Source organism: Pseudomonas sp. MPC6 (genome assembly GCF_006094435.1).
Lineage (GTDB): Bacteria > Pseudomonadota > Gammaproteobacteria > Pseudomonadales > Pseudomonadaceae > Aquipseudomonas.
The window spans coordinates 1,645,536-1,701,767 of record NZ_CP034783.1; the positions used below are offsets into that span (position 1 = coordinate 1,645,536).

Here is a 56,232-nt window from a genome sequence, read left to right on the forward strand (position 1 = left end):
CTGATGTGGCCGCTTTCAGTGAACTCCGGCAACGGGTCGAAGGCGACGAAATCGCCGACGCTGATTCCCAGGGAGTCGCAATCGGCACGGGTGGCGCAATAGGCGTCCAGACGCAATTCGATGTGATCCCAGCTGATCGGCATTTCATCCACGGCGGTATTGAAGGCGTGTCCGGAAGCCATCAGTGGCAACACGCTGCCGCGGATCACACCGTTATCGGTAAACAGGCTGACCCGGCTGCCCTCGGCAAAACGGCTGGACCAGCAACCGACCGGGGCCAGGGTCAGGCGGCCGTTGTCCTTGATCGCGCGCACCGCCGCGCCGATGGTGTCCAGGTGCGCGGACACTGCCCGGTCGGGGCTGTTCTTCTTGCCCTTGAGGGTGGCACGGATGGTCCCGCGACGGGTCATTTCAAAGGGAATGCCAAGTTCTTCCAGGCGTTCGGCGACGTAGCGCACGATAGTGTCGGTGAACCCGGTCGGGCTGGGGATGGCGAGCATTTCCAGCAGGACTTTTTGCAGGTAGTTGAGATCCGGTTCGGGAATTTTGCTGGTCATGGAAACTCCTGATGAGTAACGAACATCGATGGTTTCGATGAGGGGGAGGATTTGTGGTGCCTGTCAGGCCGCCTTCGCTGGCAAGCCAGCTCCTACAGGGGGAATGCGGTCAACTGTAGGAGCTGGCTTGCCAGCGAAGGGGCCCTGACAGGCGCTACATAACCAAGAACTAAGAGGCCGCCGGCTGACTATGCGGAAACAACAAATCCACAAACCGCTCCGCCGTGGGCTGCGGTTCATGGTTGGCCAGGCCGGCGCGCTCGTTGGCTTCGATAAACACGTACTCCGGCTGATCGGCGGCGGGCACCATCAGGTCGAGCCCGACCATCGGAATATCCAGTGCCCGCGCCGCCCGCACCGCCGCATCGACCAGGGTCGGATGCAGGATCGCCGTGACATCCTCAAGAATGCCGCCGGTATGCAGGTTCGCCGTGCGCCGTACGAATAGATGCTCGCCGGCCGGCAGAACGCTCTCGTAGTCGTAGCCTGCCGCCTGCAAGGTGCGCTCGGTTTCATGATCCAGCGGGATTTTGCTTTCGCCGCTGGTGGCTGCCTGGCGCCGTCGACTCTGGGCTTCGATCAGCGCACCGATGGAATGCTGACCATCACCCACGACCTCGGCCGGACGGCGGATAGCGGCGGCGACCACTTCGAAACCGATCACCACGATTCGCAGGTCGAGACCTTCGTGGAAACTTTCCAGCAGCACGCGGCTGTCGAACTGGCGGGCTGCCTCGATGGCTTGCTGGACGTCTTCGATGCTCTGCAAATCCACCGCGACGCCTTGGCCCTGCTCGCCGTCCAGGGGTTTGACCACCACCCGCTCATGCTCATCGAGAAACGCCAGATTGTCGTCCGCGTTACCCGCGAGCTGTTGCGCCGGCAGATTCAATCCGGCCTTTTTCAGCGTTTTGTGGGTCAGGCTTTTGTCCTGACACAAGGTCATGCTGATAGCACTGGTCAGATCGCTCAAGGATTCACGGCAACGTACCCGACGACTGCCATGGACCAAGGTGAACAGGCCGGCCTCGGCATCATCGACCTGCACGTCGATGCCGCGCCGATGCGCTTCCTCGACGATGATCCGCGCATACGGATTGAACTCGGCTTCGGGACCCGGACCGAGGAACAGCGGCTGATTGATGCTGTTCTTGCGCTTGATGGCGAAGGTCGACAGGTTGCGAAAACCCAGTTTGGCGTAAAGGCTTTTTGCCTGGCGGTTGTCGTGCAGCACTGACAGGTCCAGGTAACTCAAGCCGCGGCTCATGAAGTGTTCGATCAAGTGGCGCACCAGCACTTCACCGACGCCCGGTCGCGAACATTGCGGGTCGACGGCCAGGCACCAGAGGCTGCTGCCGTTTTCCGGGTCTTTGAACGCCTTGTGATGATCGAGGCCCATGACGCTGCCGATGAGCGCGCCACTGTCCTCATCCTCAGCCAGCCAGAATACCGGGCCGCCCTGGTGACGCGGGGTCAGCAGGCTCGGGTCGATCGGCAGCATGCCGCGCAGCTGATACAGCTGATTGATTGCCGACCAGTCCGCATCGCTCTGGGCCCGGCGAATGCGAAAACCGCGAAACACCCGGGTGGACTGCCGATAATCGCTGAACCACAGACGCAAGGTGTCGGACGGGTCGAGAAACAGTTGCGCCGGCTCCAGCCCCAACACTTGCTGAGGCGCGGCAACGTAGAGCGCGATGTCGCGTTCGCCCGGCTGCTCGTTGAGCAACTCCTTGGCGAGGCTCGCCGGGTCGGCAAAGGTGTGGCCGATCAACAATCGGCCCCAACCGCAATGCACGGCGATCGGCGCCGCGCCCAATTCGCTGCCGTCTTCGGCCAGGCGCGCCTGCAAGCGTTCGTAGGAGGGCGCCTGACCGCGCAACAAGCGTTGGCTATAAGCCGTGGCATGGGGTTTCATCGATCAGATTCCTTGTTCACTGAGCCACAGGTTCAGGGCCGCCAATTGCCACAGCTTGGAGCCGCGCAACGGGGTCAACTGGCCTTGCGGGTCGGTCAGCAGGCGATCGAGCATTTCTGGCTTGAACAGACCGCGATCCTGGCTGGGATCGAGCAGCAGTTCCCGCACCCAGTTCAGCGTGTCGCCCTGCAAGTGCTTCAGGCCGGGGACCGGGAAGTAACCTTTCTTGCGGTCGATCACTTCACTCGGAATCACCAGTCGCGCCGCTTCTTTCAAGACTTGCTTGCCGCCGTCCGGCAGTTTGAATTTGCCTGGCACCCGGGCCGACAACTCCACCAGGCGATAGTCGAGAAACGGCGTGCGCGCTTCCAGGCCCCAGGCCATGGTCATGTTGTCGACGCGTTTGACCGGGTCGTCCACCAACATGATCGTGCTGTCCAGACGCAAGGCTTTATCCACCGCTGCATCGGCACCGGGTTGGGCGAAATGTTCCTTGACGAAGTCACCCGCGGCGTCATTGGCGGTCAACCATTTCGGCTGCACGGTGGCGGCGTAGTCGTCGTAGCTGCGGTCAAAAAATGCATCGCGATAGGCGGCATAAGGATCGGCGGCGCCGTCGACTTGCGGATACCAATGGTATCCGGCAAACAACTCGTCCGCGCCCTGGCCGCTCTGCACCACCTTGCAGTGCTTGGCGACTTCCCGGGACAGAAGATAAAAGGCGATGCAGTCGTGGCTGACCATCGGCTCGCTCATGGCGCGGAACGCCGCAGGCAGTTGCTCGATGATCTCTTTTTCGTCGATGCGCAGTTGGTGGTGCTGGGTGTTGTAGTGCTTGGCGATCAGGTCCGAATACTGGAACTCGTCGCCGCGCTCGCCGCCGGCATCCTGGAAACCGATGGAAAAGGTCGACAGGTTTTCCACCCCGACTTCACGCAACAGCCCGACCAGCATGCTCGAATCGACACCGCCGGACAGCAGCACGCCGACATCGACTGCGGCACGTTGACGGATCGCCACCGCGTCGCGGGTGCTCTCGAGCACCCGGTCGCGCCAGTCTTCGAGGGTCAGGTCCATCTCGTCGGCGTGGGGGCCGTAGGGCAGGGTCCACCAGGTTTTCTGCTCGGTGGTACCGTCCGCTTCGATGCGCATCCAGGTCGCCGGTGGCAGTTTTTCGATGCCCGCCAGCAAGGTGCGCGGCGCCGGGACCACAGCGTGGAAATTCAGATAATGATTGAGCGCCACCGGATCGAGGATCGGGTTGATGTCGCCGCCCTTGAGCAACGCCGGCAGGGACGAGGCGAAGCGCAGGCGCTGGCCGGTGCGCGACAGGTACAGCGGCTTCACACCCAGACGGTCGCGGGCGATGAACAGACGTTTGGCATCGCGCTCCCAGATGGCGAAGGCGAACATGCCATTGAGCTTGGGCAGCAGCGCTTCGCCCCAGGCGTGATAACCCTTGAGCAGCACTTCGGTGTCACCGCCGGAATAGAAGGCGTAGCCCAGGCTTTCCAGCTCGGTACGCAGTTCCGGGAAATTGTAGATAGCGCCATTGAAGGCTAGGGACAAGCCCAGTTGGTTGTCGACCATCGGCTGCGCCGAGCCGTCCGACAGGTCCATGATTTTCAGGCGCCGATGGCCCAGGGCAATCGGCCCTTGGGCCTGGAAGCCCCATGCGTCAGGGCCGCGAGGGGCCAGGTGATGGGTGATTCGTTCAACGGCTGCAAGGTCCGCAGGTTGATGATCAAAGCGTAACTCGCCAGCTAATCCGCACATAAAGTCCTTACCGGTTTTTCCGTTGGGGAGGGTCAAGCGATACCGCACCAAAAACGGAGGGTACTCAGAAACTGACCCGGGTAAATCCCCGTAGTTTTAGACCGATAAGTTATAAGCGTAGGGTTCAGACTTTTCCGCGGACCAATTGGCGCACAGCAAAACGGTTCGGATGACAGGCCTCGGCGACTGACCTGGGCAGGGGCAGCGGTTCGTTGTCGATCCATGCCGCGAGCAATTCGCCCGACAGTGGCGCGGTGATCAAGCCGCGAGAACCGTGGCCGCTGTTGAGGTAAAAACCCTCCAGCCAGGGGCAGGGAATGTCCGGTACTTGCCGGGCGTCCTTGCTCAGTACGGCGTAGGCGTCGGCGAACGCTGCCTGCTCGGCCAACGGGCCGACGATCGGCAGATAGTCCGGGCTGGTGCAACGGAACGCGGCGCGTCCTTCAAGCTGTAGCGGGTCCAGTTCCCGAGCCTGCAGGCGCGTGGCCAGGTCGAGGGAGATGTCCTCGAGCAACGCCAGGTTGCCCAGGTGCTCATTGAGGGTCGGGGTCAGGTCATCGCTCTTGAAATCGAAGCTGGCGCCGAGTGTGTGTTCACCCAGTCGAGCCGGCGCGACATAACCGTCGGCGCAGACGACGGTGGTCAGGCCCTGGCTTTGCGGGGTTTGCGCCAGCCGGGTGATCTGGCCACGAATGCGTTTGAGCGGCAGTTCGGCACTCTGTGGAAAACGCTTGATCTCGGCGGCACCGGCCAGGATCACCACGGGGGCACTGGCCAGCAAATCATCGCCGCCCCAGGCCTGCCACTGCTGATCAACCTTGCGCAGTTCCAGGACGTCGCGATGGGGCAGCCACTGGATGTTCGCCGAGGACGCCTGCCAATGGCACAACGCTGGCGGATGCACCCAGCCACCTTCCGGGAAGAATAAACCGCCGTGCTCCAGGGCGATGCCGGCCTGTGCCTGCGCCCGCGGTTGATCGAGCAAGTGCGCCAGGTCTGGCGAAAAGGCGGCGGCCAACTGCGCCTGACGCTCGGCTTCCTTGGCATTGAAGGCCAATTGCAGGACGCCACAATCGTCCCAGTCGAGGCCCCGCTGCAAATGCTCGAGCAGGCGTCGGGTGTAGCCGAAGCCGCTGACAATCAATTGCGACAACGCCGTGCCATGGGCCGAAAGCTTGAGATACAGCACGCCCTGGGGATTGCCCGACGCTTCCTGTGCCAGCGCATCGTGGCGCTCCAGCAGGCTGACGTGCCAACCCCGCGCAGCCAGGCTGGCAGCCGTCGCGCAACCGGCCAGGCCGGCGCCGATCACCAGCGCCCGACGTTCGCCGGTCAGCGGTGCGGGGCGGGCAAACCAGGGTTTGGCAACGGCGGGTGCCAGGGCGTGTTCAGGCCAGCCGAGGAAGGTGCCGCGCAGGATCTCCCATTTGTGGCCGATGCCTGGCGTGCGCTTCATCTTGAAGCCTGCGGCATTCAGCAGCCGGCGCACCCATCCGGTGCTGGTGAAGGTGCTCAGGGTAGAGCCTGGCGCGGCCAGGCGCGCCAGCTCGGCGAACAGTTCGGCGGTCCACATGTCGGGGTTTTTCGCCGGAGCGAAGCCGTCGAGAAACCAGGCGTCGACCTGTGCATCCAACTGCGGCAATTGCTCCAGGGCATCACCGATCAACAAGGTCAGGACCACTCGGCCGTTGTCCAGGATAAGCCGCTGGAAGCCTTGATGGATCGCCACGTACTGCGCCAGCAGTTGCTCGGCAAAGGGTTTGAGTTCAGGCCACAGGGCCAGCGCCCGCTGCAGGTCCGGCAGGCTCAGCGGATACTTTTCGACACTCACGAAATGCAACCGCGCACCCGCCACCGCCTGCTGTTCGAACAACTGCCAGGCGCAGAGAAAATTCAATCCGGTGCCGAAACCGGTCTCACCGATCACCAGTCTTGAGCCCACCGCTAACGCGGCAAAGCGTTCACGCAGATTGTTTTGCTCAAGGAAGACGTAACGGGTTTCATCAAGGCCCGACTTATCCGAAAAATAGACATCGTCGAACACCCGCGAACGCGGGAGCCCTTGGTCGTCCCAGTCGAGCTGGGCGTGGGGCAATACAGGTTTCATGGCAGGCTCGGCAACGGCAAGGCGGCCATTCTAGCCCTGTAGGAGCGAGCTTGCTCGCGATGGTCGCCAACGATAACGCGTATCTGCCGGATAATACGCGGTGTTCTGGAATCCATCGTCGGAACGCCGCCCGGAGCAAGCTCGCTCCTACAACAGCATTACAAAACCACAGGGAATTTTCTCTGCGGACTAATGGCCCAATCCGCTAGTCTTGCTCAATCCTGAAAGGAGCCGTCCATGTTCGAATCTGCTGAAATCGGTCACGTCATCGACAAAGACACTTATGACAGTGAAGTGCCAGCGCTGCGCCAGGCGTTGCTGGAGGCGCAGTTCGAACTGCAACAGCAGAAGCGCTTCCCGGTGATTATCCTGATCAACGGCATCGAAGGCGCGGGCAAGGGCGAGACGGTCAAGCTGCTCAACGAATGGATGGACCCGCGCCTGATCGAGGTTCGCACCTTCGATCAACAGACTGACGAAGAACTGGCTCGGCCACCGGCCTGGCGTTATTGGCGGATGCTCACGGCCAAGGGCCGCATGGGGATTTTCTTCGGCAATTGGTACAGCCAGATGTTGCAGGACCGGGTCCATGGCGTAATCAAGGATCCGCGGCTCGATCAAGCCATCAACGCCGCCGAGCGACTGGAGAAGATGCTGTGCGACGAAGGCGCGCTGATCTTCAAGTTCTGGTTCCACCTCTCCAGGAAACAAATGCGCGCGCGGCTCAAGGCCCTGGCTGACGATCCCTTGCACAGTTGGCGCATCAGCCCGCTGGACTGGCAGCAGTCGCAGACCTACGACAAATTCGTCAAATACGGCGAACGCATCCTGCGTCGCACCAGCCGCGACTACGCGCCATGGCATGTGATCGCCGGGATGGACCCGCGCTATCGCAGCCTGGCGGTGGGCATGATTCTGCTCGAGGGCCTGCAAGCCGCCCTGCAGCGCCCCAAAATTCACCCGGACAAAGTCAACGCCGCGCCATTGGTCAGCAGTGTCGACCAGATGAACCTGCTCGACAGCCTGGACTTGAGCCTGAATCTGGACAAGGCCGATTACGAAGAACAGCTGATCACCGAGCAGGCGCGGTTCTCCGGACTGATGCGTGATAAACGCATGCGCCGACACGCCCTGATCGCCGTGTTCGAAGGCAATGACGCGGCGGGCAAGGGCGGGGCCATTCGCCGGGTCGCCGCGGCGCTGGACCCACGCCAGTACAGCATCGTGCCGATCGCCGCGCCCACTGAAGAAGAGCGGGCGCATCCCTATATGTGGCGGTTCTGGCGCCATATTCCGGCACGGGGCAAGTTCACCGTGTTCGACCGCTCCTGGTATGGCCGGGTGCTGGTGGAGCGCATCGAAGGTTTTTGCAGCGCGGCGGACTGGTTGCGCGCCTACGGTGAAATCAACGACTTCGAAGAGCAGATCGCCGATGCCGGGGTGATCGTGGTCAAGTTCTGGCTGGCCATCGACAAACAGACGCAGATGGAGCGATTCGAAGAGCGTGAACAGACGCCTTTCAAGCGCTTCAAAATCACTGAAGATGATTGGCGCAATCGGGAAAAGTGGGACGACTATCGGGCCGCGGTCGGCGACATGGTCGATCGCACCAGCACCGAGATCTCGCCCTGGACCCTGGTGGAGGCCAATGACAAGCGCTGGGCCCGGGTCAAGGTGTTGCGCACGATCAATGTGGCGCTGGAAGAAGCGTTCAGGAAGTCCGACAAGCAGGCGAAAAAGCACAAGGGGTGAGTCAATGGTTGCGCATACGCAAGGTGAATGATTGTCGCGGTTGGTCATTCTGTGGACTTATGCTCGGTCCACTCCAACCGACAACAACAATGAGGTATGCCATGCGTGAAGTGGTGATCGTCGACAGCGTGCGGACCGGCCTGGCCAAATCCTTTCGCGGCAAGTTCAACATGACCCGTCCGGATGACATGGCGGCGCATTGTGTCGACGCCTTGTTGACGCGCACGGGGATCGACCCGGCCAGCGTCGAGGATTGCATCGTCGGCGCCGGCTCCAACGAAGGCGCCCAGGGCTACAACATCGGGCGCAATGTCGCCGTGCTCTCGCGTTTGGGCGTCGGCTGTGCCGGCATGACCCTCAACCGATTCTGCTCCTCTGGCTTGCAGGCGATTGCCATCGCCGCCAACCAGATCGCCTCGGGTTGCAGCGACATCATCGTCGCCGGCGGCGTCGAGTCCATCAGCCTGACCATGAAAAGCGTCAACACCGACAACCTGATCAACCCGCTGCTCCAGGAGCAGGTGCCAGGCCTCTACTTCCCCATGGGCCAGACCGCCGAAATCGTCGCCCGTCGTTACCACGTCAGCCGCGAACAACAGGACCTGTACGCCCTGCAAAGCCAGCACCGCACCGCCCAGGCCCAGGCTGCCGGCTTGTTCGACGATGAAATCGTGCCCATGGCGGTGAAGTATCGGGTTGAAGACAAGGCCTCCGGGCAAGTGCAGATCCTCGATGGCATCGTCGATCGGGACGACTGCAACCGCCCGGACACCACGCTGCAAAGCCTGGCCGGGCTGAAGCCGGTGTTTGCCGAAGACGGCTCGGTGACCGCCGGCAATTCTTCGCAACTGTCCGATGGCGCCTCCATGACCCTGGTGATGAGCCTGGAAAAAGCCTTGGCCCTGGGACTGAAGCCCAAAGCCTTCTTTCGCGGCTTTGCAGTGGCCGGGTGCGAACCGGATGAAATGGGCATCGGCCCGGTATTTTCGGTGCCCAGGCTGCTCAAGGCGAAGGGCTTGCAGATGGCCGACATCGATCTGTGGGAGCTCAACGAGGCGTTCGCGTCCCAGTGCCTGTACAGCCGCAATCGGCTGGGGATCGATAACGAGAAGTACAACGTCAATGGCGGCTCGATCTCCATCGGCCATCCGTTCGGCATGACCGGTTCGCGGCAGGTCGGGCATCTGGTGCGTGAGATGCAGCGCCGTCATCTGCGTTACGGCATCGTCACCATGTGCGTGGGCGGGGGGATGGGGGCAACCGGGTTGTTTGAGGCGGTGCGTTAGATTCGAAAGATTTGTTTTCCGATCGATCGCTTTCGCGAGCAAGCCCGCTCCCACAGGGATTTGGTGTGACAGAGATCCAATGTGGGAGCGGGCTTGCTCGCGAAGCAGGCGCCGCGGTTTATCGGTTCATCCGCGCCAGCAGCATCCGCTCTATATAAGCCTGAATCTGCACCTCGGCCTTCTCCAGGTTTTCAAACGGCCCCTCCAGGGTGTTTTCCCGGGTGCTGAAGTACAACTCCCCGTTCACACGGCACATCCGGTCACTGCGAAAGTGGGTGGCGGGGGCGTTGTCCTGGGCGCGCATGCCGTACATGGCGATCTCCTGTAGGGGGCGTTGGTGGATCCAATGAGCTTATGCACGAACCCCTTGCCCTGCATCGCCAACCGATCGACGGCCTATCGCCCCTTGAAAGGGTGCGACCTGTACAGTTTCATTTGCGGCCAGTGGCCAACTGTCCCTGTGTGCCGGGCGACTCTGTGCCTAGAATGACGGTTCTCGCCAAAGGGCTTCGGGGTACGCATGCACATTTCATCGGGTCGCTGGGTTTATGGTCTGTTCCTGGCCTTGTTGACCGCGTTGCTGTGGGGAATCCTGCCGATCAAGCTCAAGCAAGTGCTAATGGTGATGGATCCGGTGACGGTGACCTGGTTTCGTCTGATGGTGTCGGGCGGGTGCCTGTTCATTTTCCTGGCGGCGACCAGGCGCCTGCCCAGTCGCAAAGTCCTCGGCCCGCGCGGTGGGTGGCTGGTATTGATGGCGGTGCTCGGTCTGGTGGGCAACTACGTGCTGTACCTGATGGGGCTGAACCTGCTCAGCCCCGGCACCGCGCAACTGGTGGTGCAGACGGGGCCGATCATGCTGCTGATTGCCAGCCTGTTTGTGTTCAAGGAGCGGTTCAGCCTGGGGCAGGGGATTGGCCTGCTGGTGCTGCTGGTCGGCTTCGGCTTGTTTTTCAACCAGCGGCTGGTCGAGTTGTTCACGTCCCTGACCGACTATACGGCCGGCGTTCTGTTGGTGCTGTCGGCCTCCACCGTCTGGACCTTTTATGCCCTGGGGCAGAAGCAATTGCTGACGGTGTGGAATTCGTTCCAGGTGATGATGGTGATCTACCTGTTTTGCGGGTTGTTGCTGACACCCTGGGTGCATCCGCTGGAGGCGCTGCAACTCAGTCCGTTGCAAGGCTGGCTGCTGCTGGCGTGTTGCATGAACACCCTGATCGCCTATGGCGCGTTTGCCGAGGCATTGGCGCATTGGGAAGCTTCGCGGGTGAGTGCCACCCTGGCGATCACGCCGTTGGTGACCTTTGCGGCGGTGGCGGTGGCGGCGTGGTTGTGGCCGGAGTATGTGCATGCCGAGACGATCAATGGCCTGGGGTACGGCGGGGCGGTGCTGGTGGTGCTGGGGTCGGCGCTGGTGGCGTTGGGGCCTTCGTTGATGGCGGGGCTAAGGGCTCGGCGGGTGCGGATGGCGGCCAGTTAGACCGCGTTATCGTTCATCGCGGGCAAGCCACGCTCCCACAGGTTTTGTGTCGTCCACCGAATTTGTGATCGACGCAACACCTGTGGGAGCGGGCTTGCCCGCGATGACTGACTGTAAGGCGCTATAAGGCTCAGCCCTTGGCCCCGGCCTCCAGCATATTCTCCGGCCTCACCCAGGTATCGAACTCTTCATCGGTCAAATACCCCAACTGCAACGCCGCTTCCCGCAAGGTCAGCCCTTCGCCATAAGCCGTCTTGGCTATTTCCGCCGATTTGTCATAACCGATATGCGGGTTCAACGCCGTCACCAGCATCAGTCCGCGCTCCAGATGTTCGGCCATTTTCGCCGCATCCGGCTCCAGGCCGGCGATGCAATGCTGCTGGAAGTTGCTGCAGCCATCGCCCAGCAGCCTGATCGATTGCAGCAGGTTGTGAATGATCACCGGTTTGAACACGTTCAGTTGCAGGTGACCCTGACTCGCCGCAAAACCGATGGCGACGTCGTTGCCCATGACCTGGCAAGCCAGCATCGACAGCGCTTCGCACTGGGTCGGATTGACCTTGCCGGGCATGATCGAACTGCCCGGTTCGTTGGCCGGCAGTTTGACCTCGGCAAAGCCGGCACGCGGTCCGGAACCCAGCAGGCGCAGGTCGTTGGCGATTTTCATCAGGGTGACGGCAAGGGTTTTCAGCGCGCCGGACAGGGTGGTCAGTGGTTCATGGCCGGCCAGTGCGGCGAATTTGTTCGGAGCGGTGACGAACGGCAGGCCGGAGAGGGCGGCCAGTTCGGCGGCGATCGCTTCGCCAAAGCCGTGGGGTGAGTTCAGCCCGGTGCCGACCGCAGTGCCGCCCTGGGCCAGTTCGCAGACCGCCGGCAGCGCGCTGCGGATCGCCCGCTCCGCATAATCCAGTTGCGCGATGAACGCCGACAACTCCTGGCCGAAGGTAATGGGGGTGGCGTCCATCATGTGGGTGCGGCCGGTCTTGACCAGCTTCATGTGCCGCGCGGATAACTCGGCCAACCCACCGGACAGTTCACTGATCGCCGGCAGCAAATGCTGCTGCACGGCCTGGGCCGCGGCGATATGCATCGCGGTGGGGAAGCAGTCGTTGGAGCTCTGGGAGCGATTGACGTGATCGTTGGGGTGCACCGGGGTCTTGCCGCCGCGCGGGTTGCCGGCCAGTTCATTGGCGCGACCGGCGATCACTTCATTGACGTTCATGTTGCTCTGGGTGCCGCTGCCGGTTTGCCAGACCACCAGCGGGAACTGGTCGTCGTGGCTGCCGTCGAGCACTTCGTCGGCGGCCTGTTCGATCAGCCGGGCGATGTCGGCGGGCAGGTCACCGTTGCGGTCATTGACCCGCGCCGCGGCTTTCTTGATCAGCGCCAGCGCATGCAGCACCGCCAGGGGCATGCGTTCGTCGCCGATGGCGAAATTGATCAGCGAGCGTTGCGTCTGAGCGCCCCAGTAGGCTTCATCCGGGACTTCAACCTGGCCAAGGCTGTCGGTTTCGATACGGCTCATCATGCACACTCCTGTTGGTCTGATAGCGAGTTTAGGCCCTGATCGCCGGCCGTGGTTCCATCAGTCTGGAATTTGACCGTTCACCCCCTCTAAATCAGGCCCGACAAGGCTTGGGGTTGAGCCACACGGTTTTTTAGGCGCAGAATGGTCGCCCTTGGGGTTTTGCCTCGCCTGCTAGAAAAGGAAACTCGATGACTCGTCTTCGTGCCATCTGTACCGCGGTTGCACTGGTTTGCGCCAGCGGCCCTGTTTTTGCCGATACCGCCAGCCACAACGCCAGTGCCGAGGCTTTCCTGACGCTGGCGCACGCTGACAAATTGGGCACTCCGGTGTACATGCAAGTGCAGCAAATGTTCGCCCAGCGCTTTGAACAGACCAAAGCCCCCGAGTCGAAAAAAGCCCTGCTGGAAACCTACCAGGCCAAAGCCAACGCCGCTCTGGACCAAGCCATTGGCTGGAACAAGCTGAAGCCGGACATGGTCAAGCTCTACACCACCAACTTCAGCGAATCCGAGCTCAAGGACCTGGTTGCGTTCTACAAGTCGCCACTGGGCAAGAAAGTCCTGGAAAAAATGCCGCAGCTGACCCAGCAATCGGCCCAGATGACCCAGGCCAAACTGGAAAGCGCAGTGCCTGTCGTCAACAAGCTGCTGGCTGACATGACAGCCGAGCTGGAGCCTAAAGGCGCCGCTCCAGCCAAGAAAAAGCCGTAAGCGGAGTTCGGTATGACCATGCAACAACGCATCGAATCGACGCTGGGCCTGTTACAGCCCGAGCACCTGCAAGTGCTGGATGAAAGCCACATGCACAGCCGTGGGTTACAGACCCACTTCAAGGCGGTGGTGGTCAGCGCGCAGTTCGACGGGCTCAATCGCGTCAAGCGCCACCAGAAGGTCTACGGCACGCTCGGCGAGCTGATGGGCGAGTTCCATGCGTTGGCGCTGCATACCTACACGCCCGAGGAATGGGCACAGATCGACGCGGCTCCGGCTTCGCCAACCTGTGCTGGCGGCAGCAAATCCTGATACACCCTCCCTGTAGGAGCCAGGCTTGCCGGCGAAGAACGATTATGCGGTACAGCAGTTGCACCGCAGCGCCTGGTTCGCCGGCAAGCCTGGCTCCTACAGCGATGGCGTTATTTTTGCTAGAATCCGCAACGCGCCGCTCACCCGGCGCGTTTTTTTTCGCATCCGGTTCACCCCTTACGAGGGTAGCCACCTGGAGAATCACCCATGACACCACAGATTGTCGTGGCGGCACTGTATAAGTTCGTCACCCTGGAAGATTACGTCGCCCTGCGCGAGCCACTGCTGCAAGCGATGGTCGACAACGGCATCAAAGGCACGCTGCTGATCGCCGAAGAAGGCATCAATGGCACTGTGTCCGGCAGCCGCGAAGGCATCGATGGCCTGATGGCCTGGCTCAAGAACGACCCGCGCATGGACGACATCGACCACAAAGAGTCGTACTGCGACGACCAGCCGTTCTATCGCACCAAAGTCAAACTGAAGAAAGAAATCGTCACCCTCGGCGTCGAAGGCGTGGACCCGAACAAAAAGGTCGGCACCTACGTCGATCCAGAGAACTGGAACGCACTGATCAGCGATCCCGAAGTGCTGTTGATCGACACCCGCAACGACTACGAAGTGGCGATTGGTACCTTTGAAGGTGCCATCGACCCGAAGACCACCAGTTTTCGCGAATTCCCCGACTACATCAAAGCCCATTTCGACCCGGCCGTGCACAAGAAAGTCGCGATGTTCTGCACCGGCGGCATTCGCTGCGAGAAGGCGTCGAGCTTTATGCTCAGCCAGGGTTTTGATGAGGTCTATCACCTCAAGGGCGGCATCCTGAAGTACCTCGAAGAGGTACCGCAGGAAGAAACCAAATGGCAGGGCGACTGCTTCGTGTTCGACAACCGCGTGACCGTGCGCCACGACCTCAGCGAAGGCGACTACGATCAATGTCATGCCTGTCGCACACCGATCAGCGTCGACGACCGTGCATCCGAGCATTACGTGGCCGGCATCAGCTGCCCGCATTGCTGGGATAAGCTGAGCGAGAAGACCCGTCGCAGTGCCATCGACCGGCAAAAGCAGATCGAACTGGCCAAGGCGCGCAACCTGCCTCACCCGATCGGCTACAACTACAAGCAAACCCCTTCCGAGGCCTGAACCATGTCTGCGCAACGCCTGCTCTATGTGATGGACCCGATGTGTTCCTGGTGCTGGGGTTTTGCCCCGGTGGCCAACGCGCTGGTCGAGCAGGCCCACGCAGCGGGGGTCGAGGTGCATCTGGTGGTCGGCGGTTTGCGCACCGGCAGTGGCTCGGCGCTGGAGCCGACGACCCGACGCTATATCCTGGAACACTGGCAGGCGGTGACCGAAGCCACCGGCCAGCCATTCAAGCAGGAGGGCGCGTTGCCCGAGGGCTTTGTGTACGACACCGAGCCTGCGTGTCGGGCACTGGTGACGGCACGTAGCCTGGCGCCGGATTGCGCGTGGAAACTGCTCGGGCTGATACAGCACGCGTTTTATGCGCAAGGGCGCGATGTCACCCATGCCAGCGTGCTGGTGGAACTGGCGGAGCAGGCCGGTCTGCCGCGCATCGAGTTCGCCGCCGCGTTCGACCGTGCGGATCAGCATGCCGCAACCGCAGCCGACTTCACCTGGGTCCAGGACCTGGGCATCGCCGGTTTCCCGACCTTGCTGGCCGAGCGTGATGGTCAGTTGGCGCTGTTGACCAATGGCTATCAGCCGCTGAGTGTGTTGTCCCCGTTGCTCGGCCGCTGGCTGGAGCGCGCGGCCTGTGCATGACCTGCCCGATGACGCGCCGGTACCCAAGCGCGTCGATCGTCTGAGCTGGGCGGAAATCCGGCGGCTGGCCCTTCAGCATAAAAAAGCCCTGTGGATCGCCAACGGCGTGGCCGTCCTGGCGACCCTGTGCAGCGTGCCGATCCCCTTGCTGCTGCCGTTGCTGGTGGACGAAGTGTTGTTGGGCCACGGCGACACCGCGCTGAAAGTCATGAACCACGCGCTGCCTGACGTCTGGCAGAAAGCCGCGGGCTACATCGGCCTGATGCTATTGGTGACCTTGGGCCTGCGGTGCGCTGCGCTGCTGTTCAACGTGGTGCAGGCGAAGTTGTTCGCGGCGCTGGCCAAGGACATCGTGTACCGCATTCGTGTACGCCTGATCGAGCGACTCAAGCGCATCTCGCTGGGTGAATACGAAAGTCTGGGCAGCGGCACGGTGACCACGCACCTGGTTACCGACCTCGATACCCTCGATAAATTCGTCGGCGAAACCCTCAGCCGTTTCCTCGTGGCCATGCTGACCCTGGTCGGCACCGCGGGCATCCTGATGTGGATGCACTGGAAACTGGCGCTGCTGATCCTGCTGTTCAACCCGCTGGTGATCTACGCCACGGTGCAGTTGGGCAAGCGGGTCAAGCACCTGAAGAAACTCGAGAACGACAGCACTTCGCGTTTCACCCAGGCCCTGACCGAAACCCTCGATTCGATCCAGGAAGTGCGCGCCGGTAACCGTCAGGGTTTTTTCCTCGGGCGCCTCGGCCAACGGGCTCGTGAAGTGCGCGACTACGCGGTGAGCTCGCAGTGGAAGACCGATGCGTCGAACCGTGCCAGCGGCTTGCTGTTCCAGTTCGGCATCGATATTTTTCGTGCCGCCGCCATGCTCACCGTGCTGTTTTCCGACCTGTCCATCGGGCAGATGCTGGCGGTGTTCAGCTACCTGTGGTTCATGATCGGTCCGGTGGAACAACTGCTGAACCTGCAATACGCCTACTACGCTGCCGGTGGTGCGCTGTCGCGGATCAACGAGTTGCTGGCCCGGGCCGACGAGCCTGAATACCCGGGCGGCGTCGACCCGTTCAACGGCCGCGAAACCGTCGGCATCGAAGTCCAGGGCTTGAGTTTCGGCTACGGCGACGAGCTGGTGCTGGATCAGATGAATCTGTCGATCGCCCCCGGCGAAAAGGTCGCGATTGTCGGTGCCAGCGGCGGCGGCAAAAGCACCCTGGTCCAGCTGCTGCTGGGCCTGTACACGCCGCTTGCCGGGACCATCCGCTTCGGCGGTTCGACCCAGCAGGAGATCGGCCTGGAAACCGTGCGGGAAAACGTCGCCGTGGTCCTGCAGCACCCGGCGCTGTTCAACGACACCGTGCGCGCCAACCTGACCATGGGCCGCGAACGCAGTGATGAGGCATGCTGGCAGGCGCTGGACATTGCGCAGTTGCACGCCACGGTGCGTGACTTGCCCAATGGCCTGGACAGTATCGTCGGCCGTTCCGGCGTGCGCTTGTCCGGCGGACAGCGCCAACGCCTGGCGATTGCGCGGATGGTGCTGGCCGAGCCCAAGGTGGTGATCCTCGACGAGGCCACCTCGGCCCTGGACGCGGCCACCGAATACAACCTGCACCAGGCCATGGCGCGGTTCCTGAGCAATCGCACCACCTTGATCATTGCCCACCGGTTGTCGGCCGTGAAACAGGCCGACCGGGTGCTGGTGTTCGATGGCGGGCAAATTGCCGAGGATGGCGACCATCAGCAATTGATTGCCGATGGTGGTTTGTACGCCAAGCTGTATGGACATTTGCAGCAACATTAGATCAGTGCCGGGCAACCGGGGATCTTCCCGCCGTCGGCATAGCGCTCTGCAACTCGTCCCTGGCGTGCTCGTACTATGCTGCCCTTGCGCTGCCGCTTGCCTAGAATGAGAACCCATCCTAGTCTGGCTGTAGCGATTTCGTCCGGACGACGAACGGGCAGTGCTAATGCAAGGGACCCCATGAATCAGACACGGACTCTCGGAACGCCCCGGTTGTTGGGCATCGTCTGGCCTTTTATTGCCGTCGTGCTGTTTCAGGCGCTGCTGGGGGGCGTCAGCCTGTACACGCTTTCCGCGGTTCGCGGCTACGTGGCCGGTGAAAGCCTGTGGTCCAAGGGCCAGAAAGACGCCATCTATTACCTCAATCTCTACGCCGACAGCCGTGACCAGGCGATTTTTCGCAAATACGAGGGCGCCATTGCCGTGCCTGAGGGAGGGCACGAGTTGCGTCTGGCGCTGGATCATCAGCCACCGGACATCGAAGCGGCGCGAGTGGCGATTCTCAAGGGTGGCAACCACCCGGATGACGTGTCCAGCGTGATCTGGCTGTACCTCAACTTCCGGCACTTCAGCTACCTGGAAAAAGCCATAGAACTCTGGCGAGTGGGGGACGCCTACCTGGTGCGACTCGATGATGTTGCGCAGCAGATGCACCGGAGCATCACCGCCAATCAGGCCACGGAGGCCGACATCAAGCGCTGGAAGGAGCAGATATTCGCCATCAACGATGGCGTGACACCGGCGGCGAAGGCCTTCAGTGATGCCTTGGGCGAAGGCTCGCGGATGATTCTGCGGCTGTTGTTGGTGATCAATCTCGCCACTGCCCTGGGCTTGATCGTCCTGGCGCTGATGCGCACCCACAAGCTGCTCAAGCAGCGCCATGCGTTCGCCGACGCTCTGCAGCTGGAGAAAGACCGCGCGCAGATCACCCTGCAATCGATTGGCGATGGCGTGATCACCACGGACGTCGAAGGCGCGATCGCCTACATGAACCCGGCCGCCGAGGCGATGACGCACTGGAAGGCCGAGCAGGCGACCGGTTTGCCGTTGGCAGCGCTGTTCAATCTGCTCGATGAGAACGCCCAGGCTGACGGTTTTACCTTGATCGAGCACATTTTGAGCGGACAGCTCAGCGGTGGCAGCGAACATTCCAAATTGATTCAACGCCTGGACGGCAGCACGGTCTCGGTCACGCTGGTCGGTGCGCCGATCCGCAATGCCGGCAAGGTCAGTGGCACCGTGCTGGTCCTGCACGACATGACCCAGGAGCGGCAATACATTGCCAACCTGTCCTGGCAGGCGACTCACGATGCCCTGACCGGGCTGGCCAACCGCCGCGAGTTCGAGTATCGCCTGGAGCAGGCGCTGCACAACCTGACGCGGCAGTCGGGGCGCCATGCGCTGATGTTCCTTGACCTGGACCAGTTCAAACTGGTCAACGATACCTGCGGTCACGCGGCCGGGGACGAGTTGCTGCGGCATATCTGTGCGTTGTTGCAATCGGGCCTGCGCGAGGGCGATACCCTGGCCCGGCTGGGTGGCGACGAGTTTGGCATCCTGCTGGAAAACTGTGCCCCGCAAGCCGCGGAGAAAATTGCCGAGGTGTTGCGCCAGACCGTACAGAACCTGCATTTTGTCTGGAAAGGCCGACCCTTCGTGACCACGGTGAGTATCGGCCTGGTGCATGTCACGCAGAGCCCGACCACCCTCGAAGCCTCGCTACGTGCAGCGGACATGGCCTGCTACATGGCCAAGGAAAAGGGGCGCAATCGGGTTCAGGTCTATCATGCCGACGATTCGGAATTGTCCCTGCGCTTTGGCGAGATGGCCTGGGTGCAACGTTTGCACATGGCGCTGGAAGATAACCGCTTCTGTTTATACGCCCAGGAAATCGCGCCCCTTGGTCCTACAGATCCGGGCGGCGGGCATATCGAAATCCTGTTGCGCCTGCATGACGAAGCCGGGCGGATGATATTGCCCGACAGTTTTATTCCGGCCGCCGAACGCTACGGCCTGATGACGTCTCTTGACCGCTGGGTCGTGGAGAACGTGTTCAAGATCATTGCCCAATGCATGGCCGAAAAGCGCAGTTGTCCGTTGGCGATGTGTGCGATCAATCTGTCAGGCACCACCATCGGCGATGACGCGTTCCTCAACTTTCTGCGCGAACAATTTGTTACGTACGCGATCCCGCCTGAAATGATTTGTTTTGAAATCACGGAAACGAGCGCCATTTCAAATCTGTCGAGTGCAATAAAATTTATCAATGAACTCAAAGGGTTAGGTTGCCACTTTTCGCTGGATGATTTTTGTGCCGGAATGTCTTCATTCGCATACTTGAAACATTTGCCTGTAGACTTCCTGAAGATCGACGGGAGTTTCGTAAAGGATATGCTGGACGACCCGATTAACCGCGCCATGGTCGAAGTGATCAATCACATCGGTCATGTCATGGGTAAGCGCACGATTGCCGAGTTTGTAGAGACACCCCAGATCGAGCAGGCATTGCTGGAAATCGGGGTGGATTACGCTCAAGGGTATGTGATTGAACGCCCGCATCCGTTTACCTGCGACAGTCTGCAAAGTCGTCCTGCCCGGCCTCGGCCCTTGTTATTCAAGGCGCCTGGCACGTTCCGCTGAAATCTCTCGATGGTCCTTACAATCACAATCAAAAGGAGCTCGACAGTGATCGACACATTCATCAGAACCGGACCACTCATGGAAGCTGCAAGTTATCCCGTCTGGGCTCAGCGCCTGATCCAGGATTGCAGCGAGAGCAAGCGCCGGGTTGTCGAACACGAACTGTACCAGCGTCTGCGTGATAACAAACTCAGTGCAAAGACCATGCGCCACTACCTGATTGGTGGCTGGCCGGTGGTCGAACAGTTCGCTTTATACATGGCACAGAACCTGACCAAGACTCGCTTTGCCCGCCATCCAGGCGAAGACATGGCGCGTCGCTGGCTGATGCGCAATATTCGTGTGGAACTCAATCACGCTGATTACTGGGTGCACTGGAGCCGTGCCCACGGTGTCAGCCTGGAAGATCTGCAAGCGCAAACGGTTGCCCCGGAACTGCATGCGTTGAGCCACTGGTGTTGGCACACCAGTTCCTCGGATTCGCTGATCGTTGCCATTGCGGCCACCAACTATGCCATTGAAGGCGCGACAGGGGAGTGGTCGGCGCTGGTGTGTTCCAGTGGCGTCTACGCGGCATCGTTCCCCGAGGAAGAGCGCAAGCGGGCCATGAAGTGGCTGAAGATGCATGCCCAGTATGACGATGCCCATCCGTGGGAAGCGCTGGAAATCATTTGCACGCTGGCGGGCATGAACCCGGGCAAGTCCCTGCAAGCGGAACTGCGTCAGGCTGTCTGCAAGAGCTATGACTACATGTTCCTGTTCCTGGAGCGCTGCATGCAGCTCGAGCATGCAGAGCGGGCTCCGGTGATGCGTGAGCGGATGGCGCTGGCGGAAAGCTGATCCGTTATTCGCTGCATTGAAAAAGCCCGCTCTCCTGTCCGTATCGACAGGGGAGCGGGCTTTTTAGTGACAGCTGCACATGACTAGGCGCTGACTTTCAGTCCCACCAGCCCGGCAATGATCAGCGCCACACTGGCCAGCCGGAACAGCGCCATGGATTCGCCGAACAGAATGATCCCGGCGATCACTGTCCCGACTGCACCCACTCCCGTCCAGATCGCATAGGCCGTGCCCAGCGGCAGTTCCTTCATGGCAAGACCCAGCAAGCCGAGGCTGATGGCCATGGCGGCAACGGTCAACGCGGTGGGGAGAGGGCGGCTGAATCCATCGGTGTACTTCAGGCCGACGGCCCAGCCGACTTCGAACAGACCGGCGAAAAACAGAATGATCCAGGACATGAGAGACCTCCATCGATTGACGGGGTCGTCCCCAGATTAATGACTCGATCGAGCCGCGAGGTCGTCCTCGCGTTGCGCAGGATAGTGCCCATTATTAACCCGGGGATCAAGTTCATGGATCAGTCAATTACTTGCCGAGCCGCCGTTTCCCGATCTTCTTTCTCGCTCATCCGGCGGAACCAGGTCGAGAGCAGCGCCCCGGAAATGTTGTGCCAGACGCTGAACAGCGCGCTGGGTACCGCCGCCAGTGGCGAGAAGTGCGCGCTGGCCAGGGCGGCACCCAGCCCGGAGTTTTGCATGCCGACCTCCAGCGCCAGGGATTTACGCTGGGCCAGGGGCAACTTGAACAGGCGCCCGGTGAAGTAGCCCAGCAGGTAGCCGAAGCTGTTGTGCAGCATCACCACGGCCATGATCAACAGACCGGACTCGGCGATTTTCGCCTGGCTGGCGGCGACCACCGCGGTGACGATGATCACGATGCTGACCACCGACACCAGCGGCAACACCTCCACCGCGTGGCGCACCCGATCACCGAGTACACGCTGGGCGACCACGCCGAGTACGATCGGCAGCAGCACCACTTGCAGGATCGACCAGAACAGCTCCATGAACGACACCGGCAACCACGCCGAGGCCAGCAGCCAGATCAGTGCCGGCGTCAGCAGTGGCGCGAGGAGGGTGGTGACGGCGGCGATGGCCACCGACAGCGCCAGATCCCCGCGGGCCAGCCAGGTCATCACGTTCGACGAGGTACCGCTCGGGCAGCAACCGACCAGAATCACCCCGACCGCGATTTCCGGCGGCAAGTGGAACACCTGGCAGAGCAACCACGCCACGCCGGGCATGATCACGAAATGGGCAACCACGCCCAAGGCCACGCGCCACGGATGGCGAGCGACTTCGGCGAAGTCTTCGAGTTTGAGGGTCAGGCCCATGCCGAACATCACCAGCCCCAGCAGCGGGACGATTGCGCCTTTGAGGCCGATGAACCACGTCGGTTGCAGGAAGGCCACGACGGCGAATATCAGTACCCAGTAAGCGAAGGTGTTGCCGACAAAACGACTCAATGCAGCCAGTGCGCGCATGGCCTGATCCTTAGTATGTGATGTACACGGTTCTGTAGGAGCTGGCTTGCCAGCGAAAGCGTCGGCATGCCTTGCGCATGACTTGAGGGCCTCTTCGCTGGCAAGCCAGCTCCTACATGGGGTGCCGCGTTGCCTTTAGATCCCCTGCGGAGTCTCTTCCCCGCCCAGCGCTTCAACCAGCGCCGGCAGGAAGTCGCCGAAGGTCAGCATCATCAGGGTGAAGCTGGCATCCAGTTGGCCCAGGGCTTCTTCGCCACCGTCCTGTTCCGCCTGGTCTTGCAGCAGGTCTTCGAACTTCAGGCGCTTGACCACCATCTTGTCGTCGAGGACGAACGACAGCTTGTCTTGCCAGGCCAGGGACAACTGAGTGACCACTTTGCCAGTGCTCAGGTGCAGCTGGATTTCGTCGCTGGTCAGGTCCTGGCGCTTGCAACGGACGATGCCACCGTCTTCATGGGTGTCACGCAGTTCACACTCGTCCAGCACGAAGAAGTCGTCCGCGGCTTTCTGGGTGGTGACCCACTCCGTCATGGTCGCCGTCGGGGACATCTTCACGGTCAGTGGGCGCACCGGCAGCGTACCGATCACTTCACGCAGGGTGGACAGCAGGTCTTCGGCACGTTTCGGGCTGGCCGAGTTGACCAGGATCAGGCCCTGTTTCGGCGCGATGGCGGCAAAGGTCGACGAACGACGAATAAAGGCGCGCGGCAGGAAGGCCTGGATGATTTCATCCTTGATCTGGTCGCGTTCCTTCTTGTAGACCTTGCGCATTTGCTCGGCTTCGATCTCTTCGACCTTTTCCTTCACCGCGTCGCGCACGACGCTGCCCGGCAGAATGCGTTCTTCCTTGCGGGCGCTGATCAGCAGGAAATCACCGCTGACGTGCACCAGCGGTGCATCTTCGCCCTTGCCGAACGGCGCGACGAAACCGTAGGTGGTCAACTCCTGGCTTGCACACGGACGCGCCAGTTTGGTGGCCAGTGCAGCTTCCAACGCCTCGGCATCAACAGGCAGATCTTGGGTCAGGCGATAGAGAAGCAGGTTTTTGAACCACATGGGGTGAGTCTCTCCTTATATACAAAGGGAAGCATTATTCTCTTCGCGGCGCCATAGGCCAACCCTTAGCTAAGCCTTTGGAAGGCCTGCAAAAATTATTTAAAAAAGTGCTTGCCAGAGGTGGGGGTGCTCCGTAGAATGCGCGCCACACCGAACGTGAAGGGTGATTAGCTCAGCTGGGAGAGCGTCTGCCTTACAAGCAGAATGTCGGCGGTTCGATCCCGTCATCACCCACCACTTTCAACGCTACGCGCAGCGGTAGTTCAGTCGGTTAGAATACCGGCCTGTCACGCCGGGGGTCGCGGGTTCGAGTCCCGTCCGCTGCGCCATATTCGGTAACCTGGAACGCTGAACGCCAGGTCACCACGGAAAAGCCCGCTCACGCGGGTTTTTTTCTGTCTGAAGTTCCTGCAGGATGCATCGTTTCACGGTTTTTCAGATTTTTTTGAATTATTTATCAATTAAATCAACACTTTATGAAAAACCGTGGCATAATGTGCCCCGCAACGAAGGTAAAGGGTGATTAGCTCAGCTGGGAGAGCGTCTGCCTTACAAGCAGAATGTCGGCGGTTCGATCCCGTCATCACCCACCACTTTCAACGCTACGCGCAGCGGTAGTTCAGTCGGTTAGAATACCGGCCTGTCACGCCGGGGGTCGCGGGTTCGAGTCCCGTCCGCTGCGCCATATTCGATGATCTGGAATGCTGAACGCCAGGTCATCACACGGAAAGCCCGCCTAGTGCGGGCTTTTTGCTGTCTGGAGATTGGCTTTTGCGCTTTCCCCCCTGTAGGGGCGAGCTTGCTCGCGATGGTCTCAAGGGCGGCGCGTTGATTCAGGAAAAACGCGTTATCGTTAACGTTCTTCGCGAGCAAGCTCGCTCCTACGGGCGAAGATGACAGACTCTTCATCCTCCGATTCCAGAAATGCATTGAAACACCTGAACTTATCAGTCATTTCCTGCTCTCATGCCGGTAGCCATTGGTCGTGGCCGCCTGATAAGCTCGCGGCTTTATTCGATTGCCCTTTAGGCGCATGAACAAGGAAATAGCATGAAACAGCATCGGTTGGCGGCGGCGGTGGCCCTGGTTGGCCTGGTACTAGCGGGTTGTGATTCGCAGACCAGCGTAGAGCTCAAAACCCCGGCGCAAAAAGCTTCCTACGGGATTGGCCTGAACATGGGCAAGAGCCTGGCTCAGGAAGGCATGGATGATCTGGACTCCAAAGCCGTTGCCCAGGGCATCGAAGATGCCGTTGGCAAGAAAGAACAGAAGCTGAAAGACGAAGAGCTGGTCGAAGCCTTCGCAGCACTGCAAAAGCGTGCTGAAGAACGTATGGCCAAGATGAGCGAAGAGTCGGCAACCGCCGGCAAGAAATTCCTCGAAGACAACGCCAAGAAAGCGGGTGTCACCACCACGGCTTCGGGCCTGCAGTACGAAGTGGTCAAGAAAGCCGATGGCGCACAGCCGAAGGCGACTGATGTCGTGACTGTCCACTACACCGGCACCCTGACCAATGGCACCGTTTTCGACAGCTCCGTCGAGCGCGGCAGCCCGATCGATCTGCCGGTCAGCGGTGTGATCCCGGGTTGGGTCGAAGGCTTGCAACTGATGCACGTTGGCGAGAAGTACAAACTGTACATTCCTAGCGAGCTGGCCTACGGCGCCCAAAGCCCGAGCCCGGCGATTCCAGCCAACTCGGTGCTGGTATTCGACCTGGAACTGCTGGCGATCAAGGATCCGGCAAAACAGGACGACGCTGCCAAGTAATCGGCGTCTGCTTTTACAACAACGCCTCGCTTATGCGGGGCGTTGTTGCATCTGGCGCTCAGCAAGGGTAAACAAAGCGAACGGATGCTGAACGCTGGAGTCATAGCCATTGAGGACGCCCGTGCTATCCGCGCAAGAGCGCCAAGTCAATGAAATATTGGGTTTTTTTATGTGAGTAAAAAACGCCCGATCTGAGCTCAGCCCTTATGAAACGGGGCCTTCAGCCGCGAAATTCAGCTCTGTTCACAAGGTTATCCACAATTTGTGTGGATAACATTTCAGTGGGAGGAATCATGAAAGCACCCTGGAGTTTCGCTCGTTTTCTGCCACTTGCCGGACGACTGCTCGCGCGTGGACGTTTGCCGACCTTGCTGTTCGCGGTTGCCAGCAAAGGTGCCAGCCAGGGCAACCGGCTGGGCAAGCTCAAAGATGACCTGCGCCTGTTGCAGGCGCTGTGCCTGGCCTATTGGCGAGGTGAGTACCGTGCCATCAGCCCGAAAGCGCTGATATCGGTGGTCGCAGGCTTGATGTACTTCCTCAGCCCGGTGGATGCGATCCCGGATTTCATCCCGATGTTCGGCATGCTCGATGACATTGCCGTGCTGGCCTGGCTGATGAAAGTCCTCGACGACGAACTCAACGCCTTCCGCGCCTGGCGCAAACGCCAGTTGCCGGAGAAGCTCGCCATTGTCGAGCGCCTGCCCGATACCCCGGAGCAACTCAGGCTGCAGCACCCGAAAAAACACTGAACCCCTTCAGGACGTCCTTATATTCAAACCCCTCGCGACCTTGGCCGCTGTTAGGATTACACTTCTAGGGAAAAGTGCCGACTCGCTAAGTGTCGTTGTCCTACGGGGAAGTCATGGATATTCAGATAATCACACGCGAAGGCGAGCCCGAGTATGCGGTTCTGCCGTGGGCTCAGTATCAGGCTCTACTGAAAGCAGCAGGCATCAACCAGCAACCGCCGCGAGTCGCCCCGGAGCGACAGGCGGCATCACCCGACCCGGTTCTTCCGGGTCTGGATCAACTACGCAGTTTGCGCGAAGGGAAGGGCATCGCCATCGAGGCGCTGGCCCGCACGGTAGGCATCAGCCCGTCTTATCTGGCCTTGATCGAAAGTGGCGAGCGTCAACCCGACGCTGCGATTCGCCGCAGCCTGGCCTGGGAATTGACGGTGCCAGGGTGGAGGGATGAATCGTGAGCGTACGCATCAGTCGTCAACATTGGGATGGATTACTCGGCGAGCTGGATCAGGCCCGTCGTCAGCGACACCTTCTGACTTATCGCGCATTGCTGGAGCGTCTGCAGCTGCCGACGCCGGCCATGCAAACCCTGACCGCTGCCCTTGAGCATCTGGCCGCGCTGGACGCCAAGGCCGAACAGCCCTTGCGCAGTTCGCTGGTGATCAGCCAGGGCGCCAGTCGCCTGCCGCGCACCGGCTTCTTCGAATGTGTCGAACGCCTGGGGCGTTTTTCCGGGCCCTCCGATGGTGTCGCTGCGGCCTCCTGGCATGCCTCGGAAGTGGTGCGAGTGTTCGAATACGAATACCCCGAGTCGGCGGAAGCCTGAGTGTTCCTTCGACTCAAGGCGCGGGCCGGCTATTGGCTGGCGCGCCGCTTGTTTCACTGGCCATGGTTCGTCCGCCAACCCCGTGGCTGGAGCTGGCTCGAGGGCCAGTTCGCACGCATGGCGAATCTGGGTGACGTTGGCGCCCAGAGCTTCTATGGGCATATCCTGACCTTTCGCGGCGTTGGCCTTGGGGCACGTGAGGAAGGCGTGCGCTTGTTGCGCCTGGCGGCGCTGGCGGGCGATGGCAAGGCGGCGTACCAGGTGGGCGTGATCAGCCTGGCGGGGACAGCGAGCAAGGCGCCGGATCCGGTTGAGGCGGCGCGGTTCTGGGAGATGGCTGCCAAGGCGGGGCATCCGTTGGCCGAGATCAAGCTTAAAGCGTTGGCGTCTCGCGGTTGTGCCGATTAACCACCTGCGTATCTGGCAAACATACGTTGCGTAAGGGATGCCTTCCGCAACGATTGCGTTTATGGCCGCTCATTTTTATGGTGGCGAATTAAAGAATTGCCCTACATCAATATCATCTTTTTCTGACTTCTTTTCTGATTGATTCCCCTCAATGTCTTGCGCACCAATTCCGGACAGGCTCATCGGAGATTTCCTTCAAGTTGTAGCGATTTGCATGAACTGGTGCGGAGCTAAATCCATCGATAGTCTTTGGTGGTCACTGCAAATTCAGTGACAGGGCGTGGAAGCCCTTCTATCGTTAGGCGCACAGCGCCACCAGTTCGGCGTTTTTTATCGTCTGTGTTTTATGGTGGCTGTGCGCGGGGCGCTTTCGAGTGCGCCGGGTGCCTAACGTCCCGGTCTTCCACACCTGCGTACAGCCGCCACCTATCGCGTGGAAGTGATTTCTGGCGGCTCCATTCCATACGTTAGGAATCATACGATGACAGCAATTACACCGGATCCACCCTACGAAAAATCAACTCCCCACCCCGAAAACCGCTTCATGGCGCTCACCAGTAACTGCGACGACATGCCCACGTTGTTCGTCGATACCCACGCGCCACTTGATGTTTTGTATGACGCGGCCAACTACCGAATCCGTGCGGTAACCCAAGTGCTGGAGAACCTGTCAATGCGCGGTTCTATCGAGTGTGAATCCTTCATCCTCAGCGACTTTGCCTTGCTCTGTGCCATTCCATTACGCGATGGCTGCGATGTGCTGGATGTGATTGGGCGGCGGTTGCGGGTTCGGTCAGCGGCGAATTAGTTCAGAGATTTGTAGTGTCTGAGCTGGCCTCTTCGCGGGCAAGCCCGCTCCCACATGAATTGCGCTTAACTGACTGGCATTGGGGCTTGCCCGCGATGACTTCCGCCCAATCAGCGCTGCCCATCAGCAATTAACCTCTCGCTAAGGTACCGCCTGGCAATAAAAAAAGGACTGAGTGCAAAATTGCACTCAGTCCTTTCTTCACGACTTGATGAAGACACTCCTGAGAGCGTCTATATTAAATCGCCGTCAGTGCTTGGCCACCGCGGTATTGAGCTTCAAGTAATCCAGCAGAATCCGCCCAGTCTCGCTCAGGTAGGCATCGTCTTCCGGCTTGGTCTTGTCCGGCTCGGCTGCGATCAGGTCTTCATCTTCTTTCTTCAGCTCTTTGAGCGGCTCTTCGCCCTTGGCCTTGCGACGCAGATTCTCCATGGTCAGTTGCTTGGCTTCGATATCGGCGTGCTGGGCACGACGGTCGGCTTCATTGAGGCTGACGGTTTTTTCCGCCATCAGTTTCTGTGCCAGGGCCAGCTTGTCGCGGATGAACACAAACTCCGCGTCCTTGGCCGTGCGCACGTCATGCTCGGACTGGAGCTGGCTGATGTACGGTTTGAACGGGTCGAGCGCAGGCTTGATCGCCGCTCGGATCGTGTCCCACGGCATGGCTTCCGGCAGGGCGCTTTCGCCGATCTCCTTGGTGTCGATGATCGACGGGTAGTCGATGTCCGGCAGTACGCCCTGATGCTGGGTGCTCTGGCCGGATACCCGGTAGAACTTGGCCAGGGTCAGTTTCAGTTCGCCATGGTTCAGCGGCTGAATGGTCTGCACGGTGCCTTTGCCGAAGGTCTGGCCGCCGATGATCAACGCGCGGTGGTAGTCCTGCATGGCACCGGCAAAAATCTCCGAAGCCGAGGCCGACAGCCGGTTGACCAGCAGCGCCATCGGGCCTTTGTAGAACGCGCCCGGATTTTCATCTTCAAGTACGTCGACCCGGCCATCGGCATTACGCACGAGCACGGTCGGCCCTTTGTCGATGAACAGGCTGGTCAGCTCGGTGGCTTCCTGCAGGGAACCGCCGCCATTGTTGCGCAGGTCGATGACCACGCCGTCGACTTTGTCTTTCTGCAACTCGGTCAGCAGTTTCTTGACGTCGCGAGTGGTGCTCTTGTAGTCCGGATCACCGGCACGGAAAGCCTTGAAGTCGAGGTAGAAGGCCGGGATCTCGATGACGCCGAGCTTGTAGTCCTTGCCATCCTGCTTGAGATTGAGGACCGACTTCTTCACTGCCTGGTCTTCAAGCTTCACCGCTTCGCGGGTGATCGGGACAATCTTGGTGGTCTGGTCGTTCGGCGCATTGCTGGCCGGGATCACTTCCAGGCGCACCACGGTGCCTTTCGGACCACGGATCAGCTTGACCACTTCGTCCAGGCGCCAGCCGACCACGTCGACCATTTCCTTGTTGCCCTGGGCAACACCAATGATCTTGTCCGCCGGAGCAACCATTTTGGTCTTGTCGGCCGGGCCTGCCGGCACCAGGCGCACGACTTTCACCTGGTCGTTATCGCTCTGCAACACGGCGCCGATGCCCTCGAGGGACAGGCTCATGTTGATGTCGAAGTTCTCCGCGTTATCCGGCGACAGATAGTTGGTGTGCGGGTCGTAGGACATGGCGAAGGTATTGATGTACGCCTGGAAGATGTCTTCGGCACGGGTCTGGTCCAGGCGCGCCAACTGGTTCTTGTAGCGCTTGGTCAGGGTTTCCTGGATCTGCTTGGAGTCCTTGCCGGCGATCTTCATCCGCAGGACTTCATCCTTGACGCGTTTGCGCCACAGTTCGTCGAGGTCCGCGGTGGATTTGAGCCAAGGGGCATCCTTGCGATCGATCAGCAAGGTTTCCTTGGTGGTGAAATTGATCTTGTCGACGCCTTTGTTCAACTCGACCAGGGCAAAGTCCAGACGCGCCTTGACGCGGTCCAGGTAGCGCTTGTAGATGGTGAACCCGGCGTTCAGGTCGCCGCTTTTCAGGAAGTCGTCGAACTGGGTTTTCCACTTGTCGAACTCGGCAATGTCGCTGGCGATGAAATAGCTGCGCGACGGATCCAGCAGCTTGAGGTAGCTGTCATAGATGATGACCGAGCGCGCATCATCGAGCGGCGGCTTGCTGTAGTGGTGGCGCTTGAGCAATTCGACGACGTTCAGACTGGCGATCACTTCGTCACGGTCAGGCTGAAGCTTGTCCCAGCTATTGGCTGCGAATGTATTGCTCGACGTCGGCATCAGGCCGATACCGATAAACAGGGCTAGGGCGGTGCTGGGGAACAAATGCTTCATGCTGATTCGACGCGGGGACAATTGATAACGCATATTAGGCCGTCTTTGAAGTCGCCGGTTCCGTAAAGGCCGGTCGCATAATGCAAAAAGCCCGGCGCTACAGCTACGGGCTCAGTCCAGACTCACTATGGAGGCACTGTGAAAGCATTGCAAGGCGTGGAAGGTCGAGTGGAGTGGGTGGAAGAGCCCAGTCCTACGTGTGATGTAGGACAAGTCCGTATTCGAGTGGCGGCAGCGGGTCTCAATCGCGCCGATTTGTTGCAGAAAGCGGGTCTTTACCCACCACCGCCGGGAGCCAGTCAGGTGCTGGGTCTTGAGTGTTCGGGGGTCATCAGCGAGGTCGGTCCGGGCTCCTCCTGGCAGGTCGGTGATCGGGTCTGCGCCTTGCTGGCCGGGGGCGGGATGGCCGAAGAGGTGGTTGTCGACGGACGGCATGTATTGCCGGTTCCCGACGGAATGTCACTGGCCGAGGCGGCAGCGCTACCCGAAGTGTACGCGACCGTTTGGCTGAATTTGTTTCAATTGGCTGCGCTCAAACCCGGTGAGAAAGTTCTTCTGCACGCCGGGGCGAGTGGGATCGGTTCAGCGGCCATCCAGCTGTGCAAGGCGTTTGGCAACCCGTGCTGGGTCAGCGTCGGTTCCGCCGAGCGCCTGGCTTACTGCGAAGCGCTGGGCGCGCAGGGCGGCGTGGTGCGTAACGGCGATCTGGACAGCTTGAGGGATCTGGGGCCGTTCGACGTGATCCTGGATCCGGTCGGGGGCAACTACGCCGAGCTGAATCTGAAGGTATCGGCCCTGGATGGCCGTTGGGTATTGATTGGGCTGATGGGGGGGCGGGAGGCCAAGCTGGATCTGGCGCAGGTATTGGGCAAGCGCGTGCAATTATTGGGCTCGACCCTGCGCAGTCGCGACGATCAGTTCAAAGCGGACTTGTTCAGTGATCTGAGCCAGCAGGTCTGGCCGTTGTTTGCCGAAGGGCGTTTGAGTGCGCAGTTGGCCAGGACATTCGCGATCAAGGATGCCGAAGCGGCGTTCGCGGAGCTGGCTACCAATAAGGTGGCGGGGAAGTTGGTGTTGGTGATCGACGAAAGCCTCACCTGAGGCGCTGCATTTGAACCTGTGGGAGCGGGCTTGCTCGCGAAGGCGGCGTCTCAGTCAACATATTCGTTGAATGTTAGTCCGTTTTCGCGAGCAAGCCCGCTCCCACAGGGGGGCGCGGTCACTTCCATGTATGGATCGGCCAGCCGGCTTTTTCGGCGTGTTCGAGCAACACCGGATCCGGATTCACCACGTGTGGGAAGTCCACCTTTAACAGCAGCGGCAGATCGTTGCGTGAGTCCGAGTAGAAACTCGCGCCTTCCAGGTTTTCCTCCTCGGCATCCAGCCATTCCAGCAAACGCGTGATCTTGCCTTCGCGGTAGGTCAGGGTGCCGAGGGTCTTGCCGCTATATACCCCGTGCGTCACTTCCAGCTCGATGGCGAGTATTTCGTCGATACCCAGTCGTTCGGCAATGGGCCCGACCAGGTGCGTACCTGAAGCGGAGATCACCAGAATCCGGTCGCCGGCCTTGCGGTGGGCGGCAATGGCCTTGGTGGCGTCGCTGAAGATGATCGGCTCGATGAAGTCTTCCACCCAGGGCCCCACCAGGTGTTCGACCTCTTGCGGCGTGCGCCCGATCATCGGCTCCAGGCTGAAGGTCATGTACTCCTCCATGTGCAGCTTGCCGTGGCTGTAGGCGTCCATCAGTTCATTATTGCGACGCATGAACGATTCGGGATCGACCCAGCCCAGGCGGCCCATTTGCTCGCTCCAGAGGGTGGCGCAGTCGCCATGGATCAGGGTTTCGTCCAGATCAAAAATTGCCAGGGCCATTAGTGCGGTTCTCTCCGGGAACAGCTTCAAGCGATAAGCTTGAAGCTGCAAGAAGTGGATTTAGGGTCAGCAGTCTACAACTTGAAGCTTGAAGCTTGAAGCTTGAAGCTTGAAGCTTGCAGCTGCTTTCAAGCCACCTCACACAGCGCCGTCGGATCGATGGATAGCGCCAGGCGCTGACCATCGGGATGCAGGTCGGCCGCCGAGCGATTCAGCACATCCACCACCAACTCCACGCCCCGGGCTTCGATACGGTAGCGAATCACATTGCCCAACAGGCTGTGGCTGCGGACCTGCGCGTCGAGTTCGCCATTGAGGCTCAGCTCGATGGCTTCCGGTCGAATCGCGATGCGGTGGGTAATGGGTCGCTGCAACAATTTTGTGGCGCTGTCGGCGTCCAGCAGGTTGTAGTTGCCGATGAAGCCGGCGGCAAAGACATCGACGGGCGCCGTGTAAAGCGTCTCGGCATCGCCGCTCTGTACGATCTTTCCCTGATTCATCAGGAAAATGCGGTCGGACATGGTCAGCGCTTCCTCCTGATCGTGTGTGACGAAGATGGTGGTCAGGCCGAGTTCGCGCTGGATCTGACGGATCTGTTCGCGCAGGTGCTTGCGAATTCGCGCATCGAGGGCCGACAGCGGTTCGTCGAGCAGCAACAGGCGTGGACGGGTCACCAGAGAGCGGGCCAGGGCGACTCGCTGGCATTGGCCACCGGACAGCTGATGCGGATAGCGGGCGGCAAATTCGTTCAGCTCCACCAGTTTCAGCACTTCGGCGACGCGCTTCTGGCTGTCGTCGGCGTTGACCTTCTGCATGCGCAGACCGAAGGCGACGTTCTGTTGCACCGTCATGTTGGGGAACAGTGCGTAGCTCTGGAACACCATGCCTATCCCGCGTTTCTGCGGGCTCAGCGGAACGAGGTCGTGATCATCGAGCAGGATCTTGCCGCCGTCCACCGGGGTCAGCCCGGCGATGCAGCGCAGCAGCGTGGACTTGCCGCAACCGGACGGACCGAGGAGGGTGACGAATTCACCCTTGCTGATTTCACAATTGATGTCGCTGAATACCGTGGTACCCAAATAACTCTTTTGAAGGTGTTGGACGCTGACATAGCTCATTCGCTTTTGTCCTTGTTCAAGATATTGGCCGCCCAGGTCAGAACCAGCACAAAGAAAAAATAGGAAATCACCAGCGCGCTGGTGAAGTGGCCGCTGCTGTTGCGCATGTTGTTGAGGTAGACCTGCAGGGTTTCGTAGCGGGTGCCGACGAGGATGTTGGCAAACACGAACTCGCCGAACAGGAACGAGAACGACAGCAGCAACGCCACCATCAAGCCCTTGCGCAGGTTTGGCAGCACCACCAGGAACGCCGCTTGAAAGGTACTGGCCCCGAGCAGTTGGGCGGCGTCCATCAGGTCACGCAGGTTGATCGCCTGCAGGTTGTTGGTGATTGCCCGGTACATGAACGGCAGCGCCACGGTGAAATAGCAACCGATCAGGATCCACGGCGTCCCGACCATCGCGAACGGTCCCGAACCGTAGAGCTGCAACAGGCCCACCGATGACACCACCGGCGGCACCGCAAAAGGCAACAGGATCAGGATGTTCATCAGCGCATCGAGTTTCGGGAAGTGGTAATGCACCACAAACAGCAAGGGCAGAATCAGCACCACCGACAGAATCAATGCACCCACACACACCAGCAACGATTGTCCGAAGGCATGAAGAAAGCGTGGGTCGCTCCACAGTTGCACGTACCACTTGAAGGTAAAGCCGCTGGGCAAAATGGTGGCCGACCAGCTGCTGGAGATCGAGTAGATCAGCGTCCCGAGCAGTGGCAGCAATAGAATGGCGAACAGCAGGTACACCACCACCCGGTGGTAGATACCGGCAGCGCCCGGTTCAGCGCGAGACATGGTAGCTCCTCTTCAACAGCAGCTGATGCACGATGGTCACCAGGGTCATCAACGCCACCAGCACTACGGCCAGGGCGCTGGCCAGGTTCGGATCCAGGGAAATATCACCGGAGACCATGGCCGCGATGCGGATCGTCAGCACGTTGAAGTTGCCGGTGGTCAGCGCGTAGACCGTGGCGTAGGCGCCAAGGGCGTTGGCCAGCAGGATCACGAAAGTGCCCAGCAGCGCCGGTGTCAGCACGGGCAAGCCGATGTGCCGCCAGTACTGCCAGCCGTTGGCGCCGAGCAATTCGGCGGACTCACGCCAGTCTTCGCGCAAGGCGTCGAAAGCTGGGTAGAGCAGCAAGACGCCGAGAGGAATCTGGAAGTAGGTGTAGAGAATGATCAGCCCGGTTTTCGAGTACAGGTTGAAATCCTGAATGATCCCGGCCTGCTTGAGCATGATGGTGAAGCTGCCGTTGAAGCCCAACAGAATGATGAACGCGAAGGCCAGGGGCACGCCGGAAAAGTTGCTGGTCATGTTGGCGAAGGCGTTGACGAAATTACGCAGTTTCGAGTCGACGCGGCGCAGGGAGTAGGCACCGAGTATGGCGATGATGATCCCGAACACGCTGGACCAGAAACTGATCTCCAGGCTGTACTGGATCGCCTGCAGATAGAACTTCGAGTTGAAGATTTTGCTGAAGTTGGCCAGGCCCCAGCCGAACTCTTCCGATTCCAGGCTATTGATCATGACCCACGCCAGCGGGGCGATCTGGAACACGATGAAGAACAGCATGAAAGGTACCACGCACAGGACCGCCAGCCATTTGCCACGCGTCATTGCGTTCACTTGAGCAGCTCCCGGCAGACAGGTTTGTCGTGAGCCACGCCGAGCAGTTCGCAGACGGTGCCGCAGATTTCAGTCTGTTGCGGGGCGGCGTTGGCATCGCAACTGAAGGCATCGCCGAGCACGAACAGCGGTACTTCGCGTTCCTCGGGCAGCAGGCCGTTGTGGGAACGGTCATTGTTCATGCCGTGGTCGGCGGTCACCATGACCTGATACCCGGCATCGAGCCAGCCTTGCAGGTAGTCGGCGAGGATGATGTCCGCCGAGCGGGCGCTGTTGCGGTATTGCGGGGTGTCGAGGCCGTGCTTGTGCCCGGCGTCGTCGATGTTCATGGGGTGAACCAGGAGAAAATTCGGCGCATGGCGCAGGCGCAGGTTTTCTGCGTCGGCGAACAGGTGCGAGTCCGGGTAATGATCGCTCCAGTAGAAATGGCCGTGCTGGATCGGCAGGTCCGGATCGTCGGTATGGCGATCCCGGGCCGCGACGAATGGCGAGCGGTTATACAGCTCGCTGAGCCAGTGATAGGCCGCAGCGGCAGTGACAAGGCCGGCGTCGGTGGCGTAGTGATAGATGCTGCGTTGATTGGACAGGCGCGAGATGTTGTTATGGACGATGCCGCTGTCGATCGGCGTCACGCCGGTCAGGATGCATTCATAAAGCGGTCGGGACAGGGCCGGCAGTTCGCACTCCAGTTTGTAGAGCGCCGCGCGTCCTGCGCCAACGTAAGCCTGCAGGTGCCCCATGGCGTGACGGGCGACCTCGTAGTTGAGGCCGTCGAGCACGACAAGGATGACGTTGTGCTTCATAGGGGTGGAACTCCGTGGGTTCTCTCAAACCTGTAGGAGCCGGCTTGCTGGCGATTGGATCACCACGGTGCCCAGAGAGAAACCGAGGTGTCTGGATCGCCAGCAAGCCGGCTCCTACAGATCCAGTATCACTTCATCTCGACGATGACTTCTTCGTTCCACTTCTGCGGCAGGGCCTTGGAGGTCTTCTCCCACGCGTCCGCATCCTTGATCGGCGTCACGCCCTTGTACTGCTCGTTCGGCAACAGCTTGGCCTTGACCTCATCCGGCAGTGTTATATGTTCGGCGCGGATCGGACGGGCATTGCCGCGCGCCAGGTTGATCTGGCCGGCATCGCTGAAGATGTATTCGCGCGCCAGCTTGGCGGCGTTCGGGTGCTTGGCGTACTTGTTGATGATGGTGGTGTAACCGGAAATCACCGAGCCGTCGGATGGAATCAGCACCGTGTAGTCATCAGGGTTGGCCATCTTGGCCTTGTAGCTCAGGCCATTGAAGTCCCAGACCACGCCGACTTCGATTTCACCCTTCTCCATGGTCGCGATAACCGGGTCGGTCATCGACAAGCGACCTTGCTTGGCGATCTCGGCAAACATCAACAGGGCCGGCTGCAGGTTTTTCTCGTCGCCACCGTTGGCAATGGCCGCCGCCAGTACGCCGTTGGCCGCTTGGGCGGAAGTGCTCACGTCACCAATGGATACCTTGTATTTGCCAGTCTTGAGGTCGGCCCATTTGGTTGGCGCGTCGGAACCGTGCAGCAGCTTGTTGTTGATGACGAAGGCAATGGTGCCGGTGTAGGCCAGGGCCCAGTGCCCATCCTTATCCTTCGCCCAGGCCGGGATCTGCTCCCAGGTGCTCGGCTTGTAGGGTTGCGACACTTCCTGCTTGACCGCGATCGGACCGAATGCGGCACCGACGTCGCCGATGTCGGCAGTGGCATTGTCTTTTTCGGCTTTGAACTTGGCGAGTTCCTGGGCCGAACTCATGTCGGTGTCGATATGTTTGAGGCCATAGTTCTTGGCCAGGTCGTCCCAGGTGCCTTTCCAGTTCGCCCAGTTATCGGGCATGCCGACACTGTTGACTTCACCTTCCGCTTTCGCCGCGGCTTCCAGGGTTTTCAGGTCGGTATCAGCGGCCATGGCGGCAGTGCACATAGCAATGGTCGAGCCTAACAGTGATGCCAGGAAAAGCTTGTTCATCCGAAGCTCCTTTGGGCGTTTTCAACGCTGCGATTGCGGTTGTGTTGGTCTAGGTCAGCAATACCTGAGCCAATCTAGGCGGCCAGGATGACATTTTGATGTCGAGCGCCGGCCTGCCCAGGTTTCCTGCTTTGGATATCCCAGGGTTGGAGATAAGCGTAGACCATGGCTAAGGACCTGAAATGAAAGGACTTGGCCATGTAATTGCAGGGGCAGGAGCACATGCCTGGAGCAACCGTTCGGTAACTTTGTCATCTGCCAGTCATGTGCAGTGCCTAGGCTTGCAGAGAGTTGATGGCACCGATTTCAAGCGCGGTTCAGCCTCGAAACAGTGCTGGTCTAGTCCAGATAGGTAACGTTGATGCGCATCGATACAACCAAGGCGGTGACAGCGATCGGGCAGGTCCTGCAGGAACAGTTGGACCATGGCCTGTTGGCGGCCGGGAGCAAGTTGCCGGCCGAGCGCAAGCTCAGTGAGTTGTTCGGTACCACACGGATCACCGTGCGTGAGGCGTTGTTACAGCTGGAGGCCCAGGGCCAGATTTATCGGGAAGAGCGCCGTGGCTGGTTCGTATCGCCACCGCGCCTGGCGTACAACCTGATGCAGCGCAGTCATTTTCACGCGATGGTCAGCGCTCAGGGGCGAGTACCGTCCACCGAGGTGATTTCGGCGCGGTTGCAGCCGGCATCGGCGGCGGTCTGTGCCTGGTTGCAATTGCCGGCGTTGTCGAGTGTGATCCAGATTTGCCGGGCGCGGCGCATCGATGAACGGCTGGTTTTGTATGTCGAGCACTATCTGAATCCGCAGTTTTTCCCGGGGATTCTGCAATTTGATTTGAATCAGTCGATGACCGAGCTGTATGCCCGGCATTACGATTTGCATTATGGGCGGGTGCGTTTCGAGATTGTGCCGACGGCGCTGTCGGTGGATGCAGCGGCGGCTCTACGGGTGTCGGTGGGCAGTCCGGGGCTGCGGATTGCCCGGGTCAACTACGATCAGCATCAACGGCTGATCGATTGTGACCTGGAGTTCTGGCGGCATGATGCAATTCATGTCGGGGTTGATGTGGTCTGAGCCTGGCCGCCGCAAGCTGCACGTGCCTGGCGTCATCCAAAGCGATAAATGTCCATGCCCAGGGCACCCAGGGTGAATCCCTCGTGGCTCACGCTGAATGTGCCGCCGGCGCCGCGGGCAAAGAACAACGGCAACAAATGTTCATCACTTGGATGGTTGCGCGCGGCGTTCGGCGCTTGCCGACGATAATCATGCAACGCGACTTCATCCTGCGCCTCAAGCTTCTCTACCATCCAGTCGCGAAATTCCCTGGCCCAGGGTTCGACGCTTTCCGGGCCAGCGTGCCAGTCCAGTTCGCGCAGGTTGTGGGTGATGCTGCCGGACCCGATCAGCAGCACGCCGTGTTCGCGCAGGCTGGCCAGGGCATGGCCGACGCGGGTCTGCAGGGCCGGGCCGCCGCGGGTCGGTAGCGAGACTTGCACCACAGGGATATCGGCTTGTGGATACATCAATGACAGCGGCACCCAAACCCCGTGGTCGAACGGCCGCTTGGGGTCGATGCGTGCAGGCAGGCCATCGCTCTTCAGCAATTCGACCACCTCTGTCGCCAGCTGTGGGTCACCGGGTGCCGGGTACTGCACCTCGAACAAGGCCTGTGGAAATCCGCCGAAGTCATGCCAGGTGTCGGGTTGTGCGTTGCCGCTGACCAGCAGCTCATTACTTTCCCAATGCGCGGATACAATGATGATGGCCCCGGGTTTCGGCAATTCGGCGGCCAGGCGTGCCAGGGCGGGCCCGCTGGCACCCGGTTCGAGTGCCAACATGGGCGAGCCGTGGGATATGTACAGGCTGGGGAACATGAATGAGCTCCTGAGGGGTAAGATGGCATCATCTTCAGTCAGATCATTGATCTAAATCTAATATAAGTTTTAGCGTCTATTGATCGAATTTTCGGGATTAATTATGCAGCCGGAGTTTTGGCACAAGCGGTGGACGTCGAATCAGATCGGCTTTCATCTGCCGGAAGTGAATCCATATCTGCAACGGTACTGGCCGCAATTGGGCCTGGAAGAGGGCTCGCGCGTACTGGTGCCGTTATGCGGGAAAAGCCTGGATCTGCTGTGGCTGGCAAAATGCGGTCACGAGGTGTTGGGCGTCGAATTGTCGGAAAAAGCGGTGGAAGACTTTTTCCACGAGCATCAATTTGATCCGGACGTCAGCGACCAAGGCCCTTTCACTGTCTATCGGGCGGGCTCGATCGAGATCTGGTGTGGTGATTTCTTCGCGTTGACGGCCGGCGATGTCGCTGATTGCAGTGCGTTGTACGACCGCGCTGCATTGATTGCCTTGCCGCCGACAATGCGCGAGCAATACGCCGAGCATCTGAAGCGGATTCTGCCGAAGGATTCGCTGGGGCTGCTGATTACCCTGGATTACGACCAGGCGCAAATGGACGGGCCGCCATTTGCCGTGCTGGATGATGAAGTGCAAAAACTGTTCGGGACGTCGTGGGAATTGAAGATTCTCGAGGATCAAGACGTTCTGGGTGAGAGCTGGAAGTTTATCGAGAGCGGTGTGACGCGGCTTGAAGAGCGGGTTTACCGGGTTTCTACTCGGTAATTGCTGTTGTTTGTGCTGGCCTCTTCGCGAGCAAGCTCGCTCCCACATTTGAAATGCATTCCCCCGTGGGAGCGGGCTTGCTCGCGAAGGGGGCCTGAAGAACACCGCAATAATCCCCAGACAAAAAAAGGCCCGCATTCACTGCGGGCCTTTTCTATTACTGCGGAAGCTATCAGCCCCGACGACGCAGTGCGTCGATGCGGTCTTCCAGCGGCGGGTGGCTCATGAACATGCGGGCAAACCCTTGCTTGATGCCACCGTTGATGCCGAAGGCATTCAGGGTGTCCGGCATGTGTACCGGCAGCCCCTGTTCCGCCCGCAGGCGTTGCAGGGCGCCGATCATGGCATTGGTGCCGGCCAGGCGTGCACCGGCTTCGTCGGCACGAAATTCCCGTTTGCGCGAAAACCACATGACGATGGAGCTGGCCAGGATGCCCAGGACCAGTTCGGCAAAGATGGTCGCCACGTAGTAGGCGATGCCTTGGCCTTCTTCGTTCTTGAAGATCACCTTGTCGACGAAGTTGCCGATGATCCGTGCAAAGAACATCACGAAGGTGTTCACCACGCCCTGGATCAGCGCCAGGGTGACCATGTCGCCATTGGCCACGTGGCCGATTTCGTGGGCCAGCACGGCTTTGACTTCATCCGGCGAAAATCGCTCGAGCAAGCCCTGGCTGACCGCGACCAGCGCGTCGTTCTTGTTCCAGCCGGTGGCGAAGGCGTTCGCCTCGTAGGCCGGGAAAATCCCGACTTCCGGCATCTTGATCCCGGCTTCCCGGGACAGTTGCTCAACGGTTTGCAGCAGCCATTGCTCGTGACGTGTGCGCGGCTGGGTGATGATCTGGGTGCTGGTGCTCATCTTCGCCATCCACTTGGAGATGAACAGCGAGAACAGGGAACCGGCGAAACCAAAGACCGCACAGAAGATCAGCAGCTGATTGAGGTTGAGATCAACCCCGTTGGCCGCCATGAACCCGTTGAAGCCGAAAAGGCTCAGGGTGATGCTGGCAATCAGCACGACCGCCAGGTTAGTGGCCAAAAACAGCAGGATGCGCATCATGGTTGTAGAAATCTCCTCATGCTAAATATGTAGCGTACTGCGGGGTATATAAGGTGCTGCACCGGGCTATTCAACCGGGTGACTATTTCAAACTGTGTCCTACAGCAAGAGTCTAGCTGGTTGAAGGACATTTCCGACGCTGATGGCGGGAAGTGTTCGTCAGCCAATTGACCTCGCAGGCCCCGTAGTTGTTAGACGCGAGCCAGTAACCTGTCCTCCGTCAGCCGTGGAAGGCGTGATGCAAGACAGGGCGCAAAGATATGTTGCTGAATCAATCACCCTGCGACTTCAGTACGCGTCGCACGGTGACCTGCGCTTACTGGCGGTAAGACTTGAGGAAATTGCCGATACGTCCGATGGCCATGTCCAGGTCATCCAGCCGCGGCAGGGTCACGACTCGGAAATGGTCCGGCCATGGCCAGTTGAAGGCCGTGCCTTGCACCACCAGCAGCTTTTCGGAGAGCAGCAGGTCGAGCACGAACTTTTCGTCGTTGTGGATCGGGCAGACTTTCGGATCGATGCGCGGGAAGGCATACAGGGCGCCCATCGGCTTGACGCAGCTCACGCCCGGAATGTCGTTGAGCAATTCCCAGGTACGGTTGCGCTGCTCCAGCAGGCGACCTTGCGGCAACACCAGGTCATTGATGCTCTGATAACCGCCGAGGGCGGTCTGGATCGCATGCTGGCTCGGCACGTTGGCGCACAGGCGCATGTTGGCCAGCATGTCGATGCCTTCAATGTAGCTATGGGCGTGGTGTTTCGGGCCGGAAATGGCGACCCAGCCGGAACGGAACCCGGCTACGCGGTAGGACTTGGACAGGCCGTTGAAGGTCAGGCACAGCAGGTCCGGCGCGAGCGAAGCGGTGCAGATGTGCACGGCATCGTCGTACAGGATCTTGTCGTAGATTTCGTCGGAGAACACCACCAGGTTGTGCTGGCGGGCCAGTTCCAGCATGCCCAGCAGGACTTCTTTCGAATACACCGCACCCGTCGGATTGTTCGGGTTGATGATCACCAGCGCCTTGGTATTCGGGGTGATCTTGGCCTTGATGTCGGCCAGGTCCGGCCACCAGTTGGCCTGCTCGTCGCACAGGTAATGCACCGGGTTGCCCCCCGACAGGCTCACCGCGGCGGTCCACAGCGGGTAGTCAGGGGCCGGCACCAGTACTTCGTCGCCATTGTTGAGCAGGGCCTGCATCGACATCACGATCAGCTCGGACACGCCGTTGCCCAGGTAGATGTCTTCGATGCCGACGCCTTCCACCTGCTTTTGCTGGTAGTACTGCATGACGGCCTTGCGCGCACTGAACAGGCCTTTGGAGTCGCTATAACCCTGGGCGGTCGGCAGGTTGCGGATCACGTCCTGGAGGATTTCATCCGGCGCTTCGAAACCAAAGGGTGCCGGGTTGCCGATGTTCAGCTTGAGGATGCGATGGCCTTCCTCTTCCAGGCGTTTGGCGTGCTTGAGCACTGGGCCGCGAATGTCGTAGCAGACGTTGGCGAGCTTGTTCGATTTGCTGACCTGCATGGCGATGTGTTCCCGAAAATGAACGATCCAGGCGGCGTTTGCACGACCGTACTGGGAATCCTGCGTAATCACACAGGCCTGACGCCTTGTGATGCGCCACTCATAAATCCGTTTGAATGCGCGTGGTCTGGCTGCCAGACTGGCGTTTGACGAGGCGCAATCATACGTGCCGCCCGATCCGTGGAAAAGGTACAGATCGGGCTTTTTCAGCTGCTGAGGTGTGACAATGGAAAAGTTGGATAAAACCCTGGAAGAATGGAAGGCGATGCTCGATCCGGAGCAGTACAACGTTTGCCGCCTGAAGGGCACCGAACGTCCGTTTTCCGGCAAATACAACGACAGCAAGGTCGACGGTGTCTACCACTGCATCTGCTGCAACGAGCCGCTGTTCGACTCCAAGACCAAATTCGACTCCGGCTGCGGCTGGCCGAGTTTCTACGCGCCGATCGGCGACAGCGCCATGGTCGAGATCCGTGATGTCAGCCATGGGATGATTCGCACCGAGGTGGTTTGCGCCAAATGCGATGCGCACCTGGGGCATGTGTTCCCGGATGGTCCGCCGCCGACCGGGTTGCGGTATTGCATCAACTCGGTGTGCCTGGACCTGGTGCCGCGCTCCTAACTTGGATTTTTGATCGGTTCAGCGAGCCCCTGTAGGAGCCGGCTTGCCGGCGAAGGCGTCTGCGTTGGCGATGCAAGGCTCGAGGCCGCCTTCGCTGCGGTGCGGCGATCCGACAAGCCAGCTCCTACAGTTCGTGTTGCACGACGGAAGATCGATTTATTAAATTGCACACAATTCAATTGCTCGCTATGTTTATCCCACCAGCCTTACCTCAGAGTCCGAAATCATGAGCGACAACTTGCTGAGCATTCCCTGCACCACCATCAAGGGCGAGCAAAAGACCCTGGCGGATTACGCCGGCAAAGCCGTTTTGGTGGTCAACACCGCGAGCAAATGCGGTTTCACTCCGCAATACAAAGGGCTGGAAGAGCTGTGGCAGACCTACAAGGACCAAGGCCTGGTGGTGCTCGGCTTTCCCTGCAACCAGTTCGGCCAGCAAGAGCCAGGTAACGAAGGGGCGATTACCGAATTTTGCGAGTTGAACTACGGCGTCAGCTTCCCGCTGTTCAAAAAGATCGAAGTCAACGGCGCTGATGCCCATCCGCTGTTCGTGCAATTGAAAAAGCGTGCACCGGGCGTACTGGGTTCCCAGGGTATCAAGTGGAACTTCACCAAGTTCCTGATCGGCAAGGACGGGCAGTTGGTCAAGCGCTTCGCGCCGGCGACCAAGCCGCAGGACCTGAGCCGCGAGATCGAAGCCCTGCTCAAATGAATACCTTGTCCGTCGATTCCCTGAAGCTCGACAGCCAACTCTGCTTCAAGCTGTATGCCGCTTCCCGGGCGGTCATCCGCGCCTATAAGCCGATGCTTGAGCAGCTCGGCCTGACCTACCCGCAATACCTGGCGATGCTGGTGTTGTGGGAGTGGCAGGAAGCGACCCCGGAGCAGCCGACGGTCAAGGCGTTGGGCGAGCGCCTGGCGCTGGATTCCGGCACGTTGACGCCGCTGCTCAAGCGGCTTGAGCAGTTGCAGCTGGTGCAGCGTCAGCGTTCGGCGCGGGATGAGCGTGAAGTGCACCTGAGCCTGTCACCCAGCGGCAAGGCGTTGCGCGCCCGGGTGGGGCCGCTCAAGGCGCGCCTGTTGTGCGACAGCGGTGTCGATCTGGATCGGCTGCATGATCTGCGCGAGGGGCTCGATCATCTCCTGGGCCAGATCAAGGCGCTGTCGTAGTCGGCATCCACAAATCCAGCAAGGCGGCCAGCTCTTCGCGGCGGAACGGTTTGGCCAGGTAGTCGCTCATGCCCGCTGCACGGCAGCGTTCGCGTTCTTCGGACATCGCATTGGCGGTCAGGGCGACAATGGGCAACTGTGGCCAGCGCCCGCTGCGACGGATTTGCCGGCTGGCTTCGTAACCGTCCATCACCGGCATGTTGCAGTCCATCAGCACCAGATCGAACTCGCTGTGCTCAAGTTGATCCAGGGCCTCGCCACCGTGAGCGGCGACGATCACCTCGCAGCCGAGTTTGCCAAGCATGCCCTTGGCCACCAGCTGATTGACCGGATTGTCCTCCACCAACAACACCCGTCCGCGTCGCATGGGTGAGCGATTATCGAGCCGGGCATCGTTGATCGTGTTGAGATCCGGCTGCAGCACCCGCCGCAGAGTCTGGTACAGCGCATTCCGCGCCAGAGGCCGCGCCTGTTGCTGCAAGGGCGCCAGGGCGGCGGCTTCTTCGCTGGGCATGAAACTGCCGTAGGCGGTCACCAGCAAAATCGGCGCCGTGCAGGTGGGGCGCAGGCCGAACAGGCATTCGGGGCAGTCGGTGATCACCACATCCGGGTCCAGCCCGATCAACAAGTCGTCGATCGAACGTTGCTGATATTCCAGGCCCCAACCCGGCAACAGGCTCTTGAGCAGTTCCGCCAGACCGCTGCTGGCGGCGGTGATCGCGATGACCTTGCCCGGCAATTTTGCCGGCACCAGGGCGCGGGTGTGGCCCGGCAACGGCAGGTCCGCGCAGAACTGGCTGCCGAAGCCGGGTTCGGAGCTGATGGCGAGACGGCCTTGCATGGCTTCGCAGAGGTTGTAGGTCAGTGCCAGGCCCAGGCCGGTACCGCCGAATTGCCGGGTAATACCGGCACCCGCCTGGGTGAAGGGCTGAAAGATCCTGAGCTGGGCGTCCTGGGCGATGCCGATACCGGTATCGCAGACCTCGATCCTGACGCCGTCCCCGAACGTGGACAGGCGCACATCGACCCGGCCGAAGCGGGTGAACTTGAGGGCGTTGGACAACAGGTTGCTGACGATCTGCCGGACCCGGGTCGGGTCGCCGAGCACCAGCGCCGGAAAGTGCGGATCGATCAGACAGGTCAGTTCGACGCTCGGTGCTGCGTTCTGCGACAGCAGGCTGGCAGTGTCTTCGATCAGCGAACCGAGATCGAACGGGATGTGCTCGAGTTCAAGCTGACCCGCGTCGAATTTCGACAGGTCGAGAATGTCGTTGAGCAATTCCACCAGCACTTTTCCCGAGTCATGGGCGATGGACAGCTGTTGCTGTTGCTCGGCATTGAGCGGGCCATCCAGTGAGAGCGCGATCATCCCCAGCAGTCCGTTGAGAGGGGTACGGATTTCGTGGCTCATGTTGGCCAGGAACGCCGAGCGCGCTTCGGCCATGTCCAGGGCGGTGCGGCGGGCGACGTCCAGTTCCTGGTTGGACTGGCTGAGCCGGGCGTTGATGGCTTTGAGTTCCGCGGTCCGGGCCGAAACGATGTTTTCCAGTTGTGCGAGGTAGTCGGTCAGACGGTTTTCGGCATTGCGTCGCTGCTGGATTTCGGTGGCGATGTTTTCGAATTGCTGATTCGCAACTTTGACCAGCACGCCGATCTCATCGTTTTCATGACCGGCAGGGCATTCCAGCCACGTCGGTTCGACACTGCGCGGATCGCGGCCGCTGAGTTCACGAATGACCCGTGCCAAGGGTTTGGTCAGCATCACATAGAACAGGGCAAGCAGGATGCCGGTCAGCAGCAGGCTCCGGGTGAAGCCGTTGAGCAGGGTCACTTCGGCCCGACTCAGGAACCGGCTGCCGAAGGCATAGGTGTCGACGTCCAGGCGCAGGGTGCCGAGGGATTCGGACGGTAAATGGTCCAGGTACAGGCGGTCTTCGAAGTGCCGGTTGGCGCCAAACAGGAAGTCGCTGATCACCCGATAACCGCTTTGCGAGCCCGGGCGCTTGACTTTGGCCAACACCGTACCGTTGTTGTCGGTCAATTGCGCGCCGATGATGGCGGGCGAGCGCAACAGGCCCAGGGTCAGTTCCTGGGCGAGTTCGGCGTCGATGTTGTAGGCGATGCGCGAAGCGGGGTTATGACTGATTTCCAGCAATGACAGGATTTCGCGGTTGATGGAGGCATCTTCGCTGGCATAATCGATGCTTATTTGCAGCAAGCTGAGCAGCGTACCCAGAATGAAGCCGACCAGTACGGTCAGCCGGGCTTGTTTATAGGACAGGCGGTTAGTGAACTTGATATCCATGGGGTGTTGAACCACTTCCGTTTCCCTTCGCTGCTCAAGCATAGTCGATCATGCATGGATCCCGATGTCCCCGCACGCCCCTTGTTCAAGGGCTGAAAAGGTCATCGTACGCTGTGTTGGATTGCTGTAACGCATCATTACCGTGAACGTGCCCGAGGAGAAGACGTGGATTCCCGATTGAATGCTTTTCTTGAACGCGCCGATGCCGTGCTGGCCCGTATCGAACCGCTGCTGCCCACCCCCCGGCAAGCCATCGACTGGACGCACTGCCTGGCCGCACGCTGGCATCGCGAAGGGCGCAGCGGTTTTCTGTTGCCGCTGCAAGTCAGTCTCGACATGCGTTTGTCCGACTTGATCGGCGTCGATCGGCAAGTGGAACAGTTGGGGCGCAATACCCAACAGTTCCTCGACGGCATGCCGGCCAACCACGCCTTGCTCTGGGGCTCGCGCGGTACAGGCAAATCGTCCCTGGTGCGCGCCTTGCTGGCCGAACACGCCCAGGCGGGGTTGCGGCTGATCGAGATCGAACGCGATCACCTGGCGGACTTGCCACGCGTAGTCGAACAGATTGGCAAATTGCCCCAGCGCTTCGTGCTGTTCTGCGATGACCTGTCGTTCGAGTCGGGCGAAGGCGACTATCGCGTGCTCAAGAGCGTGCTCGACGGTTCTCTCGAACAGGCGCCGGATAACGTTTTACTCTACGCGACCTCCAATCGTCGGCACCTGGTTCCGGAAAAGGAAAGCGATAACGAAAACTGGAAAAGGGTCGACGGCGAACTCCATCCCAGCGAGGCGGTGGAAGACAAGATTGCCCTGTCGGACCGTTTTGGCCTGTGGCTGTCGTTCTATCCGTTTACCCAGGAACACTTCCTCAACGTCGTCGAGCACTGGATCGGTCAACTGGCCGACAAGGCCGGCCTCAAGTGGCAGCGTGATGCAGAACTGGACATCCTCGCCGTGCGCTGGGCGACGGGGCGGGGCAATCGCAACGGACGATGCGCCTATCAATTTGCCCGCTATTGGGTCGGGCTCAAGCTGTTGGAGCGCAAGGCATGATCGATTTGCAAAAGAGCGGCCAGGGCCTCGAAGGCTACGGCATGCTGTGGGCACAGCTGGAGTCATTGCTGGCGGATGAGCGGGATTTCATTGCCAACGCCGCGCAGTTTTCGGCATTCCTGTACAACCAGCTCGATGATTTGAACTGGGCCGGTTTTTACCTCAATCGCAATGAAGAGCTGGTACTGGGTCCGTTTCAAGGCCAGATCGCCTGCGTGCGAATTCCGTTCGGTCGCGGTGTGTGCGGGACTGCGGCGGCGACCTTGCACACCCAATTGGTCGAAGACGTGCACGCGTTCCCGGGGCATATCGCCTGCGACAGCGCGTCCAACAGCGAGCTGGTCGTGCCGCTGGTCAAAAACGGCCGATTGATCGGCGTATTGGACCTCGACAGCCCGAAGCTCGCGCGGTTTACCGCTGAAGATCAAGCCGGTATCGAACACCTGGCGGCGATTTTCCTGCGCCTGACTGACTGCTGATCATGCAGGGTTAAGCCTCTTTCATTTTGCTGTCGTCGTTTTGTCGAAGTTGCTGTTGCAGCGCCTGCTCCAATTCGAGCATGGCGCTCCCTACGGCTTCGCTGCATTCGGTGACGTTGGCGCGATGGAACACTTCATGGCAGGCGCTCTCCAGCGCCTCACAGCTGTCGATCAAGCGGGCGGCCTGGACAATGCGGGCCGCGCCCTTGATTTTGTGGGCCATATCGAGGAATGACTGCCGCTCCCCGGATGGGGTCAATGCCAGCAGCGCTTGTCGGTCCGACCGGTTGCTGTTGAACAGTTCGACCAACAGTCGCTGTTCCAGAACCGGGTTACCCCCCGTCAACTGGTGCAGCCCTTTCAGGCTGAAGGCCGGATCGCGCACGATGGGCTCGATACCGTCAACCCATTGGCTCAACGCTGACAGCGTCAGGGGTTTGAACAGGCAGTCGTCCATGCCGGCTTGTTTGCAGCGCTGTATTTCTTCCGGCTGTGCGTTGGCAGTGAACCCCAGAATGGTGCAGGGAGGGCGTGGCGTTTGTGGTTCCTGTCGGCGAATGGCGCGGGCCAATTCGTAGCCATTCATGATCGGCATGTTGCAATCGACAATCACCAGATCGAACGTCTGCGCTTGCCACGCCTCGAATCCTGCCTCGCCATCCGCTGCGACGCTGAATCGATGCCCCAGAAACTCAAGCTGCTGGCACATGAGCAAGCGATTGGCCGGGTGATCGTCCACCACCAGAACGTTCAGGGGCGACCTTGTGGCATGGATGGGCGCTTCAACAGCCTCGGGAAGCTGCTCGTATGGCAGCGTTGCCAGGCACAGCGAAACCTGGACCTGAGTGCCGATACCCGGCTGGCTGCTCAATTGCAGGCTGCCGCCCATCATCTCGCACAGACTGCGACTGATCACCAGGCCCAGCCCTGCGCCCCCCCTGCTTGACTGTTCACAATGATCGGCTTGAGCGAAAGGTTCGAATAACCGTTGCCGATCCTGTTCGCTGATGCCGATGCCACTGTCCTGAACGTGTAACAACATCCGGATGCGTTCCGGCTCGTCGGTGGGTTGCAGGACAACGCTGATCCTGACCTGGCCAAGCTCTGTGAACTTGATGGCGTTGCTGATCAGGTTGGACAACACCTGCTTGAAGCGCAACGGGTCCAATACGATATCGAGCCGCGGATTGTCGGGGTGAAATTCCAACAGCAGTTCAAGATTTTTCTGACGCGCCAGCCCTTCGAAAATCCGTATCACCGAGGTCACGATCTCACGCGGGTTGACGCGTTCCGGGCTCAGGCTCAGGCGGCCGGACTCGATCCGCGCGATATCGAGAATGTCTCCGATCAGCTCGAGCAAGTCTTTTGCCGAGTTGTACGCCACATCGATGGCCGGACGGTCCGGATGCTGGTCATCGATACGCTTGAGCGTCAGTTCGAGCATGCCGATGACCGCGTTCATCGGCGTGCGGATCTCATGGCTCATGGTCGCCAGGAACGTGCTTTTGGCCCGGTTGGCTTCATCGGCCCGTTCTTTCGCGCAGCGCAACTCATCGAACAGTTGCCGCCGCTCGCTGATGTCGATCCAGCCGCCAATGATGCCCCGCACTTCACCGCTGGAATCGCGGTAGGGGATAATCCAGTGGTAGATCGTCAGTCTGCGGCCTCCAATGTGCAGCGGCCGGTCGAGAATCAGCGGTATGCCCTCGGCCACGACGCGCTGGTAATCGGCTTGAAATTCGCGCGCTTCGAAGGCATTGCTCAGGGTGCCCTGCAGGACGCTTTTGCCGATGACCTCTTCACGTTTCACGCAGAAGGTTTCCAGGTAACTGTCGTTGCAGCTTTGCAACAGCCCTTGCCGATCGCGCACATAGATGGGATGCGGTGTGCCGTTGACCAGCGAGCGCATGAATTCGAATTGATCGTTCAACGCACGCTCGGCCGCCTGACGCTGTTTTATCTGGCGACGCATATAAGCGTTCCAGGCAACGGAAATCAGCAACAGCACGCCGGCGCCGATGACGATCTGAAAAAACAGGCGGTGATAGTTGCGCCAGGGATGTTGCGAGGTCGCCGAATAACCACGCCAGCGACTGTTGATGATGCCCAGTTCTTCCGGTGTGATGCTTTGCAGCGCCTTGTCGAGAATGGCGTTCAGCTCGCGGGCGTCCCGGCCGGTCGCCAGGGAAAATGCGGCCTGCCGGGTTCCGAGGGTGCTGCTGATGCGCAGGGTGTGTTCGAAAACCTGCGATGACAGGAAGTAGTTGGCAACCACCAGTGAGCTCACCGCACCCTGTGCCTTGCCTTCGGCCAGCATTTCCGCGGCGCTGAAGGTGTCCGGGGTTTCAATCAGCTTGATCTGCGGGAACTCGCGGCGCAAGTCATCCGCCATTGGATTGCCCTGAGCGATGGCCAGGCTTTGGTTCTGCAATTGGGCAAGGCTTGTCGGGCTACCGGCGGATTTGCGGGTCAGCAGAATGAAGGAGTTCTGCAGGTATGGCCGGGTGAAGCTCAGGCTCGCTTCACGTTGGGCGCTGGGGAGCAGGGCGGCGATCAGGTCGGCTTGCCCGGTGTTGACCTGCTCGACCATCTCGCCATCGCTGCGGCTGCGCCGAATATCGAAGCGCAAACCGGTGCGCAGCCTGATCAGTTCGAGCAGGTCTGCGGTAATGCCTCGAAAGTTGCCGTCGTTGTCGAAAAACGTCAGCGGCGCAAACGCTTCATTGACCACCACCCGCACGACCGGGTGTTGCGCCAGCCAGCGTTCTTCGTGGTCACTGAGCTGCAGTTTTTGATCGGTGAGCAGAATGTCGCTGCCAGCGCTCCAGCGCTTGGCAATGCTGTCTCGCTCGCCGGTGGGGACAGCCATCAGCATCGCATTGATAATCCCGAGCAGTTCGGGGTTGTTCCTGTTCACGGCAAAGCTGAAACCCTGGGCTTCGTGTCTGCCGAAATTGGCCATGCGGACGTTGTTCAGGTAGCCCTTGTTGATCATGTAGTGGGTTGAAATAGTATCGCCGAGGAAGACGTCAGCCTGGTCGAAAGCCACAGCATTGATCGCATTCTGGTAGGAAGGATAGGACGTGATGATCGCCTTGGGATAGACGGCCCTGACTTCCTCCAGTGGCAAATAGTGATACACCATGCTCAACCGCAGGCCGGCGAGACCGTCGCTCAGGGACCTGCTTTCGTCTTCCCGGGTCACCAGCACCGGTTGATCCACGGCGTAGGGTTCGGACAGCACGATGTCCAGGGCATTGTGAGCTTCGAACCCGTTGGCGGTGCCGAGCAGGTCGACCTCGCCGTTTTCGAGTGCCTCGATCGCCGCCCCTCGGGACTCGAAGCGCCGGACCTTGATGGGCAAACCGGTGGACGTGCCCAGGAGCCCGGCATAGTCGGCGGTGTAACCTTCATACTCGTGACCGCTGACGGTCAGATCGAAGGGTGGATAATCCGGGGCTGAAGTGCCGAGAATCAGTTCACCCTTGTTTTTGATCCATTGACGCTGGGATTGATCCAGCTGCACTTCCAGGTGTCCGGCCGATGAACGACTGAGCAGGGTGAGACTGTTGCTGGAGTTCTGTGCAGCGGGCACCGCGGTGCTCAGGCTCAAACCGGCGGCCATGAGTATCAGATAGTCCTTTATGCGGCTGAGCATTCTGCTTCTCACACTAACGCGTTACGTTTTGCCATCTCGATGAGTTCAACCAGGGATTCGGCCTTGAGTTTTTGCATGAGTCGTTTTTTATAGGTGCTGACCGTCTTGTTGCTCAGAAACATGCCTTTGGCAATTTCCTTGTTGCTGCGGCCTTGGGCGAAAAGTTGCAATACCATCAGTTCGCGATCATTGACTGCCTTGAACAACTCCAGATCGGCACAACGTGCGTCATCGCCACGAACAGGACTCAGGGCCTCGCTCGGATAATAGTTGTAACCTGAAAATACCGCTTTGATGGCACTGACCAGTTCACTGAGCTCTTCCTGTTTGCACACATATCCGCAGGCGCCGGATTTCATGCAGCGAGTACCGAAAAGTTTCGGGCATTGCGCTGTTAGTACCAGTGTTTTTATCGGCGTACACATTTGGTTGATGCGGGCGAGAACTTCCAGTCCGTCCAGTTTGGGAATGCTGATATCGAGAATGACCAGGTCAGGCATGCATTCGCGAATCATCTGCATGGCATCGACCCCATTATCCGATTCGCCGACGACATTGAAATCTGCATGTTCGAGCAACATTCGGAGGGCAAGGCGGATGACGGGGTGATCGTCGACGATAAAAACGGAGTTCATAATCAACTGCGGCACATGTGCAAACAGGCGCTCTAGAACAAGGCTCCTACAACAGGCCGCTCGACGATGTACCCCGACAGTTACCCGATAGGAGTAATCGAGATGCCCAGACTAAGAGCCCACGTCCGAGAAGTTGTGAAGACTGTCGATGTCTTGATGCCAGCAGAAGACGTAATGCAAGCGACAGGCATCGCCAGCCGCCTATCCCTGGACAAGTACGTCTCTATTGGTTGGTTTCCGGCACCCGTAGAAGTCGGACCACCGCGCCGCAACGGGACTTCGGGTAAATACGCCTGGCTCAAGAGTGAGGTGGACGCGTGGATTCTGGCGCGCGCCGCTGCACGTACGGCCAGTCCGCTGGCTGCTTTCGACGGTGCCAGTCAACCCGCTTGAATTCCCTACGGACAAAAGAAAGCCCCGATGAGTTGACGCTCGACCAGGGCTTAAGAGGTATTTCCGATGAGTAATTATAGCTCGACCGCGTCGGCGAGTCACCGACTGCCGCCGACCATTTTCGACCTCGTCGCTCAGCATCAGGCCGGTAAGGCGAAGGCACCGTCAATGCTGGCAACCCCTGTGCAGTCGATCACAGGCACGGTGACCACTTCGGCCGTGTCCTTCAGCGTGGACCCACAGCCCGCGGCCAACGAGCCCATAGAGTGGAATGCTGACATCTGGTTGGCCGACTTCAACGCTGCTCTGGACGCCAACGACAGCGCCCAGCAGGACGCACTTGCCGCGATCGCCAAAGCGGCCATGGAAGACGCACAGCAACGTGGCGACGTCGACCGTGCCCACTCGATCAGTACAGCAGCCGCCAAGGCGGGGAACGCCCGCAGGGCAGCCCAACAAGCAGCAGTCGAAGCCATGCAGGTCGCTGACCACGAAGCCGAATACGAGGTACAAGGGGAATTTGCGAATCTGCCCTCAGTGGCGTTCGGCGAAGGTGCAGCGGCTCGCACTGAAGCCCCCGCGACGACCGGTATGCCGCTTCAAAAGGCACACGAAGGTGGCACGCCGATCGTGCACATAAGTACCGCCATCGGGGCGTTATCCCTGCGCCTTGGCGCCGACGATTCGCCCGAGTTCGAGGCTGAGGTGCGCGCCTTCATCATGGAAGGTGCAGCTGAAGAGGCCAAGGAACTGTGCCATGCGAAACTCGGCAAAATCGTCAAGCTAACCGACCCATCGAACGCGCTGCTGGGCTTGATCGTCCGTGAATTCGCCTACCACGCAGGGGACAACGGCGCGTACCGCGTGACCTCTGCCAAACAGCTGCAACAGCCAGGGTTCAAAAATTACTGTCGCAAGCATTACGGCGACGTGTTCGGCACGGACGTGGACGGGAACATCGTCCGGGAATTCGCTGGCGAAGTATGGTGGCGCCAGATCGGCGATAGATATCGCGTCATCACCGATGATGTCATGGACCCGACAGCGAAGCCCGACGACCCCAACAGCGAGACGTTCAATCGTTATCATGTGCTGAAAGACACGATGGTCAGGCCCGACATGAGCGCCACCCGCGCCGACATAAAGACCCTCGACGAATACTTGCTGTATGTAGACGGCGGTGACGAGGTAACCCGCGAATACCAGCTGGACTATTGGGCGTACATGCTCCAGCACCCGGACGTGAACATCCCGGTGGCGTTGGTGTTCATATCGCCGGAGGAAGGCACCGGCAAATCGACTTTGTCCTACCTGCTCAAGTGGCAGTTTGGTCCCGACTTGGTATCGACTGCGGGCGGCGACGCCATCTATGGAGGTTTCCATGACCCCTTCGTGCACTACCGCATCACGCACATGGACGAAATGCCACAACCTGTGCACCACGGTGTGGATGGACTTGCGTTCCTGTATCGGCTGATATCTGAGAAATACACTTCCCTCAAGCGCATATGGAAGGGCGCGTCGAAGCAACGTACCCCGCACATCGTGATCACCACGAACAGACTCGACGCGCTGAAGGTCACCGACACGGCTCGCCGGTTCTGCTTTGCCGTGAATTTGGAGAAACCGAAGAGCGCGGACTACTACAACAGGCTCTACGCCTGGATCGGAGAAGACGCACCCGGCCCCGGAATGGCGAAGTTGGCCGGCTACTTGATGAAGCGTGACGTGTCCAAGTGGAACCCCTACGCACGTCCGCCGATGACAGATGCCAGGCGGTACATCCAGCAAGCATCGCTCAGCTCCGAAGCTGAGTTCATACAGCGGCTGATCGAGGGGCGCGACCCCGACTTGATTCCTGGCACTGGTTACGCCAATCCGTTCGCCAAGGATATGGGGCGCGTCACCAGCATATTGCTAGGCCTTAGCGGATACCCGCCAGCCATTACCAATGGACTGCGGTTCACTGACAAGTCCGTGGCCAAAGCGTTGCGCGAACTCGGGTACGAGCAAGTCAACAAGAAGGCCACCACCAGCAGCGACAAGGCGTGGTGCTGGCGCAAGTTCGACTACTGGGAAAGCAAAAAGCCCAGGCACTACAACGCCTACATCAAGGATGGCACTACCCCCGACGATTACCCGAAAACCGAGGCGTCCGACGATGAAGATTGACTGGATTGAATGGCTCGGCCGCGGCATGCAGCTCGCGCTCGTTGTGCTGGTGGTCGGCGGGATCTATGGGTGGGCACAGCAGCAAAGCGCCAAGCAGGACGCTATGTGCGACGTGGCGCTGTCGTACGTCGAAGTCCTCGAGTCGCAGAGGGGGGCGACCCGGCAAGAAATCCGTAGTGCGAAGAGAGTGGCAGACGACGCCTGCGCTGAACCTGAATACACCGACTACTGAAAAAGACAGAAGCTATCGGGTTAGACACGGGGTTGCTGGCCGCCTACTAGATATTTTGCCCTCAACCCCGGCACTGCTTAGTTGCAGCCGATTGACAAACTGCCGTCTGACTTCATCCAGACCCCGATCCGGTTACCTTCAAAATGACATCCGGTCATAACTATCCCCCCTATGTTCAGCTGATTACCTGACAAGTCTAGAAGACTTGGCATTGCGGATGCGTACTTAACAAAGTAACCATTAGGGGTATAAAGTTCAGCGGCAGTCTTTAGGGACGCAGCTTCTTCGCGTTGAATCTCAAAGAGAACCCGACCATTCAGCTTGCAGACTGTAACTTTGTCGTGATGCTCGAGTGTCACACCTGCCTTTTTCCCCTGTTCTGTTTCATGTAACCTTGAGCCGACGACCTTGGTAAGGTAAGTGCCATCTTCATGGTACACGGGAATTTGAGTAGTGAAGCCAGCCTGCTCTACGCGCACTACTTGAATCAATGGAGTGTCATCAAATTGCAAAATAGTAGGGGTGTTAACAAATAGATTTGTACCGAGTTCTACACTTGGCGCGGTTTTAAAAATGAGCTTATCCACAATTACTCCCTGTTCTCAGCTGCTTTCTGCAGTGGTTGGTGTGACGGCATTCGGCCATCATGAGCATCTAACCACAAACCGCGTAGCCTGAGAGCGTCTTTTTGTGCCCTTGTATTGCTGCTACGCTTTCGGCTTTCTCGAATGGAGTCGAAGCCATGCCTGCACCCGAATACTCTCTGCCTGACACTCTCGAACGCCTGTACAACAATCAGCTGGCGCTGGAAGCCGCGATCATGGAGCTGACGCTGCTGGTCGAGCAGCAAGGCCATGCCGAGGCCGGCAACAACGTCCGCGGTGCCCTGCACACGATCGGCGAGAACGAGGGGCACATCAAGCAAGGCCTGGCCAAGCTGGTGCTGCAGCATCGTGGCGGTGCCTGAATGGCCTATGGACAGGATGATGGCAAATAGGTAGCTTTTCTTTCATGTGCCGATTCACGCCACGGAAAATGGAATCCGTTTGATGAGCATGCAGTATTTGAAAACTCCTCTCGAAAGGGTGAGCTACCTACAAACTTTGTTGATCGCTCGCGCCACGGGCAATGGTGGGGATCCATTTGAGTATGTACAGCTTCGGCATGAGCTACTCAATGATGCATCGATATCTGAATTCCTACCCGTCTGGATAAAGTTGCACAGAGACCTCGCTTCTTTCTGGGGCTTCATCAAGCATAAATTCCCATCCTATGCGGAGCGCAGAAACTACATATCAGAGCAATTCACGCCGGTGCTCGACTTGCTAGAGTTCGGTGCAGCACCGCCCGCGCCATACAAGTCAATTGCTGCCGCCGCCTTGAGTCAAACCCCAAGCTGGCAGCAAGTAGCGCCGGCACCTCCAGCGGTAGCGAGAAACAAAAGAAATGTTTTTATCGTTCATGGCAGGGACAACGAATCCAAGCAGGAGGTAAGTCGCTTCATCGAGAGCGTCGGGCTCAAGGCGATCATCTTGCACGAGCAGGCGAGCGGTGGTCGGACGATCATCGAAAAAATCGAGCATTACTCAGGTGATGCTGACTTCGCACTGGTTCTGTACACACCCTGTGACCACGGGCGAGGCGCTCACGAACCGAACGTGAAACCGAAGAACAGAGCCAGACAGAACGTCGTCTTCGAGCACGGTTACCTGATGGGCAAGCTGGGGAGGGAGAAC

General features: G+C 59.7%; 53 protein-coding genes and 4 tRNA genes (2 of these 57 running past the window's edge). 34 read left to right on the plus strand and 23 right to left on the minus strand.

The window, feature by feature from the left end:
• From ELQ88_RS09710 to mnmC, 4 genes are all read right to left on the minus strand, one after another.
• Positions 1-557 carry the 5' portion of an osmoprotectant NAGGN system M42 family peptidase gene (locus ELQ88_RS09710; RefSeq protein WP_064676452.1) on the minus strand. 634 nt of this gene lie to the left of the window's left edge, so the window shows 557 of its 1,191 coding nt (coding positions 1-557); it begins with the start codon at positions 555-557; the stop codon falls past the left edge of the window.
• A 169-nt stretch (positions 558-726) separates the two neighbouring features.
• Positions 727-2,475 (minus strand): N-acetylglutaminylglutamine synthetase, encoded by a 1,749-nt coding sequence (gene ngg / locus ELQ88_RS09715; protein ID WP_138964778.1) that lies wholly within the window; start codon positions 2,473-2,475, stop codon positions 727-729.
• Between the two features lie 3 nt (positions 2,476-2,478).
• Positions 2,479-4,251: an N-acetylglutaminylglutamine amidotransferase gene (locus ELQ88_RS09720; protein ID WP_138964780.1), complete on the minus strand. Its 1,773-nt coding sequence runs from the start codon at positions 4,249-4,251 to the stop codon at positions 2,479-2,481.
• 124 nt (positions 4,252-4,375) lie between these two features.
• The gene (gene mnmC, locus ELQ88_RS09725) at positions 4,376-6,358 is read right to left on the minus strand and encodes a bifunctional tRNA (5-methylaminomethyl-2-thiouridine)(34)-methyltransferase MnmD/FAD-dependent 5-carboxymethylaminomethyl-2-thiouridine(34) oxidoreductase MnmC (RefSeq protein WP_138964782.1); all 1,983 of its coding nucleotides are present in this window, start codon (positions 6,356-6,358) and stop codon (positions 4,376-4,378) included.
• Positions 6,359-6,595: 237 nt separating this feature from the next.
• On the opposite strand from mnmC, the gene pap reads away from it, so the two are divergent.
• Both pap and ELQ88_RS09740 read left to right on the plus strand, forming a co-directional pair.
• Complete coding sequence (gene pap, locus ELQ88_RS09735; RefSeq protein ID WP_138964784.1) at positions 6,596-8,110, plus strand: polyphosphate:AMP phosphotransferase; 1,515 nt, start codon at positions 6,596-6,598, stop codon at positions 8,108-8,110.
• Between the two features lie 101 nt (positions 8,111-8,211).
• Positions 8,212-9,396: a thiolase family protein gene (locus tag ELQ88_RS09740; protein ID WP_138964786.1), complete on the plus strand. Its 1,185-nt coding sequence runs from the start codon at positions 8,212-8,214 to the stop codon at positions 9,394-9,396.
• 118 nt (positions 9,397-9,514) lie between these two features.
• On the opposite strand, the gene ELQ88_RS09745 is transcribed toward ELQ88_RS09740, so the two are convergent.
• A complete protein-coding gene (locus tag ELQ88_RS09745) occupies positions 9,515-9,709 on the minus strand; it encodes a DUF6316 family protein (protein ID WP_128871611.1) in 195 nt (64 codons plus the stop codon).
• Between the two features lie 207 nt (positions 9,710-9,916).
• On the opposite strand from ELQ88_RS09745, the gene ELQ88_RS09750 reads away from it, so the two are divergent.
• Complete coding sequence (locus tag ELQ88_RS09750; RefSeq protein WP_138964788.1) at positions 9,917-10,876, plus strand: DMT family transporter; 960 nt, start codon at positions 9,917-9,919, stop codon at positions 10,874-10,876.
• A gap of 130 nt (positions 10,877-11,006) precedes the next feature.
• Here ELQ88_RS09750 and ELQ88_RS09755 read toward each other — a convergent pair whose 3' ends face one another.
• Positions 11,007-12,401 carry a class II fumarate hydratase gene (locus ELQ88_RS09755; protein ID WP_138964790.1) on the minus strand — a complete coding sequence of 465 codons (1,395 nt, stop codon included), beginning with the start codon at positions 12,399-12,401 and terminating at the stop codon, positions 11,007-11,009.
• A 191-nt stretch (positions 12,402-12,592) separates the two neighbouring features.
• On the opposite strand from ELQ88_RS09755, the gene ELQ88_RS09760 reads away from it, so the two are divergent.
• From ELQ88_RS09760 to ELQ88_RS09795, 8 genes are all read left to right on the plus strand, one after another.
• Positions 12,593-13,114: a DUF2059 domain-containing protein gene (locus ELQ88_RS09760; protein WP_064676461.1), complete on the plus strand. Its 522-nt coding sequence runs from the start codon at positions 12,593-12,595 to the stop codon at positions 13,112-13,114.
• A gap of 12 nt (positions 13,115-13,126) precedes the next feature.
• Positions 13,127-13,426 (plus strand): BolA family protein, encoded by a 300-nt coding sequence (locus ELQ88_RS09765; RefSeq protein WP_128871608.1) that lies wholly within the window; start codon positions 13,127-13,129, stop codon positions 13,424-13,426.
• Between the two features lie 25 nt (positions 13,427-13,451).
• Entirely contained in the window at positions 13,452-13,637 is a 186-nt protein-coding gene (locus tag ELQ88_RS34080; RefSeq protein ID WP_064676462.1) for a hypothetical protein, read from the plus strand.
• On the plus strand, positions 13,634-14,575 hold the full coding sequence (locus ELQ88_RS09775; RefSeq protein WP_128871606.1) for a rhodanese-related sulfurtransferase: 942 nt from the start codon (positions 13,634-13,636) through the stop codon (positions 14,573-14,575). Before ELQ88_RS34080 ends, ELQ88_RS09775 begins: the two co-directional genes overlap by 4 nt.
• Positions 14,576-14,578: 3 nt before the next feature.
• A complete protein-coding gene (locus tag ELQ88_RS09780; protein WP_128871605.1) occupies positions 14,579-15,217 on the plus strand; it encodes a DsbA family protein in 639 nt (212 codons plus the stop codon).
• Complete coding sequence (locus ELQ88_RS09785; RefSeq protein ID WP_138964792.1) at positions 15,210-17,027, plus strand: ABC transporter ATP-binding protein; 1,818 nt, start codon at positions 15,210-15,212, stop codon at positions 17,025-17,027. Before ELQ88_RS09780 ends, ELQ88_RS09785 begins: the two co-directional genes overlap by 8 nt.
• 180 nt (positions 17,028-17,207) lie before the next feature.
• Positions 17,208-19,667, plus strand: coding sequence for an EAL domain-containing protein (locus tag ELQ88_RS09790; protein WP_138964794.1), 2,460 nt, complete (start codon positions 17,208-17,210; stop codon positions 19,665-19,667).
• 45 nt (positions 19,668-19,712) lie between these two features.
• Positions 19,713-20,507: an iron-containing redox enzyme family protein gene (locus tag ELQ88_RS09795; RefSeq protein ID WP_138964796.1), complete on the plus strand. Its 795-nt coding sequence runs from the start codon at positions 19,713-19,715 to the stop codon at positions 20,505-20,507.
• A gap of 83 nt (positions 20,508-20,590) precedes the next feature.
• Here the strand turns inward: ELQ88_RS09795 and sugE are convergent, their stop codons facing one another.
• The 3 genes from sugE to rdgC form a co-directional block, all read right to left on the minus strand.
• Positions 20,591-20,905: a quaternary ammonium compound efflux SMR transporter SugE gene (gene sugE, locus ELQ88_RS09800; RefSeq protein WP_027922462.1), complete on the minus strand. Its 315-nt coding sequence runs from the start codon at positions 20,903-20,905 to the stop codon at positions 20,591-20,593.
• A 119-nt stretch (positions 20,906-21,024) separates the two neighbouring features.
• Positions 21,025-21,990, minus strand: a complete 966-nt coding sequence (locus tag ELQ88_RS09805; RefSeq protein ID WP_128871601.1) for a bile acid:sodium symporter family protein — start codon at positions 21,988-21,990, stop codon at positions 21,025-21,027.
• A 135-nt stretch (positions 21,991-22,125) separates the two neighbouring features.
• Positions 22,126-23,046, minus strand: a complete 921-nt coding sequence (gene rdgC, locus ELQ88_RS09810) for a recombination-associated protein RdgC (protein ID WP_128871600.1) — start codon at positions 23,044-23,046, stop codon at positions 22,126-22,128.
• Positions 23,047-23,207: 161 nt separating this feature from the next.
• Here rdgC and ELQ88_RS09815 point away from each other — a divergent pair.
• The 10 genes from ELQ88_RS09815 to ELQ88_RS09860 all read left to right on the plus strand — a co-directional run bounded on the left by ELQ88_RS09815 (position 23,208) and on the right by ELQ88_RS09860 (position 27,601).
• Positions 23,208-23,283: transfer RNA gene (locus tag ELQ88_RS09815), tRNA-Val, on the plus strand.
• 15 nt (positions 23,284-23,298) lie between these two features.
• Positions 23,299-23,375, plus strand: a tRNA-Asp gene (locus ELQ88_RS09820).
• Between the two features lie 188 nt (positions 23,376-23,563).
• A tRNA-Val gene (locus ELQ88_RS09825) sits at positions 23,564-23,639 on the plus strand.
• A gap of 15 nt (positions 23,640-23,654) precedes the next feature.
• Positions 23,655-23,731 (plus strand) — tRNA-Asp (locus tag ELQ88_RS09830).
• Between the two features lie 365 nt (positions 23,732-24,096).
• Positions 24,097-24,813, plus strand: a complete 717-nt coding sequence (locus ELQ88_RS09835; RefSeq protein WP_128871599.1) for an FKBP-type peptidyl-prolyl cis-trans isomerase — start codon at positions 24,097-24,099, stop codon at positions 24,811-24,813.
• A gap of 293 nt (positions 24,814-25,106) precedes the next feature.
• Positions 25,107-25,562 (plus strand): DUF1232 domain-containing protein, encoded by a 456-nt coding sequence (locus tag ELQ88_RS09840; protein ID WP_128871598.1) that lies wholly within the window; start codon positions 25,107-25,109, stop codon positions 25,560-25,562.
• Positions 25,563-25,675: 113 nt separating this feature from the next.
• Positions 25,676-26,017 (plus strand): helix-turn-helix transcriptional regulator, encoded by a 342-nt coding sequence (locus ELQ88_RS09845; protein WP_128871597.1) that lies wholly within the window; start codon positions 25,676-25,678, stop codon positions 26,015-26,017.
• Positions 26,014-26,385 (plus strand): hypothetical protein, encoded by a 372-nt coding sequence (locus tag ELQ88_RS09850; RefSeq protein ID WP_003223109.1) that lies wholly within the window; start codon positions 26,014-26,016, stop codon positions 26,383-26,385. The genes ELQ88_RS09845 and ELQ88_RS09850 overlap by 4 nt, the downstream gene beginning before the upstream one ends.
• Positions 26,386-26,793 (plus strand): sel1 repeat family protein, encoded by a 408-nt coding sequence (locus ELQ88_RS09855; protein WP_138964798.1) that lies wholly within the window; start codon positions 26,386-26,388, stop codon positions 26,791-26,793.
• Between the two features lie 481 nt (positions 26,794-27,274).
• A complete protein-coding gene (locus tag ELQ88_RS09860; RefSeq protein WP_138964800.1) occupies positions 27,275-27,601 on the plus strand; it encodes a hypothetical protein in 327 nt (108 codons plus the stop codon).
• A 249-nt stretch (positions 27,602-27,850) separates the two neighbouring features.
• On the opposite strand, the gene ELQ88_RS09865 is transcribed toward ELQ88_RS09860, so the two are convergent.
• On the minus strand, positions 27,851-29,932 hold the full coding sequence (locus ELQ88_RS09865; RefSeq protein ID WP_178084747.1) for a carboxy terminal-processing peptidase: 2,082 nt from the start codon (positions 29,930-29,932) through the stop codon (positions 27,851-27,853).
• Positions 29,933-30,070: 138 nt separating this feature from the next.
• On the opposite strand from ELQ88_RS09865, the gene ELQ88_RS09870 reads away from it, so the two are divergent.
• Positions 30,071-31,033: a zinc-binding dehydrogenase gene (locus tag ELQ88_RS09870; RefSeq protein WP_138964804.1), complete on the plus strand. Its 963-nt coding sequence runs from the start codon at positions 30,071-30,073 to the stop codon at positions 31,031-31,033.
• Between the two features lie 118 nt (positions 31,034-31,151).
• Here ELQ88_RS09870 and ELQ88_RS09880 read toward each other — a convergent pair whose 3' ends face one another.
• From ELQ88_RS09880 to ELQ88_RS09905, 6 genes are all read right to left on the minus strand, one after another.
• Entirely contained in the window at positions 31,152-31,805 is a 654-nt protein-coding gene (locus tag ELQ88_RS09880) for an HAD family hydrolase (RefSeq protein ID WP_138964806.1), read from the minus strand.
• 128 nt (positions 31,806-31,933) lie between these two features.
• Complete coding sequence (locus tag ELQ88_RS09885) at positions 31,934-32,923, minus strand: ABC transporter ATP-binding protein (RefSeq protein ID WP_128871591.1); 990 nt, start codon at positions 32,921-32,923, stop codon at positions 31,934-31,936.
• Positions 32,920-33,720, minus strand: coding sequence for an ABC transporter permease (locus tag ELQ88_RS09890; RefSeq protein WP_138964808.1), 801 nt, complete (start codon positions 33,718-33,720; stop codon positions 32,920-32,922). The genes ELQ88_RS09885 and ELQ88_RS09890 overlap by 4 nt, the downstream gene beginning before the upstream one ends.
• Positions 33,707-34,543, minus strand: coding sequence for an ABC transporter permease subunit (locus tag ELQ88_RS09895; RefSeq protein ID WP_178084748.1), 837 nt, complete (start codon positions 34,541-34,543; stop codon positions 33,707-33,709). Before ELQ88_RS09895 ends, ELQ88_RS09890 begins: the two co-directional genes overlap by 14 nt.
• A gap of 5 nt (positions 34,544-34,548) precedes the next feature.
• Positions 34,549-35,355: an alkaline phosphatase family protein gene (locus ELQ88_RS09900; protein WP_138964814.1), complete on the minus strand. Its 807-nt coding sequence runs from the start codon at positions 35,353-35,355 to the stop codon at positions 34,549-34,551.
• 128 nt (positions 35,356-35,483) lie between these two features.
• Entirely contained in the window at positions 35,484-36,551 is a 1,068-nt protein-coding gene (locus ELQ88_RS09905) for an ABC transporter substrate-binding protein (protein ID WP_138964816.1), read from the minus strand.
• A gap of 361 nt (positions 36,552-36,912) precedes the next feature.
• Between ELQ88_RS09905 and ELQ88_RS09910 the strand changes: the two genes are divergently transcribed.
• Positions 36,913-37,626, plus strand: a complete 714-nt coding sequence (locus ELQ88_RS09910; protein WP_138964819.1) for a UTRA domain-containing protein — start codon at positions 36,913-36,915, stop codon at positions 37,624-37,626.
• A gap of 32 nt (positions 37,627-37,658) precedes the next feature.
• Here ELQ88_RS09910 and ELQ88_RS09915 read toward each other — a convergent pair whose 3' ends face one another.
• A complete protein-coding gene (locus ELQ88_RS09915; protein ID WP_128871585.1) occupies positions 37,659-38,426 on the minus strand; it encodes a class III extradiol ring-cleavage dioxygenase in 768 nt (255 codons plus the stop codon).
• Positions 38,427-38,529: 103 nt separating this feature from the next.
• Here ELQ88_RS09915 and ELQ88_RS09920 point away from each other — a divergent pair, with 103 nt between their 5' ends.
• Complete coding sequence (locus ELQ88_RS09920) at positions 38,530-39,186, plus strand: thiopurine S-methyltransferase (RefSeq protein WP_128871618.1); 657 nt, start codon at positions 38,530-38,532, stop codon at positions 39,184-39,186.
• Between the two features lie 172 nt (positions 39,187-39,358).
• Here the strand turns inward: ELQ88_RS09920 and htpX are convergent, their stop codons facing one another.
• On the minus strand, positions 39,359-40,246 hold the full coding sequence (gene htpX, locus ELQ88_RS09925; protein ID WP_128871584.1) for a protease HtpX: 888 nt from the start codon (positions 40,244-40,246) through the stop codon (positions 39,359-39,361).
• Positions 40,247-40,562: 316 nt separating this feature from the next.
• Positions 40,563-41,774 carry a pyridoxal phosphate-dependent aminotransferase gene (locus ELQ88_RS09930; RefSeq protein WP_128871583.1) on the minus strand — a complete coding sequence of 404 codons (1,212 nt, stop codon included), beginning with the start codon at positions 41,772-41,774 and terminating at the stop codon, positions 40,563-40,565.
• Between the two features lie 226 nt (positions 41,775-42,000).
• Here ELQ88_RS09930 and msrB point away from each other — a divergent pair, with 226 nt between their 5' ends.
• From msrB to ELQ88_RS09945, 3 genes are all read left to right on the plus strand, one after another.
• Complete coding sequence (msrB, locus tag ELQ88_RS09935; protein WP_128871582.1) at positions 42,001-42,396, plus strand: peptide-methionine (R)-S-oxide reductase MsrB; 396 nt, start codon at positions 42,001-42,003, stop codon at positions 42,394-42,396.
• Positions 42,397-42,622: 226 nt separating this feature from the next.
• Positions 42,623-43,108 carry a glutathione peroxidase gene (locus ELQ88_RS09940; protein ID WP_064676489.1) on the plus strand — a complete coding sequence of 162 codons (486 nt, stop codon included), beginning with the start codon at positions 42,623-42,625 and terminating at the stop codon, positions 43,106-43,108.
• Positions 43,105-43,566 (plus strand): MarR family transcriptional regulator, encoded by a 462-nt coding sequence (locus tag ELQ88_RS09945; protein WP_138964821.1) that lies wholly within the window; start codon positions 43,105-43,107, stop codon positions 43,564-43,566. The genes ELQ88_RS09940 and ELQ88_RS09945 overlap by 4 nt, the downstream gene beginning before the upstream one ends.
• On the opposite strand, the gene ELQ88_RS09950 is transcribed toward ELQ88_RS09945, so the two are convergent.
• A complete protein-coding gene (locus ELQ88_RS09950) occupies positions 43,550-45,871 on the minus strand; it encodes a response regulator (protein WP_138964823.1) in 2,322 nt (773 codons plus the stop codon). The genes ELQ88_RS09945 and ELQ88_RS09950 overlap by 17 nt on opposite strands.
• 165 nt (positions 45,872-46,036) lie before the next feature.
• On the opposite strand from ELQ88_RS09950, the gene ELQ88_RS09955 reads away from it, so the two are divergent.
• Complete coding sequence (locus ELQ88_RS09955) at positions 46,037-46,927, plus strand: ATP-binding protein (protein WP_128871578.1); 891 nt, start codon at positions 46,037-46,039, stop codon at positions 46,925-46,927.
• Positions 46,924-47,406: a GAF domain-containing protein gene (locus ELQ88_RS09960; RefSeq protein ID WP_138964825.1), complete on the plus strand. Its 483-nt coding sequence runs from the start codon at positions 46,924-46,926 to the stop codon at positions 47,404-47,406. Before ELQ88_RS09955 ends, ELQ88_RS09960 begins: the two co-directional genes overlap by 4 nt.
• A 10-nt stretch (positions 47,407-47,416) precedes the next feature.
• Here ELQ88_RS09960 and ELQ88_RS09965 read toward each other — a convergent pair whose 3' ends face one another.
• Entirely contained in the window at positions 47,417-51,064 is a 3,648-nt protein-coding gene (locus ELQ88_RS09965; protein ID WP_138964827.1) for a transporter substrate-binding domain-containing protein, read from the minus strand.
• Between the two features lie 8 nt (positions 51,065-51,072).
• A complete protein-coding gene (locus tag ELQ88_RS09970; protein WP_128871575.1) occupies positions 51,073-51,699 on the minus strand; it encodes a response regulator transcription factor in 627 nt (208 codons plus the stop codon).
• A gap of 174 nt (positions 51,700-51,873) precedes the next feature.
• Here ELQ88_RS09970 and ELQ88_RS09975 point away from each other — a divergent pair, with 174 nt between their 5' ends.
• From ELQ88_RS09975 to ELQ88_RS09985, 3 genes are all read left to right on the plus strand, one after another.
• Positions 51,874-52,092, plus strand: coding sequence for an AlpA family transcriptional regulator (locus ELQ88_RS09975; protein WP_228761592.1), 219 nt, complete (start codon positions 51,874-51,876; stop codon positions 52,090-52,092).
• Between the two features lie 66 nt (positions 52,093-52,158).
• Positions 52,159-54,264, plus strand: coding sequence for a primase-helicase family protein (locus tag ELQ88_RS09980; RefSeq protein WP_138964829.1), 2,106 nt, complete (start codon positions 52,159-52,161; stop codon positions 54,262-54,264).
• Positions 54,254-54,496 carry a hypothetical protein gene (locus tag ELQ88_RS09985; RefSeq protein WP_138964831.1) on the plus strand — a complete coding sequence of 81 codons (243 nt, stop codon included), beginning with the start codon at positions 54,254-54,256 and terminating at the stop codon, positions 54,494-54,496. Before ELQ88_RS09980 ends, ELQ88_RS09985 begins: the two co-directional genes overlap by 11 nt.
• A gap of 77 nt (positions 54,497-54,573) precedes the next feature.
• Here the strand turns inward: ELQ88_RS09985 and ELQ88_RS09990 are convergent, their stop codons facing one another.
• A complete protein-coding gene (locus tag ELQ88_RS09990) occupies positions 54,574-55,083 on the minus strand; it encodes a hypothetical protein (RefSeq protein ID WP_138964833.1) in 510 nt (169 codons plus the stop codon).
• Between the two features lie 155 nt (positions 55,084-55,238).
• Here ELQ88_RS09990 and ELQ88_RS09995 point away from each other — a divergent pair, with 155 nt between their 5' ends.
• Both ELQ88_RS09995 and ELQ88_RS10000 read left to right on the plus strand, forming a co-directional pair.
• A complete protein-coding gene (locus ELQ88_RS09995) occupies positions 55,239-55,463 on the plus strand; it encodes a hypothetical protein (protein WP_138964836.1) in 225 nt (74 codons plus the stop codon).
• 82 nt (positions 55,464-55,545) lie between these two features.
• Positions 55,546-56,232: the 5' portion of a nucleotide-binding protein gene (locus ELQ88_RS10000; protein WP_138964838.1), read on the plus strand. Its footprint extends 141 nt past the window's final position; only the first 687 of its 828 coding nucleotides appear in the window; the start codon lies at positions 55,546-55,548; its stop codon lies beyond the right edge, outside the window.

Bases quoted from the DNA above. Each gene is read 5' to 3' on its own strand.
- ngg (WP_138964778.1), bottom strand. From the start codon at position 2,475: ATGAAACCCCATGCCACGGCTTATAGCCAACGCTTGTTGCGCGGTCAG.
- ELQ88_RS09720 (WP_138964780.1), bottom strand. From the start codon at position 4,251: ATGTGCGGATTAGCTGGCGAGTTACGCTTTGATCATCAACCTGCGGAC.
- mnmC (WP_138964782.1), bottom strand. From the start codon at position 6,358: ATGAAACCTGTATTGCCCCACGCCCAGCTCGACTGGGACGACCAAGGG.
- pap (WP_138964784.1), top strand. From the start codon at position 6,596: ATGTTCGAATCTGCTGAAATCGGTCACGTCATCGACAAAGACACTTAT.
- ELQ88_RS09740 (WP_138964786.1), top strand. From the start codon at position 8,212: ATGCGTGAAGTGGTGATCGTCGACAGCGTGCGGACCGGCCTGGCCAAA.
- ELQ88_RS09745 (WP_128871611.1), bottom strand. From the start codon at position 9,709: ATGTACGGCATGCGCGCCCAGGACAACGCCCCCGCCACCCACTTTCGC.
- ELQ88_RS09750 (WP_138964788.1), top strand. From the start codon at position 9,917: ATGCACATTTCATCGGGTCGCTGGGTTTATGGTCTGTTCCTGGCCTTG.
- ELQ88_RS09755 (WP_138964790.1), bottom strand. From the start codon at position 12,401: ATGAGCCGTATCGAAACCGACAGCCTTGGCCAGGTTGAAGTCCCGGAT.
- ELQ88_RS09760 (WP_064676461.1), top strand. From the start codon at position 12,593: ATGACTCGTCTTCGTGCCATCTGTACCGCGGTTGCACTGGTTTGCGCC.
- ELQ88_RS09765 (WP_128871608.1), top strand. From the start codon at position 13,127: ATGACCATGCAACAACGCATCGAATCGACGCTGGGCCTGTTACAGCCC.
- ELQ88_RS09775 (WP_128871606.1), top strand. From the start codon at position 13,634: ATGACACCACAGATTGTCGTGGCGGCACTGTATAAGTTCGTCACCCTG.
- ELQ88_RS09780 (WP_128871605.1), top strand. From the start codon at position 14,579: ATGTCTGCGCAACGCCTGCTCTATGTGATGGACCCGATGTGTTCCTGG.
- ELQ88_RS09790 (WP_138964794.1), top strand. From the start codon at position 17,208: ATGAATCAGACACGGACTCTCGGAACGCCCCGGTTGTTGGGCATCGTC.
- sugE (WP_027922462.1), bottom strand. From the start codon at position 20,905: ATGTCCTGGATCATTCTGTTTTTCGCCGGTCTGTTCGAAGTCGGCTGG.
- ELQ88_RS09805 (WP_128871601.1), bottom strand. From the start codon at position 21,990: ATGCGCGCACTGGCTGCATTGAGTCGTTTTGTCGGCAACACCTTCGCT.
- rdgC (WP_128871600.1), bottom strand. From the start codon at position 23,046: ATGTGGTTCAAAAACCTGCTTCTCTATCGCCTGACCCAAGATCTGCCT.
- ELQ88_RS09835 (WP_128871599.1), top strand. From the start codon at position 24,097: ATGAAACAGCATCGGTTGGCGGCGGCGGTGGCCCTGGTTGGCCTGGTA.
- ELQ88_RS09840 (WP_128871598.1), top strand. From the start codon at position 25,107: ATGAAAGCACCCTGGAGTTTCGCTCGTTTTCTGCCACTTGCCGGACGA.
- ELQ88_RS09845 (WP_128871597.1), top strand. From the start codon at position 25,676: ATGGATATTCAGATAATCACACGCGAAGGCGAGCCCGAGTATGCGGTT.
- ELQ88_RS09860 (WP_138964800.1), top strand. From the start codon at position 27,275: ATGACAGCAATTACACCGGATCCACCCTACGAAAAATCAACTCCCCAC.
- ELQ88_RS09865 (WP_178084747.1), bottom strand. From the start codon at position 29,932: ATGAAGCATTTGTTCCCCAGCACCGCCCTAGCCCTGTTTATCGGTATC.
- ELQ88_RS09880 (WP_138964806.1), bottom strand. From the start codon at position 31,805: ATGGCCCTGGCAATTTTTGATCTGGACGAAACCCTGATCCATGGCGAC.
- ELQ88_RS09885 (WP_128871591.1), bottom strand. From the start codon at position 32,923: ATGAGCTATGTCAGCGTCCAACACCTTCAAAAGAGTTATTTGGGTACC.
- ELQ88_RS09890 (WP_138964808.1), bottom strand. From the start codon at position 33,720: ATGTCTCGCGCTGAACCGGGCGCTGCCGGTATCTACCACCGGGTGGTG.
- ELQ88_RS09895 (WP_178084748.1), bottom strand. From the start codon at position 34,543: ATGACGCGTGGCAAATGGCTGGCGGTCCTGTGCGTGGTACCTTTCATG.
- ELQ88_RS09900 (WP_138964814.1), bottom strand. From the start codon at position 35,355: ATGAAGCACAACGTCATCCTTGTCGTGCTCGACGGCCTCAACTACGAG.
- ELQ88_RS09905 (WP_138964816.1), bottom strand. From the start codon at position 36,551: ATGAACAAGCTTTTCCTGGCATCACTGTTAGGCTCGACCATTGCTATG.
- ELQ88_RS09910 (WP_138964819.1), top strand. From the start codon at position 36,913: ATGCGCATCGATACAACCAAGGCGGTGACAGCGATCGGGCAGGTCCTG.
- ELQ88_RS09915 (WP_128871585.1), bottom strand. From the start codon at position 38,426: ATGTTCCCCAGCCTGTACATATCCCACGGCTCGCCCATGTTGGCACTC.
- ELQ88_RS09920 (WP_128871618.1), top strand. From the start codon at position 38,530: ATGCAGCCGGAGTTTTGGCACAAGCGGTGGACGTCGAATCAGATCGGC.
- htpX (WP_128871584.1), bottom strand. From the start codon at position 40,246: ATGATGCGCATCCTGCTGTTTTTGGCCACTAACCTGGCGGTCGTGCTG.
- ELQ88_RS09930 (WP_128871583.1), bottom strand. From the start codon at position 41,774: ATGCAGGTCAGCAAATCGAACAAGCTCGCCAACGTCTGCTACGACATT.
- msrB (WP_128871582.1), top strand. From the start codon at position 42,001: ATGGAAAAGTTGGATAAAACCCTGGAAGAATGGAAGGCGATGCTCGAT.
- ELQ88_RS09940 (WP_064676489.1), top strand. From the start codon at position 42,623: ATGAGCGACAACTTGCTGAGCATTCCCTGCACCACCATCAAGGGCGAG.
- ELQ88_RS09945 (WP_138964821.1), top strand. From the start codon at position 43,105: ATGAATACCTTGTCCGTCGATTCCCTGAAGCTCGACAGCCAACTCTGC.
- ELQ88_RS09950 (WP_138964823.1), bottom strand. From the start codon at position 45,871: ATGGATATCAAGTTCACTAACCGCCTGTCCTATAAACAAGCCCGGCTG.
- ELQ88_RS09960 (WP_138964825.1), top strand. From the start codon at position 46,924: ATGATCGATTTGCAAAAGAGCGGCCAGGGCCTCGAAGGCTACGGCATG.
- ELQ88_RS09965 (WP_138964827.1), bottom strand. From the start codon at position 51,064: ATGCTCAGCCGCATAAAGGACTATCTGATACTCATGGCCGCCGGTTTG.
- ELQ88_RS09970 (WP_128871575.1), bottom strand. From the start codon at position 51,699: ATGAACTCCGTTTTTATCGTCGACGATCACCCCGTCATCCGCCTTGCC.
- ELQ88_RS09975 (WP_228761592.1), top strand. From the start codon at position 51,874: ATGCAAGCGACAGGCATCGCCAGCCGCCTATCCCTGGACAAGTACGTC.
- ELQ88_RS09980 (WP_138964829.1), top strand. From the start codon at position 52,159: ATGAGTAATTATAGCTCGACCGCGTCGGCGAGTCACCGACTGCCGCCG.
- ELQ88_RS09985 (WP_138964831.1), top strand. From the start codon at position 54,254: ATGAAGATTGACTGGATTGAATGGCTCGGCCGCGGCATGCAGCTCGCG.
- ELQ88_RS09995 (WP_138964836.1), top strand. From the start codon at position 55,239: ATGCCTGCACCCGAATACTCTCTGCCTGACACTCTCGAACGCCTGTAC.